The sequence below is a fragment of the Kitasatospora humi genome, from assembly GCF_020907985.1.
Taxonomy (GTDB): Bacteria; Actinomycetota; Actinomycetes; order Streptomycetales; family Streptomycetaceae; genus Kitasatospora; species Kitasatospora humi.
Genome location: NZ_JAJJPA010000049.1, coordinates 1 through 43,790, shown reverse-complemented (window position 1 = coordinate 43,790; position 43,790 = coordinate 1). Strand labels below are relative to the sequence as shown.

The following is a 43,790-nucleotide window of genomic DNA, read 5'->3' as shown; positions in this document are numbered from 1 at the left end:
GCTCGTCCTCGCCGGTACGGAACTCCGGGGCGAGGAACCACCGCTTGCGGGTGGTCCAGAGTCCGATCAGCCCGGCCACGAAGGAGGTCATGCCGAACCCGATCATCAGGCGGAAGCCCCAGTAGGTGACGAAGACGCTCGGGATGTAGTCGCGCGGGCTGCCGCCGTACTTGGCGGCCTCGGCGGCGGCGGTGTCGTTGATGCCGGGCACCGCGTCGGTGAAGTCGCTCTTGGCGAGGAAGGACAGGATCCCGGGCACCTGCAGCTCGACCGAGTTGTGGCCCCTGGAGACGTCGCCGACCGCGAAGACCGAGAAGGGGGCGGGCTTCTGGGTGTCCCAGAGCGCCTCGGCGGCGGCCATCTTCATCGGCTGCTGCTCGAACATCACCTTGGCCAGGGTGTCGCCGCTGATCGCGGTGCCCAGGCCGGCGATCACGGCCATCACCAGGCCGAGCCGCAGCGACGTGCGCATCGAGGCGACCTTGCGCCCGTCCGTGCGCTGACCTGCCCGGGCCTGCCGCCTGGCCTTCCACAGGTGGTGCGAGGCGATGCCGACCATGAAGGCGGCACCGGTCAGGAAGGCGGCGGTGAGGGTGTGGAAGACCACGACCAGGGTGGTGTCCTGGAAGAGCACCCTGCCGATGTCGGTGAGCTGGGCCCGGTGGGTGACCGGGTCGATCCGGTAGCCGGTGGGGTGCTGCATCCAGGAGTTGGCGGCCAGGATGAAGTAGCCGGAGAGCATGGTGCCGATCGCCACCAGCCATATGCAGGCGCAGTGCAGCTTCTTCGGCAGCTTGTCCCAGCCGAAGATCCACAGGCCGATGAAGGTGGACTCGAAGAAGAAGGCGATCAGCGCCTCCATCGCGAGCGGGGCGCCGAAGACGTCGCCGACGAAGCGCGAGTAGTCGGACCAGTTCATGCCGAACTGGAACTCCTGCACGATCCCGGTCACCACGCCCATGGCGATGTTGATCAGGAAGAGCTTGCCCCAGAACTTGGTGGCGTGGAAGTACTTCTGCTTCCCCGTGCGAACCCAGGCGGTCTCCAACCCCGCGACCATCGCCGCCAGGCTGATGGTCAGTGGCACGAACAGGAAGTGATAGACGGTGGTGATCCCGAACTGCCATCGGGCGATGGTCTCGTGAGCGATTGCCAGCTCCACCTCGGCCTCTTCCCTGCTGATCGCTGGCCGGCCAGGAGTCGGACGATCGCCCGTTCTGGCCGGTTTTCACCGGAATCCTGCCTCGCTCGACCAGCAGGGGTGCATTTCACCGCGAACCACACCAAGGCAGGTCAAGCTCGTGAGCTTGTGAACGTGAACACTTTCACAAGGCCTGCCAAACAGTATGACCTACACACCATCTGCACGATGCGGCGGGGTCCTGTCTGACCGCTCACAGCGGTTGGGAAGGCGCTGGTCAGGAGCCTGTCGCCGACAGCGCGACCCGGAAGACGGCACCCCTGCCGGCCCCGCTCTCCAGGGTCAGCTCACCGCCGTGGGCACGGGTGAGGGCCGCCGCGATGGCCAGGCCGAGGCCCGCCCCGCCCCCGTCGAGCCGGCTGCGCGAGGCGTCCACCCGGTAGAACCGCTCGAACACCCGCTCCGCCTCATCAGCCGTCAACCCCGGCCCGCAGTCGGCCACTTCGAGCAGGCACGAACCGTCCACCGAGCCCACCCCGATCCGCACCGGGGTGCCCGGCGGGGTGTGCTTGACGGCGTTGCCGACCAGGTTGCTGACCACCTGGCGCAGCCGCGCCTCGTCCCCCAGCACCGGCGCCGCGCCGGGCGCACCGGTGCCGCCGGGGCCGGTGAGCGAGACCGGCCGGGTCGGGTCGAGCGCGGTCAGGTCGTGCAGCGCGTCGGCGGCCAGCGTGCGCAGGTCCATCGGGGCCAGGTCGAGCGGGCGCTCCTCGTCGAGCCGGGCCAGCGTCAACAGGTCCTCGACCAGGCCGCCGAGGCGCTGCGCCTCGGCCTCGATCCGGCCCATGGTCCGCTTGACGTCGGTGTCGTCGCGCAGCGCGCCCATCCGGTAGAGCTCGGCGAAGCCGCGGATCCCGGCCAGCGGGGTGCGCAGCTCGTGCGAGGCGTCGGCGACGAACCGGCGCATCTTCGCCTCGGAGGCCGCCCGGGCGGCGAACGCCGACTCGATCTGGTCGAGCATCCCGTTCAGTGCCTGCGAGAGCCGCCCCACCTCGGTGGAGGCCGGCAGCTCGGGCATCCGCTGGGAGAGCTCACCGGCGGCGATCAGCGCGGTGCGGTTCTCGATGCGGCGCAGCGGCCGCAGCCCGGCCCGCACCGCGAAGAAGCCGACACCGCCGAGCACCACCAGCACCACGCCGCCGATCAGCAGGAACGAGGCCTGGAGCTTCTCCACCGTGGAGTTGACCTCGTCCATCGAGGCGCCCACCACCACGTAGGCGGGTGCGGTCCGGGAGGTGGCCGGTGTGGTCCGCTCCACCGGGAGGATCAGCACCCGCCAGGGATCGTCGCCGTCCCCGCTCTGCCCGGGCACCTGGAACGCGGCCCCGCAGCGAGCGGTCAGCTGCGCGGGGGTGAGGTGCGGCAGCTGGAGGCCCGGGTCGGTGGGCGCCATCGGCTGGCGCATCACCCGCAGCACGCTGCCGTCGGCGGACAGCATGCGCACCTCGTAGAGGCTGGGCAGCATGCCGGTCAGCGGATTGCGCCGGCTGGTGACCTGGTTGTCGGCGGCGAACGGCGAGATGCCGGGCCCGCCGGGGCCGTGCTGGCCGGTGCGGTGGGAAAGCGGGGCGCCGACCTGCTGCAGCTGCTGGTCGAGCCGGTTGGTCATCTGGGTGCGCACGGTGCCGAGCACCACCAGGTCGCTGACCACCAGCCCGGCGGCGACCAGCACCAGGGTGGCCGCCAGCAGCCGGGCCCGCAGCGACAGCGGTCGGAAGGGCCGCAGCACGCCCGGGCGCCACCGGGCCGGTCGCCGCACCAGGTCAGTCCTGGCTCTGCTGCGGCGGGCGGCGCAGCGCGTAGCCGATGCCGCGCACGGTGTGGATCAGCTTGGGGCCGTGCTCGGGCCCGGCGTCCAGCTTCCGCCGCAGGTAGGAGATGTAGGACTCGACGATGCTGAGGTCGCCGCCGAAGTCGTAGGCCCAGACGTGGTCGAGGATCTGCGCCTTGGAGACCACCCGGCCGACGTTGGCCATCAGGTAGTGCAGCAGCTTGAACTCGGTGGGCGACAGCGAGACCGGTCGGCCGTCCCTGGTGACCTCGTGGGCCAGCGGGTCCAGGGTGAGGTCGGCGACCACCAGGCGGCCGTCCTCGGTCGGTCCGCCGGCCCGGCGCAGGATCGCCCGGATCCGGGCGATCAGCTCCTCCAGGCTGAACGGCTTGGTGACGTAGTCGTCCGCGCCGGCGGCCAGGCCGTGCACCTTGTCCTCGGTGCCGTCCTTGGCGGTGAGGAAGAGCACCGGCAGGTGGTCGGAGGGGCGGGGGCGGCCAGGGCGGGCGGCGAGGCCGGCCGGGTTGGCGATCTGCTGGCGGCGGGTCTGCTCGCGCAGCCGCTCCACCACGGTGAAGCCGTCCAGGTCGGGCAGCATCACGTCGAGCACCACCAGGTCGGGCCGCTCCTCGGCGATGGCGGCCAGCGCCTCCTCACCGGTGGCGGCCGACTCGACCCGGAAGCCGGAGAACCGCAGCGAGGCGGAGAGCAGCTCCCGGATGTTCGGCTCGTCATCCACGACCAGCAGGAAGGCCTCGCCGCTGGGCTGGCCGATAGGGGTTTGCGCGCCGGCGGCCGTTCCCAGTCGGGCGGTCTCCTGCATGGCGGTCCCTGGCATCACGTGGCGGGCCTCCCGGCTCTGGGCGTTCTTCCGATCGGATGACAGACGGTTCCGGAGGCTACGCGAAATCTGTGAAAAATGCATGAGCCGGTTGGTCCCTCCGTATTCGACGAGACCAACCGGATCGACGTGATCACAGCGCGTTTGCGCCCGGCGCCCGGCTTGTTCGTGAACGGTCAGCCGGTGGCGACCGGTCGAACTCAGGCGGTGGCGGAACTCTCGGCGAGCGCCGCGCGGGCGGCCTCGCCCCTGGCCCTGGCCCGCTTGGCGTACATCATCGTCCAGAGCACCAGCCCACCGGTGAAGGCGTACGGCAGGAAGCTGTTCACCGTGACCACCTGGCTGTCGGCGAGCGTGTAGACGCAGACCAGCCGGATCGCCGCCTCCACCAGGAAGCCCACGCCCCAGCCGATGGTGAGGTTGCGCTGCACGGTGCGGAAGCCGTCGTACTGCCACAGGCCGTTCCACCAGGCGACCTGCTCGGCGGTGCCGTCGGTGGCGAACTTGCGGCCGAAGTAGAACATCAGCGGCTTGGGCGCGAGCAGGGTGACCAGGCAGAGCAGCCCGAACAGGCCGGTGATCGCCGAGTCCTTGGCGAGCAGCAGCTTGGCGTCGTGCGGGCCGATGAACGAGACGACCACGGTGAGCAGCACGAAGGTCAGCGAGACCACCGCGAACTCGTCGACCCGGCGGTGCCAGGCCAGGTAGATCGCGATGTCGAGGACCGGGCCGAGACCGGACAGCAGCACGGCGACGTACTCGCTGGTGTGGCCGTGGAAGTGGTTGTAGATCAGGATCGGCGCCACCACGTTGAAGCCGATGGAGACCAACCAACCGAGTGCCGCGCTGGAGCCCTTGCGGGCGGGAGCGGCCGGCGGAGTGGAACTGGACACGCTAGTCCCCCGGGAAGCGAATGTGCGACGCGCCGGCGCACTTTCGCCGGCACGTCGCACATTGTGGCGGAACAGGGAGGTCCCGGTATAGGGAAGGGGAGGATCCGGTCGGGGTCCTGAGCAGGCGTCACCCGCCGTTCTTGGCACCGCCACCGGCGGAGCCGCCACCGCCACCGAAGCCGCCGGCGCCACCGAAACCACCGCCGCCGAAACCGCCGGGTGCGGCGGCACCGCCCTCGGTCAGCTGGCTGGCCGAGTAGCCGCCCGAGCCGTCCGGGGTGCCGACCACGGTCACGCTCTGGCCCGGCTGCAGATCGCCGACCTTGCCGTCCTGGGTCACCGACACCTTGGTGGAGTCGCCGGTGGTCACCTTGACGATGTTGCCGTTGGCGTCGGTGAGGTAGACGGTGCTGCCGTCCACCAGCTTGACCGTGCCGCGGGTGAAGCCGCCACCACCCTGACCGCCGCCCTGGGTCTGGCCGCCGCCACCGCGGGAGGTCCGCCCGCCGGCGCCCTGGGCGGCGCGCTGGGCAGCGGCCGCGATCGCCGCCCGGCCGCTGCCGCCGCCGCTGCCGCTGCCGTACTTCTGCTGGTACCAGGCCCCGCCGGCGAAGGCGCCGGCCGCGATCACCCCGCCGGCCAGCAGCAGGGTGAGCCAGGGCAGCTTGCGGCGCGGCGGCGCCGCGAGCTCCGCGCTGATGTCCCGCGCGTCCGGCGGGGTCGCCAGCAGCTCGGCGGGGTCGACGGGATCCACCGCCGGACCGGTGAGCTCGGTGAGCTCGTTGTCGATGCTCATGGGGTACCTCACTCGTGCCGCAGGGCGTCGATGGGTCGCAGCGACGCGGCCCGGTTGGCCGGGTAGCTGCCGAAGAACAGGCCGATGGCGACGGCGATGGCGAACGCGCCGAGCACCGAGGACGGGATCACCACCGGTTTGATGCCGACCACGCTGAAGTGCGAGCCGGCCATCCCGACCGCCACTCCGAGGCCGGCTCCGATCACCGACAGCAGCGTGGACTCGGCCAGGAACTGGCCCAGGATGACCGCCTTGGGCGCACCCAGCGCCTTGCGGATGCCGATCTCCCGGGTCCGCTCGGTCACCGTCACCAGCATGATGTTGGTGATCCCGATCCCGCCGACCAGCAGCGAGATCGCCGCGACCGCGCCGAGCAGCACGGTGAACGTCTGGCTGGTGCTCTCCCGCGCGCTGAGCAGCTGGGACTGGTTGCTGACCCGGAAGTCCAGCTTGGTCGGATCGGTCAACGAGTGGGTGCCCATCAGGATCTGGGTGATCTCGGACTGGGCCTGGGTGGTGGTGTCGGCCGACGTCGCCTGCACCAGGATCTGGTTGACCGAGCTGAAGCCGGTGAAGGCGTTCTGCACGGTCGGCAGCGGGGCGATCACCACGTCGTCCGGGTCGTTGAAGCCGGTGGCACCGCCCTTGGTGGCCAGCACGCCGACCACGGTGAACGGCGTGCCGCCCAGGCTGATCTTCTTGCCCACCGGGTCCTCGGTGTCGAACAGCTGCTGGGCGGTGGTCGAGCCGATCACCGCCACCTTGCTGGAGTTGAGCACGTCGTCACTGCTGAAGTAGTCGCCGTGCGCGATCTTCTCGTTGGCCGTCTCGAAGTAGGCCGGGTAGGTGCCGATCACCGAGCCCGGGGTGTAGGAGATGTTGCCGTAGTCGGCGGTCGCGCTGGCGGTGACCACCGGGGCGACCGACTTGATGTCGGGCGCGGCGCTCGGGTCGGCCAGCGCGCGGGCGTCGTCGACGGTCAGCTTCTTCACGGTGCTCGCGGTGCGGGCCCCGCCGGCCGAGCCGGAGGTCACGGTGAGCGAGTTGGTGCCGAGCGCGGTGATGGAGTTCTTCACCGCCACCGAGGAGCCGTTGCCGACGGCGAGCAGCAGGATCACCGAGGCGACACCGATCAGCACGCCGAGCATGGTGAGCGCGGAGCGCACCTTGTTGGCCGCCAGGCCCGCGAAGGCGAAGCGGATCATCTGCCAGAGGATCATCGGGGGCCTCCGACCAGCGGGACCCGCCGGGTGGTCGCCAGGGTGTCGGCGAGCAGCGGCGGCGGGCCGGCCACCGCGCCCTGCCGCACGTCGGAGATCACCTGGCCGTCGACCAGCCGCAGCACGCGCTTGGCGTGGGCGGCCACCTCGTCCTCATGGGTGATCAGCACGACCGTTCGGCCGGTTGCGTTCAGTCCGTCGATGATGCTCAGTACCTCTTCGGTGGAGCGGGTGTCCAGGTTGCCGGTGGGCTCGTCGGCCAGCAGCATGGCGGGCGCGGTGACCAGCGCCCGGGCCACCGCGACGCGCTGCTGCTGGCCGCCGGAGAGCTCGTTGGGCTTGTGGTCCATCCGCTTGTCCAGGCCGACCAGCGTCAGCGCCGCCTCGGCGCGCCGGCGCCGCTCGGCCGCCCGCACGCCGGCGTAGGCCAGCGGAAGCTCCACCTGGGCCAGCGCGGTGGTGCGGGGCACCAGGTTGAACGACTGGAAGATGAAGCCGATCTTGCGGTTGCGCACCAGCGAGAGCTGCTGCTCGTCCAGATGGCCGACGTCCACGCCGTCCAGCAGGTAGCGACCGCCGGTCGGCACGTCCAGGCAGCCGAGGATGTTCATCAGGGTGGACTTGCCGGAACCCGAACTGCCCATCACCGCGACGAAGTCGCCCTGCTCGATGTCCAGGGTCACGCCCATCGGCTCACCGGTGACCGGGTCGGCCGGACCGCGCAGCGCGTGCACGGTCGCGTCGCCGTGACCGTATGACTTGGTGAGCCCGCGGACCTGGATGACCGGGGGCGGCGGCCCCTGCCGCTGCTCCTCGACCGCCCGCGACTTGCGGGCCCGGCGGTGGTTCATCAGTTGCCGCCCTTGCTGCCGCCGCCACCGGTCCGGGCGCCACCGCCACCGGCGCCGCCGCGGCCACCGCCGCCGCCGAAGCCGCCGCCACCGCCGAAGCCACCGGGGAAGGCACCGCTCGGGAAGCCGTTGCTGCCGCCCGAGGTGGTCGGGATGATCTGCACCTTCTGGCCCTCGGTCAGTCCGGAGAGCACCTGGTCGGTGGTGTCGCCCTGGACGCCGACGGTCACGTTGACCCGCGAGGTGCTGCCGTCCGGGTTGACCACGGTGGCGGTCCGGCTGGTGCCGGTGCCGGCCAGCGCGGAGGCGGACACGGAGAGCGCGTTGTCGGCCTCGCCGGTGACCACCGAGACGGTCGCGCTCATGCCGGTGCGCAGCTTGCTGGTGTCACCGTCGATCTGCAGCACCGCGGCGTACTGCACCGCGCCGGAGCTCGCGCCGCTGCCGGAGCCGGAGCCGCTGCTCACGGGCAGCGAACTGACGCTCAGCACCTTGGCGTTGTACGTGGTGTCGGACTGCGCGTTGAGGGTGACGGTGGCGCCCTGGTTCTTCTGCACCTTGAGCGAGTCCAGCTCGGAGAAGTCCGCGGTCACCTGCATGCCGGTCGGGTTGGTGATCACGATGAAGCCGGACGGCGTGCTGGAGCCCGTGCTGCTCGACGTGCTCTTCGACGTCGAGGAGCTGCCGCTGCCGCCGCCCGAGCCCGCCGATCCGGTGCTGCCGGCGCCGGTGCCGGAGACGGTGTCGCCGACCTTGCCGCCGATCGAGGCGACGGTGCCGGAGACCGAGGCGGTCAGCGTGGTGCCGGCCAGCGCGGTCTGGGCGTTGGTGAGGTTGGTCTGTGCGGTGGCCAGCTGCTGCTGGGCCTGCGTCAGCTGCTGCTGCGCCTGGGCCACGGCGGCCGGGTCGACCTTGGTGGTGGTGATGGTGGTGGTCTGCGGGGCCGGAGCGCCACCGCCGGTGCCGCCGCCGGTGTTACCGCCACCGGTGCTGCCGCCACCGGTGCTGCTGCCGCCGCGAGAAGTCGACGGGGTCGACGTCTGGTCGGCGGAGGTCGTGGTGGTCGGCGTGGCCGAGCCGGACGACGCGGCCGACGTGGGGTGGGAGCCGCCACTGCCGGAGCCGCCGGTGTACGACGCCTGCACGGCGGAGTTGCCCGCCTGCCCGACCGGCACCGTGCTGGTCGTGGTGGTGCCCGCCTGCGCCTTGGTCAGGTTGGCCTGCGCCGAGTCCACCCCCGCCTGCGCCGTCGACAGTGCCGAGTTGGCCGCGTTCACGGCCTGCTGGGCCGCGGTGGTGTCCACGGTGGCCAGCACTTCACCCTGGGTGACGGTGTCGCCGACCGAGACCTTCACTGCGGTCAGCTTGCCACCGGTCACGAAGTCCTCGCCCGCATCGGTGGGCGAGGAGAGGGTGCCGGATCCGGACACCGTGGCCAGGACCGTCCCCTTGGTGACGGTTGCCGTCCGGGTGGTCTGCTTGCTTGCCGCCGCGCTGCTGGTGCTGTTCACGGTGGTGTACGCCAGCACCCCGCCGGCGACCAGGGCCGCGCCGAGCACCGAGTTCACGAGGACGGCGCCACGCCGTCGCGGGAGGACCTTCATGGTTGTCAAGGGTGGGCCCGCGCTCTTGCGAAGCCCTGGGCGGCACCTGGGCGGACGCTGGACCGCCCACTGAAGGCGATCGCCGACATATTCGGACAAACACCTCGACATGCCCTGCCTGCAGAAGAAGCCGTTGAGGCAACTCCCAGGGTCTTCCCAGTCACCTGGGACGCGGATCTCACGCGCCCCGGGCGGCCGGGGAGGCGCTCGGGCCCTGCCGGACCCGGGGCGCTACAGGTCGATCTGGTAGCGGATGAAACCGCGGTTGTCGGCCACCTTGTCGTAGAGCAACCGGGCCGTCGCGTTGGTCTCGTGGGTCATCCAGTAGACCCGCCCGCAGCCGCGCTCGCGGGCGAACCCCGCCACCGCCTCGATCAGCGCCCGGGCCACGCCCTTGCCGCGGGCGTCCGCGGCCGTGAACAGGTCCTGCAGGTAGCAGACGTCCGGACCCGAGGTGTTGGCGTGGACCAGGAAGTGGGTGATCCCGACCAGCCGCCCGTCCAGCTTGGCGCCGAGCGCGTGGATCCGGGTGTCCTCCTGGATGCCGGACCAGGAGCGCTCGTAGGTCTCCTGCGGCTCGTCCCGCCGGTAGAAGGTGAAGTAGTCGCGGAAGAGCTCCGCCCAGTCCGCGCGGTCGCCCTCGGTCAGCCTGTCGATGGTGAGCATGCGGCTCATTCTCGCGCCACCCGCCCGGCCGTGGCACCCGGAAATCGCGGCGGGCGCCGGGGCGGCGTTGGACGGCACGGCACTTGACACCGCGCCCGCTCGATCGTCCTGCCACTCCGCGCGCCCCGCCCGTTGTTGACGCCGGGTCAGGACCGCTCGGCTAACCTGGAGCGGTGACCCTGCTGATCCGCACCGACTTCGCCGACCAGGCCGGCTGGGACGCCTTGTGCACCGCCGTCCGCACCGCGTCCGACGAGGGCTCCGTCGCCGACGTGGCCCTGGTGGAGGAGCCCGGGTACGCCGGCTTGAGCACCGAACAGGTCATCCCGCTGCTGCCCGAGGACGTCGCCCAGCGGCTGGTGGTGCTGGCCGACGAGGTGACGTTCTCCTCGCACGAACTTCCGGTTCTGCTCGTCGATCTGCTGGAGCAGCGGTCGATCCGGGTGGTCGCCAGCGAACTGCAGTCCGTGGAGACGGAGCTCTCGCTGGCCAACCTGGAGTTCGACGACGTCGCCCGGGGCGTCGAGGAGGACGGCGTCTTCCGGGGGTTCTCCGGGTTCTAGTCAGCCGACCCGGGGGAAGAGCCGCCCGGCCAGGTCGACCCCGGTCACCACGCCCTGGGCGTCCCGGCTGAAGAAGCCGCGCTGCCCCTGCAGCCCGCCTTCGGTGACGAGGTAGTCGTCGCCGTCGGCGGCCAGGAACCCGATGGCGGCCGGCCCGTAGTCCGCGGGCATCTCATCGTCCGCCGCCGCCCGGATCTCCGGCTTGATCCCGACCGCCAGGGTGAGCCGGGCCCCGTCGGTGGCGATCTCCAGGGCCATCGCGTCGTTCTCGTAGCGGCCCGCCACCTCGCGGGCCCGCGCCTCGTCGTGGGCGACCGGCTCCGGCTGCTCCTCGACCAGGCCGAGGTGGTGCTCCAGCGCCCAGGCGACCACCCGCTGGTTCGCGTTGTAGCCGTCCGGGCCGACGTTGGCCAGCGAGACCACCGCGAAGTCCCGCTCCGGCACGATCAGCAGCTCGGTGAACACGCCGTTGCCCGACCCCCCGGCCCCGAGGGTCCGCGCGCCGCCCACCCCGCGCAGGAACCAGCAGATCCCGATGCCGTCGCCGAAGCTGCTGGCCCGCAGCTCCACGGTCTGCTCCCGCATGCCGTGCAGCAGTTCGGTGGGCAGCACGCCGTCGCCCGTGCCGAGGTGGAACCGGGCCCAGCGCAGCAGGTCGCTCACCGAGGAGACGATGCCGCCGCCGGGGTTGTTGGCGCGGTCGTCGGAGCGGAACGCCCGCCAAGGGGTGGCCGGCCGCGCCTCCCCGTCCTCGCCGCGGTTGTGGCCGACGGCGAACCGCCGGACCATGATGTCGTCGGTGTCCAAGAAGGTGTTCCGCAGTCCGGCCGGCTCCAGCACCAGCTCGGCCAGCGCCTTCTCGAAGGGCAGCCCGGTGACCCGCTCCACCACCCGCCCGAGCAGGTTGTAGCCGGCCTGGCTGTACGAGGCCCTGGCGCCCGGCTCGGCGACCAGTGACAGCCCGGCCAGCCCCGCCACGAACGACTCCAGCGAACCGTCCCCCGCCGCCTCGCCGAGCAGGTTCCAGTCCAGCCCCGCGGTGTGGTTGAGCAGGTTGAGCACGGTGATCCGCTCGGCGGCGCCCTCGTCGGCGAGCCGCAGCTCGGGGACGTAGCGGCGCACCGGCGCGTCCAGCTCCAGCCGGCCCTCGGCGACCAGCCGCATCACCGCGGTGGCGGTGTACGTCTTGGACACCGATGCCAGCGGGTAGAGCGTGTCGGCGGTCACCGGCAGCGGGTTGTCCAGATTGGTGACTCCGTGGGCGGCAGTGAGCTCCTGACCGCCCGTCAGGATGCCGACCGAGAGGCCGGGCACGCCGAACTCCTCGGCCGTGGCGGCGACGAAGGCGGCGAGCTGCTCCTGCTGTTCCATGTCTTCCCCCTTGGGCACTTGAACTAAGTACGAGACGAAGGTAGCGGCATGCTTGAACTAAGTGCAAGAGGTGTGGGGGTGCTTCCTGAACTAAGTTCAGTAGACTTGCGCACCATGCCCCGCAACACGCTGACCGCCGATCAGATCGTCCGGGCCGCCGTCGAACTCCTCGACCAGGACGGCCTGGACGGGCTCAACATGCGCAGCCTGGGCAGCCGCCTCGGCGCGGCCGCCACCGCCATCTACTGGCACATCAAGACCAAGGACGAACTGGTGCGACTCGCCGCCGACGCGGTCTGGGGCGAGGTGCGGCTGCCCGACCTCGCCGCCGTCGACTGGCGCACCGCCGCCACCGCGATGGCCACCAGCCTGCACGAGGTGCTGGGCCGCCATCCGTGGCTCAGCCAGGCCTTCGGCAGCCACCTGATGTACGGGCCGGCCATGGCCCGCCACGACGACCACAGCCTCGCCGTCTACGAGCAGGCCGGCTTCGCCCCCGACGACGCGGACCGAGCCGCCGCCACCGTCCTCCTCTACGTGCTGGGCCATGCGCTCGGCCCCGCCGCCGACGTCTCCCTCACCCGCCGCCTGACCCGCGCCGGCGACGACGCCGAGCAGCGGATGGCCGAGGCCGTCGCCCGCAGCGCCGAGATCGCCAAGCGGTTCCCCCGCCTGCGGGAACGCATCGACACGGCTGCCGCCACCGACTACACGGCCGCCCCCGACGGTGCCTTCGAGTTCGGACTGCGGGCGATCCTCGACGGGTTGGCGGCACGGCTGGCCGCAACGGAGGGGGGCGACCGAAGGCATATGATCATCAAATAGCTTCGCACGCCGAGCAGTTGACGGGGGATCGTCGCCATGAATGCCATTGACCGCGCCCTGGTGCTGGGCCCCGGGGGTCAGGTCGGTGCCGCCTGGACGGCCGGCCTGCTGGTCGGCCTGCGCCGGACCGGCCTGCGCCTCGAGGAGGCCGACCTGGTCGTGGGGACCTCGGCCGGGGCGATCGTCGCCGGGATGCTGCTCGCCGGTCGGGACTTGGAGCTGTTCGACACGCCCCCGAGCGGCTCCGGACCCCAGGGGCGGCTGGACGGCAGCCGGCTCGGCGAGGTGTTCGCGGTGCTCGGCACCCCGGGCCAGGATCCGGCCGAGGCGCGGCGCCGGGTGGGCGCCATCGCGCTCGCCACCGCCGACCCCGAGCTGGAGCAGGCCCTGATCGCCGGACGCCGCGCGCTGATCGGCACCGATGACTGGCCCGAGCAGCGGCTGCTGATCCCCGCCGTGGCAGCCGCTGACGGCGAGCCGGTGGTGTGGGACCGCGACTGCGGTGTGCCGCTGGCCCGAGCGGTCGCGGCCGGCAGCGCGTTCCCGGGCACGGCGCCACCGGTCAGCGTCGACGGCCGCCACTACCTGGACGGCGCGCTGCGGGCCGGCAGCAACACCGACCTCGCGGCGGGCGCCCGGCGGCTGGTCGCGATCGAGCCGATGGCCCACCAGTACCCGTCGGCCGCCGCCGGATCCGCGTCCGCGGTGAGCGTCGGACCCGACGAGGAGTCGGTGCGCGCCTTCGGCGCCAACCCGATGGACCCGGCCGCCCAGGTCCCCGCCTATCGCGCGGGCCTGCGCCAGGCCGCCGACGTCGCCGAACGGGTCCGCGCCGTCTGGGAGTCGGAGCACCTCGGGATCTGACGGAAGAAACCTCCCCTGGTCTGTCACATTCCCGCCCGGCCCGGAGTCGTCTCAGTGGAGCCGCAAGGCGCCGCAGCGAGCGAACCACACCGAGGAGGACCCGATGTCCACTGCCCACACCGTCGTCACCGTCCTGGGCGCCGTCATGGCCGGCTTCTCCGGCGCGTCGATCTTCGCCCGCGCCTCGTTCGTCGTCGAGCCGCTCACCCGGTACGGCGTCCCGCGCTCGTGGTGGCCCTTCCTCGGCGCCGCCAAGCTCGCGGGCGCCGCGGGCCTGCTGATCGGCCTGGCCGTGCCGGTCATCGGCGCGCTCGCCGCCACCGGCCTGGTGCTCTACTTCCTCGGCGCCGCCCTCACCTGCGCCCGGGCCCGCGCCTACGGCCACATCCCGTTCCCGCTGGTCTACCTGGCGCCCGCGCTGGCCGCACTGCTGCTCGCCTGAGCGCCGGGGAAGCGGGCCACGTAACGGCGCTGCCAGGGCGTCTCCACCGCGTGCGGGGAGTAGTGCTGCCGCACGTAGGCCACCGCCTCGCCGCCGGGCACCCCGTCCAGCACGGCGAGGCAGGCCAGCGCCGTCCCGGTCCGCCCCTTGCCGCCGGCGCAGGCCACCTCGACCCGCCCCTCCCCGAGGCGCTGCCACACCTCGCGCAGCACGGCCACGGCCCGGGCCCGGTCGGCCGGCAGCCGGAAATCCGGCCACCGCAGCCAGCAGGACTCCCACTCCACCGCCGGTGGCCGGCGCCCCAGCAGGTAGAGCCCGAACGTGGGCGACTGCCCCGCCGGCAACGGATTCCGCAGCCCCCGGCCACGCACCAGCCGCCCCGAGGGCAGCCGCAGCAGGCCCGAGGTGCCGGGTTCCCAGGTGGTCGTCATCCCGCGAGCATAGGTGGCCCGGTGAGGGGGTTCACCGCGGCCGTGCGGCCGGTGCGTAGCGCCCGGGCGGGACACCCAGGTGGCGGCGGAAGTGCCGGGTCAGATGGGACTGGTCGTAGAAGCCGACCGCGGTGGCCACGTCGGCGGGCGGTCGGCCGGCCGGCAGGAGTCCGGCGGCGCCGGCGAACCGCGTCGGCGGAGAGGACCTCGTGCTCGGAGAGTTCCGCGAGCTCCGCGCCGGACGCCTGGACCTCCCGCAGGCCCGCTCGCACCCGGAAGGGACCCGCCTGCCGCCGGGTCGCCCAGCTCACCGCCGGCGAGCGGCTCCTTCCTCCCGCCCGAGATAGCGGACTACCTGGCGGAGCTGCGCGACCTCGGGATCAGCGACCGCGGGGTGACGATGGAGCTGGACGAACCGGGCGGCCATGGAGTCGGCGAGTCGCTCCAGCCGGGGATCCGCCGGGTCCCAGTCGTAGGCCTGGTCATAGGCGAGGTAGTCCTGCCGGTAGTCCGGGTCCGTCAGGTCCGCGCGCTTCAGCGCGATCCACTCCAGGGCCTTCTCCGGATAGTTGGCCGCCAGCATGATCCAGCCGTCCCGGACGACGGTTGGCACACGTTCCGCCCCGGCGACCCCGGCTACGACGAGCTGCTAGTGGATCCCGGTCTCCGTCCTGCCGCCGTACCGCTGGCGGACGGTGACGCCGTCCGGGGCGATGGTGGGGTGGCCGGTGACGTGGTAGCTGTCGGGGTTCGCGGCGGGTTCGGTCATGGCCGGCGATCGTACGGCGTGACGCCGGCGGCGAGGTGGAGGATGCGGTCGGTCACCAGGTCCGGCCGGTCGGTGGGCAGCGCGTGGCCGGCGTCGGGCACGACCTCCACCCGGGCGGACGGCACCAACGCCCGGATGCGGTCGGCGACCTGGCGCGAGTCGTGCATGGCGCTGCGGGCGCCGAGCAGGAACAGGGACGGGACGTCGCCCATGCGGTGCAGTTCGTCGTCGGTGAAGACCGGCGGCACCGGCAGCGCGCGCCGGAATCCCGTCGAGGCGCGCATCAGGCGCATCAGTTCGGTCTCCAGGATCGCGCTGTTGCCCACCAGGCGGGCCAGCCGGGGGCGGAGCGGGCGCGGAGCGGCCGAGGCGAGCCCGCCGGCGATCAGCCAGGCGTAGAAGCGGGGGCCGAAGGGGGCGAAGCCGGCGGAGTCGAGGAGGGTGAGGGAGGCGGTCCGTCCGGGATGGTGGATCCGGTGGCTCAGCGCAAACCAGCCGCCGTAGGAGCAGCCGACGAGGTGAGCGGACGACACATCCAGCGCGGCCAGCAGCTCTTCCAGCCACGCGGCGCCGTCCCGCCCGTCCGCGATCGGGGCGGTCTGCACGCTCGCGCCCGGTTCGCCGATGGTGTCGACGGCGATCAGGGGGTGCCGCCGGCTCAGCGGTTCGACGTACCGGTGCCACATCAGCGCATTGCCGCCCGAGCCGGGCAGCAGCACGATCGGCTCCCCGCTCTGCGGGCCGGTCCGGTAGACCCGGGTGGTGCCGAAGGCGGTCAGGACGTCCGACGCGCTGTGCGGGCCCGGCCACAGTTCTGCCAGAGCCTGCTCGTAGGCGGTGCGGAACCGGTTCTCGGCCCGGTCGTTCTTGAATTGGCTGATTCGCATGATACATCTGTATCACGGCATGATACGGGTGTACCAGGGAGGTGTCGCAGGATGACCGCGCGAGTCGAACACGAGGAACGCCGGCGCCAGATCGCCGAGGCGCTGCTGAGGATCGCCGACACCCAGGGCCTGCAGTCGGCCAGCATGCGCGCGGTCGCCGCCGAAGCCGGCGTCTCCCTCCGACTGGTGCAGTACTACTTCACCAGCAAGGAAGGCCTCCTCCTCGACGCCTTGGAGCGGCTCGGCGCCCAGCTCCAGGCCCGCATGGCGGAGTGGATCACCGCGGCCGGCACCCCGCCCACGCCGCGAGGCAACGTGACCGCGGTGCTGTCGTGCATCCTGCCGACGGACGCCGAGAGCCGCCGCATCACCAGGACGTACGCCGCTTACTACGCACTGGTGTTGAACGATCCCGAGCTGCTCGCCAAGCACGGCGCCGCCCAACCCGACCTGCTGGAGGGGTTCCTGGCAAAGCAGATCCGGGCGGCCCAGGACGCCGGGGAGATCGATGCCGGGCGGGACGCCGAGATGACCGCCGCCGGGCTGCTGGCGATGGTCAACGGGCTGGGGTCGAGTGTGCTCGGGGGCCAGCGGGACGGCGCGGCGGCGCTGGCGGTCCTGCGGCACCACCTGGCGGAGCTGTTCGGGGGTTGACCCCGACCCGGGGTCGGGCCTCACGCTGAAGGCATGACGGACTCCACCGCGAACGCACAGGTGCACCGCCTCGACCTCGGGTACTTCGTTCGGCCGGCGAGTGAGACCGGAGGGCCGGAGCCCAGGGTGGAACCGGTGCTCGGGTACCTGGTGCGGCGCGAGGAGGGGCTGATCCTCTTCGACACCGGGATGGGCGCGGCCGATGCCGGGACCGAGGCGCACTACCGGCCGCGGCGCCGGCCGTTGGAGGCGGCACTGGCGGGGGCCGGGGTCGCGGTGGCGGACGTCGACGTGGTGGTGAACTGCCATCTGCACTTCGATCACTGCGGCGGCAATCCGCTGCTGGGCGGCAAGCCGATCCTGGTGCAGCGTGGAGAGCTGGCCGAGGCCCGGCGGGGGAACTACACGTTCGAGGAGTTGGTCGACTTCCGTGGCGCGGTGTACGAGGAGCTCGGCGGGGAGGCCGAGGTGTGGCCCGGCGTGTGGGTGATCCCGACGCCCGGGCACACGGACGGGCATCAGTCGCTGGTGGTGCGGCAAGGGGACGGGACGGTGATCCTGGCCGGCCAAGCGCACGACTTCGCTTCGGAGTTCGGGGCGGCGCAGCTCGCGCGACGGGCGAGGCTGGAAGGGGTGGCGGTGCCGCTGCCGAGCTACCGGGCGTGGGTCGACCGGCTGATGGAGTTCGATCCGCGGCGGGTGCTGTTCGCACACGACTGCTCGGTGTGGGAGCCGGCATGAGGGTGAGGCCTCCGGATGGCGGCCGGGAGGCCTCAAGAGTGGGAAGTCGATGGGTCGGGAGGGGGAAGTCGATGGGGTCGACTTCCGGTGTCAGGTATCGGAGTTGGGTTCGGCGCTGGAGTCGGAGTCCCGCGGACGGATGGCGGACGCGAGGGCAAGGGCTTCGTGCGGGTGGAGGGGCCGCAGCTGGATGAGCACGGTGCCCGCCTGGGTGATGCGCCAGCCGCCGGAGACGTCGTGGACGTCCAGGCCCGCGTCCTCGATGGCGTCGCGGAGTTCGTCCAGGGCGTCGACCGCCCGCTGATGTGCGATGAAGTTCACGGGAGTTCCACCAGCCACTTTCCGTCGACGTCCCACTCCGTGCCGCCGCGCTCGGGCCGCAGGTACACCCGGTTGCGGGACCGGTCCATGAAGGCACCGACCCGGCCGTTCAGGGTGTCGTACACCAACTCGCCCCGCTTCCCGGGGGCGTAGGGGTGCTCGGGCGGTTCGGGCTGTGGGGTGCCGGGTTCAGGGGCGGGGTAGCCGGGGCGGAGCTGGTAGCGGAGCTCCGGGCGCCCACCGCAGTCGTGCGGACAGCGGCACTCGGGCAAGGCAGGGTCGGTGATCACGGGGAGTCCTCCCAGGGGTGGTTTTGACGCGAACCCGGGGTGAGGGGTGGGGGTTGCGTTGCATGATGAGTCTGCTGCTGTGACGGGGTGGCTACCTAGCGTTTCGGTAGGTCACTTGCGTCGGTCGTAAGTCATTCGGGTTGGTCGTAGGGAGGACGCGGTGCCGCCGAGGAAGCGACAGATGAGCAGTGGGCCGCTGAGTGCGGCGGAGCGCTTCGGGCGCGAGCTGGTGGTGTGGCGGGCGATGCGGGGGAAGTCCCAGGCAGAGCTGGCGAGGTACGCGCACTGCGATCAGACGTGGGTGTCGGCGATTGAGCTGGGGAAACGGCTGCCGACCGAGGAATTCGCCAAGGCGTGCGACGAGTTCCTGGAAGCACCCGGAGTCTTCGAGCGGATGTACGGCGCGGTCGTCCAGGAGACGGCGGACGTGCACCCCGACTGGTTCCGCCACTACGCCGAAATCGAGCGGAAGGCGCGCAGGATCCGGTCATTGGACAACGGCGTCATGCCCGGCCTGCTTCAGACCGAGGAGTACATGCGCGCTCTGATCGCCAGTCACACTCCGGGGCTCCCCCGCGAGGTCGAAGCGGAACGCATCGCCGCTCGGATGGCTCGGCAGGCGGTGCTTCGCGGTGAGGCGCGAGTGGAGTTCCTGCTTGAGGAAGGCGTGCTGCGTCGGCAGGTGGGCGGCCCCGCCGTGATGGCCCGTCAACTCCGAAGGGTCCTCGAGATGAGCCATCTGCCGAACGTCGGCATCCACGCTCTGCCGTTCGAGCTCGGAGCCGATGCAGGATCCGGCACATCGCTGCGACTGGTCGAAAGTGCCAACGGCCGCCAAGTGCTCTATTCGGAGAGCCTGACGCGCGGTCATGTGATCACTGATGCAGAAGAGATCAGCTCCTGGGACCAGCTGTACCATCGGGCCAGGGCGCGAGCGCTCAACGCCGATGACTCGCGACGCCTGATCAGCTCCATCCTGAGAGGAATGGTCAACATGCTGCCCGCTGCTCCTCCGGCAGGCCCCTCCTGGCGCAAGTCCTCCTACTCCGGAGCCAACGGCGGCGATTGCGTCGAGGTAGCCCGCCTCCCCCGCACCACCCCCGTGCGCGACTCCAAGGACCCTCACGGCCCCGCCCTGGCCTTCCCCGCCCCCGCCTTCGCCGCCTTCCTCGCCGCCCTCACCACCGGCACCCTCACCGCGCAGCGCTGACCACCGGCGCCCAGCGCCTCACCGCCCGGGCGTGGCCAGCAGTCGGCGCCAGCGCGGCTGTTCGGTGACCACGCAGGCCAGCGCGAGCATGGTGACCGGCACCGCCGCCCAGGCGGGCCAGAGCAGCCAGGCGCCCAGTACGGCCGCGCTCAGCTCCATGTACGTCTGCTGCCCATGGCGACACCCTTCCACGCTCCGACGGGTCTTCAGAAGTGCTGTTCGAATGATCATCTGTTGACCTGTCGACAGATGGTCTTTGCGTAGATAATCTCTTCGTAGATCAAGACCGACCGCGAGGAGCGAGCACGCCATGTGGAGCTACCAGAACAGCACCGACACCGCCGCCACCCCCGACGCCGTCTTCGCGCTCTGGGCCGACGTGCTCAATTGGCCGGTCTGGATCGCGGACATCGAGGCCATCGAGCTGGACGGCCCGTTCGCCACCGGCAGCGTGATCACCATGACTCCGGCCGGCCAGGAGCCGGTGCGACTGGAGATCGCCGAGGTCGTGGCCGACCGGCAGTTCGCGGACATCGCCCGGTTCGGCACGGTGGAACTCCGGACCATGCACCTGGTCGAGCCGTCGGCCGGGGGCGGCTCCCGGGTGACCTACCGGATGGAGATGACGGGCGAGGGGGCGGACGAGCTGGGGGCGCAGGTCGGTCCGGCGATCACCGGTGACTGGCCGGAGACGATGGCCGCCCTGGTCGAGCTGGCGGAGAAGGCGGCCAACTGATGTCCGGGACCCCCGCCGACAGCCCCGGTTTCCTGCTCTGGCACACCACCCTGCGCTGGCAGCGCGAGATCGCCGCCGCGCTGGGGCCGCTCCAGCTCACCCACGTGCAGTTCGTCCTGCTCGCCTGCACCTGGTGGCTCAACTCACAGGGGCAGCAGCCCAATCAGCTGGCGGTGGCGACCCAGGCCGGCACCGACGTGAAGATGACCTCCCAGGTGCTGCGAACCCTGGAGGCCAAGGGCCTGGTGCGCCGGGAGACCGACCCCGCCGACACCCGCGCCAAGCTGCTGCAGGTCACCGAGGCGGGCGCCGACCTCGCACCGCGCGCCATCGCCGCCGTCGAGCAGGCAGACGCCCGCTTCTTCGCCCCCGTACCCCGCGCCGACACCCTCACCCTGCTCCGCCGGCTGGCCCGCCCGCACGAATGAGCCGGACGCTCCCCGACGGGTGAGAGCGTGCCATCGCCGGAGGGAGGAGTAGGGACCGCAGCCCGGCACCCGGCTCACCCCAGCTCGCGCACCACCCGGGCCGGGTTGCCCACCGCCAGGACGCCGGCCGGGAGGTCTCGGGTGACCACCGAGCCGGCGCCGACGACGGTGTCGGGGCCGATGGTGACGCCGGGGCAGACGATGACGCCGCCGCCGAGCCAGACGTTGTCGCCGATGGTCACCGGGAGGGCGCGTTCCCAGCCGGCGCGGCGCCGGGCGGTGTCCAGTTCATGGGTTGGGGTGAGGAGTTGGACGTTGGGGCCGATCTGGACGTCGGCGCCGACGGTGATCGGCGCGGCGTCGAGGAAGACCGCGCCGAAGTTCACGAACGTGCGGTCGCCGATCGCGATGTGGTAGCCGTAGTCACAGCGGAACGGCGGGCGGATCCCGACGTCCGCACCGAGTGAGCCGAGCAGGTCGGCCAGGATCCGGCGCCGCTCCCCGGGGGGCGGTTCGGCGTTGAAGGCCGCGCAGAGCTCGACCCGGCGCCGGGTGTCGGCGGCCAGTTCCTCGTCGTCGGCGACGTACCAGTCACCGGCCAGCATGCGTTCCTTGTTGACTCCCACGGGACGCTAACGAGCCGTCAGCCGTCCGGTGTTCCGGCCCGGAACCGCTCCATGACCTCCCCGTCCTCGCGCCACCCCATGGTGACGCTCTCCGCGACCCGGCGGGCCAGCCCCTCCAGCACCGGCAGCCGCGGTTCGGGCCGCAGCGGCAGGTAGGCCCACCGGGCCCAGTGGCCGCCCCACTGACGGCGCCCGAAGTGGGCGGAGACGGCGTCCCGCATCCGGTCGTCCTCGCAGTAGAAGCCGACGAACGGAGCCCGTTCGCCGTTGTCCTTGGGATCGACCCGCTGGCGCCGCTGGCCCAGCCCGAACCCGCAGCGGGGCTGCCCCGGCGTCAGCCACTCGCGGCGGCCGAGGACCACCGCCACCTCGGGGTAGGTGTCCTTCCCACCGACCGCGTCGTACTCGATCCAGGCGACCTCCAGGCCCTCGCCCAGCCGCGGGGCCAGCTCGGTGAGCACCGCGTGGGTGCGCTCGGGCAGGCCCGCGAGGAGGTCGCTCGCCGCCTGGCGGGCGAGGGCCATGTCCGCGTTGTGGGTCAACCAGAAGCGGGCCGCGGCGTCGTTCACCGGACTCATACCGAGCACGTCCTCCAGGGCGTTGAGGTAGTCGCGCGCCACCGTGCGGCCGCGTTCCGCGTGCACGGTCTCGGCGCGGGGTGGGGCCTTGAGCGCGGCTGTGAGGTCGCGGGAGAGCTGGAGCAGCGAGACCGGGCGGAACGCGGTGGAGAGCGCCGACCGGCCGCTCGGGGTCAGGTAGACGAACACCGGGTCGGGATGGTGGGCGAAGTCGCGCTGCTGGTTGGGCGTCTGGCGGTGTCCCTCGGTGGTGCGGATCTTCAGCTCCACCACGAGCGTGAAGCGGGGGGCGGTCACCACCAGATCGGGCCGGCTGGCCGTGCCGACCACCTGGCGCCGCACCTCTGCCTGGGCCAGCGCCGCGGTGTCCGCCGCGATGTCGGCGCGGCCGGCCCGGCGCAGCAGGGCGGCGAGCAGTGTGCTACCCAGACCGTGGGTGCCGTGGGGGTCCAGCAGGAAGGCGAGATAGCGCTCGTGCGCGTCCTCGAGGGCCTGCTGACCGAGCACCCCCAGTGCGGTGGACGGTCCGCGCAGCCAGTGTCCGCCGGCCCGCAACGCGGCCAGCTCGGCGGCTCGCCGCTCCCAGGTCGCCGCACCCTCCCCGGCCGCGCCCGTGCCGCCCGCCACCGACGCGTCCGTCCCGGCCGCCGCGCTCGCCCCGGCCGCCGGCTCCGCGTCCGCTCCCACCCCGGTCATGCGCCGACTCTACGCCTCGAGCGGCGGGCATGATCAACTGTTCGGAGCACCTGGGCGCCACCCCCCTGCCGGCCGACCACCGCCGCCCCGACGGCACCGGCTGGGCGCTGCTCGGCGACCCGGAGGATGGGGCCCCTCCCGGCCGGAGGCTGGGGGAGAGTTCTGCGTGGAGCGCAGCGCGGCCGAGCGCGCGGCCAGCGAGTAGGCAGGCTCCGGGGCGCCCGGCCCGCGGGCACCCCGGACACGCGTCAGAGTTCGGCGCGGAAGGCCTGCGCCACCGACAGGAAGATGTCGTTGGCCTCGGTCTCGCCGATGGTGACCCGGACGCCTTCGCCGGGGAACGGCCGGACGACCACCCCGGCCGCCGCGGCCGCCGCCGCGAAGTCCATGGTCCGCTCGCCGAGCCGCAGCCAGACGAAGTTGGCCTGCGAGTCGGCGACCGTCCAGCCCTGCTCGGCCAGCGCGGCGGCGACCCGCGCGCGCTCCTCGACCAGCGCCGCCACCCGGACCAGCAGTGCCTCCTCGGCGCGCAGCGAGGCGACCGCCGCGTCCTGGGCGAGCTGGCTGACGCCGAACGGGATGGCGGTCTTGCGCAGCGCGGTGGCCACCGGCTCGTGCGCGATCGCGAAGCCGACCCGCAGCCCGGCCAGGCCATAGGCCTTGGAGAAGGTGCGCAGCACGCAGACGTTCGGACGGTCCCGGTAGAACTCGGTGCCGTCCGGCACCTGCTCGTCGCGGATGAACTCGCGGTAGGCCTCGTCCAGCACGACCAGGATGTCGCTCGGCACGGCCTCCAGGAACCGCTCCAGCTCGGCGCGGCGGATCGCGACGCCGGTCGGGTTGTTCGGGTTGCAGACGAAGATCAGCCGGGTGCGCGGGGTGATCGCGGCCAGCATCGCGTCCAGGTCGTGCGCCTCGTCGGCGGTGAGCGGCACCTGGACCGGGGTGGCGCCGGCGACCTGGGTGATGATCGGGTAGGCCTCGAAGGAGCGCCAGGCGAAGATCACCTCGTCGCCCGGGCCGGCGGTGGAGAGCACCAGCGACTGGGCCACCGAGACCGAGCCGGTGCCGAGCGCGATGTGCTCGGCGGGCACGTCGAACCGCTTGGCCAGCTCCTCGGTCAGCTCGGTGACGGCCATGTCCGGGTAGCGGTTGATGGCGCCGGCGGCGGCGACGGCGGCCTCCAGCACGCCGGGCAGCGGCTCGTAGGGATTCTCGTTGGAGGAGAGCTTGAAGGCGTCCGCACCGGCCGGCTTGCCGGGCTTGTAGCTGGGAATGCCGTCGAGGCTCGGCCTCAGGCGCGGGCCCTGGTCTGCCGTACCGCTCACGATGGTGCTCCTTCACTCTGGGGGACGCCCGGTAGGGCGTGCACCAAGGCCGCGTGCGCGCCCGGCGCTCAATCGCGCGCCGGTCGCACCCGCGCCGTTCGGTCCCCGGTCGGGTGCTCAGAACGATACCGAGCACGCTCACCCATCAGAGTGAGATGTCCAGCCGGAGCACCGCCGCAGATCAGCCATTGTCGCTCGTTCCAATGGCACATGTCAGAGGTATTCGGCCGAAATCAGACCATCGATCCAAGGGGCCCGATGCGTCGGCAGCATGGAGAAACGGTTCTGCCAGGGCCGCGGCACAGGTGGTTCAACCAATGCCTGACGCACCATACGATCGGTGCGCCATGACAGCAGCAGCCAACCAGAGCGGTCGGCGGGCCACCGCCTCACGACGTCTGGAACGGGCCGGCATCCGGGACGTGGCAGCAGCCGCCGGAGTGTCGATCACCACCGTCTCCGACGCGCTGAACGGGAAGGGCCGCCTGCCCGACGAAACCCGCAGCCGGGTGCGCGAGGTCGCCGAGCGCCTCGGCTACCGGCCGTCCGCCGCCGCCCGGACGCTGCGCACCGGCCGCTCCGGGCTGATCGGTCTGACCGTCACCACCTACGGCGAGGAGCCGTTCACCTTCACCGAGTTCGCCTACTTCGCCGAGATGGCCAGGGCCGCCACCAGCGCCGCGCTCGGCCGCGGCTACGCCCTGGTGGTGCTGCCCGCCTCCTCCCGGCACGACGTGTGGAGCAACGTGGCGCTGGACGGCACCGTGGTGATCGACCCGGCCGACCAGGACCCGCTGGTCAGCGAGCTCTACCGGTCCGGGGTGCCGGTGGTGAGCGACGGCAAGCCGGGCAACTGCCCGGTCACCGCCTGGGTGGACAACGACCACGAGGCCGCGGTGCTGGAGATCCTGGACCACCTCAGCGAGGCCGGCGCGCGCCGGATCGGCCTGCTCACCGGCACCAGCACCGACACCTACACCCGACTCAGTACCGAGGCCTATCTGGCGTGGTGCGCCCACGTCGGCCAGGAGCCGGTCTACGAGGCCTATCCGGCCCACGACCCGGCCGCCGGGGCGGTGGCCGCCGACCGGCTGCTGGCCCGCCCGGACCGGCCGGACGCGGTCTACGGGCTGTTCGACCCGAACGGCACCGACCTGCTGGCCGCCGCCCGCCGCTACGGGCTGCGGGTGCCGGACGACCTGCTGCTGGTCTGCTGCAGCGAGAGCGACGTCTACGCGGGCACCGAGCCGCCGATCACCACCCTCTCGCTCAAGCCGCGCCGGATCGGCACCACCGTGGTCAACCTGCTGATCGACGCGATCGAGGGAGTCGACTCCGGTACCGGGGTGGACGTCTCCCGGCTCTTCCAGCCCCGCTACCGGACCGCCGGCAGCGGTCCGCCACCGGGCACCCTGATGCCGACCGAGCTGATCGTGCGGGCCTCCTCGCAGCGGCGCAGCCCCCGAACCACCATCAGCGCCCCGCGCACCCCCGGCGAAGTCTGACACCGCCGCACGGGGCGGTTCCCAGAGATCGCCCCCGAATCGATTGGATGGCCACCGGGTGAGGACGACGGGAGAGTGGTCTTCCTATGATGGGCGGATGACACCCGAGGACCGCTTCCCCGGGCCTGAACCGCACCACTCAGGCCGCCACCCGCACCAGGACCTCGACGTGCTGCCGTACGGCTCGTACTACGAGCCCAACCCCCCTGCGGATTACCCCGGTTCGCCCGGCGAGCCACAGGACCGGCCGACCGGCACCGACGCCACCTACAGCGGGTACGGCGGCGCGCGCTACCTGGAGCAGCACTGGCCGGTGACCGGGCACTCCACACCCACCCAGTCGATCTTCCAGGCGCCCGGGCCGTCGGCCGCGATGCAGCGCGAGGACCCGCCGACCATCGAGCTGGGCCCGCCGATCAGCGAGGACGACCTGCGCCCGGCGCCGCAGCTGCCGCCGGTCGGCGAGCCCGGCCCGGTCGGCCCGCTCTACGTGGTCGGCGACGTGCACGGCTACCTGGACGAGTTGCTGGCCGCCCTGCACCAGCAGGGCCTGGTGGACGCGGAGGGCCACTGGTCGGCCGGGCGGGCCCGGGTCTGGTTCCTGGGCGACTTCACCGACCGCGGCCCGGACGGCATCGGTGTCATCGACCTGGTGATGCAGCTGGCCGCCGAGGCGGCCGCGGCCGGCGGTTACTGCCGGGCCCTGATGGGCAATCACGAACTGCTCTTCCTCGGCGCCCACCGGTACGGCGACGAGCCGGTGCAGTCCACCGCCGGCACCGCCTCGTTCCGGGCGGCCTGGCTGCTCAACGGCGGTCAGCAGCACGACCTGGACCGGCTGCAGGGCCACCACATCAGCTGGCTGAAGCGGCTGCCGGCGATCGCCCTGGAGGACGACCACCTGCTGCTGCACTCGGACACCACCGCCTACCTGGAGTTCGGCGACTCCATCGCAGCGGTCAACGACGCGGTGCACAACCTGCTGTCCGACGAGGGCGCGGACGAGTGGTGGGACGCGTTCCGCCGGTTCACCAAGCGGTTCGCGTTCCGCGGCCCCGGCGGACCGATGGCGGCCGGCGAGCTGCTCGCCACCTACGGCGGCCACCGGGTGGTGCACGGGCACAGCCCGATCCCGTACCTGACCGGCGAGGCCACGGCCGACACCGGCGAGCCGCCGTACGTGCCCGGCCCGTACATCTACGCCGACGAGCTGGCGGTGGCGATGGACGGCGGGGTCACCATGGAGGGCCGGCTGCTGGTGGCCCGGCTGCCGGTCGACTGACCAGCCGTGGATGGCGGGGTCACCGTGGAGGGCCGGCTGCCGGTGGCCCGGCTGCCGGTCGACTGACCGACCGTCAGCGGGGCGTGGGCCCGGGCGGCCGCTGGGTCGGCCCGGTCCCGGTCGCCCCGGCGGTCGCCCCGGGCCTGGGGCGACCGGCCTCGGCGAAAGCGATGTTGGCCGCGCACAGCACCGCGAAGCCCACCCCGGACAGCCGGCCGGCCACCGCGCCCAGCGCCGCCGCGGCGCCCAGGAAGACCACCGCCTTGACCGCCAGCACGCCCGGCAGCGGCAGCCGCACGGCGGCCCGGGGCGAGGCGTAGCGGCCCCAGAGCACCGCGGCCAGCACCGGGCTGCCGAGGCCCAGCAGCAGTCGGCCGACCAGTCCTGGCCCGACCGTCCAGCCCCACCAGGCCAGCCAGGCCAGCGCGGCCAGCTCCAGCAGGAACGCCAGGCCCTCGTTGGCGTACCAGGCGCTCCGCAACCCCCGTGATCCCATGCCCGGCAGGGTAGGGGAAATGCGGTTGCCCGGAACAGAGGACGATCACACGATGACGGAATGTCCGATCTGCTCCAGCGCGTGACCGCCTTCCGCGCCGCCTTCGCCCGCCGTCAAGCCCCCGAAACCGTCGAACTGCCCGGCGCGTTCGCCGTCCGCCACCCCGGCTTCCCCCGCTCCCAGGAGCACAACCAGCTGTTCGTGCCCGGTCCCGGGGCCGACCCGGCGGCCCTCCCGGCGCTCGCCGCGCAGGCTCTGGGAGAGCGGCCGGACTACCGGATCAGCGTGCTGGACGAGGCGCTCGGCCGGCGGGCCGAACCGGTGCTGGCCGCGGCCGGCTACGGCCTGGACGTCGAGCTGGTGCTGGCCCGCGACACCGCCGGGTGCGTGCGCCCCGAGCCGGCCGCCGCGCCGGCCTCGGTGGCCGAGCTGCGGGCGGCGGGGCTCGCCCAGCAGCTGCGCTGGTGGCCGGACGAGGAGCTGGCCCGGCAGCTGCACGAGCGGCGCGCGGCCCGGCTGCACGGCGCCGAGCAGGTGCTCTTCCTGGCCGTGCGCGCGGCCGACGGCGAGATCGCCGGCTGGGCCGACCTCTACCTGGACCGAGCCGCCGGGCTGGCCCAGCTGGAGGACCTGGTGACCGCCGAGCCGCACCGCGGGCAGGGCCACGGTGACACCCTGCTCGCCACCGGCCTTGCGCTGGCCGCCGAGGCCGGGATCCCGCAGCTCTTCCTGAACGCCGACGCCGCGGACTGGCCCAAGGACTGGTACGCCCGCCGGGGCTTCCGGCAGATCGGGCGCAACTACAGCTTCCTGCGGCAGGATCGACGCACCGGCGACGGCCACTGACGGGCGGGCGACAGCCGCTGACGCACCGGCGACGGCCACCGACCGCCCGGCACGGGCACCGACCGCCCAGCGGCCGCCCCGCAGGATCAGCGGCCGCCCCGCAGGATCAGCGGCCGCCCCGCAGGGTCAGCGGCGGCCGCGCCCGCCGAGCGGTGGGATCAGCTCCAGCTCAACGGCCTTGTTCACCGCGTCGATCCGCGAGACCGCGTCCAACTTGCCGAAGATGTTGCGCAGATGGCGCTTGACCGTGCCCTCGGTGATGCCCAGCCGACCGGCGATCTGACGGTTGCTCAGCGCCTGGGCGGTCCATTCGAGCACCTCCACCTCGCGCTGCGACAGCCCGCCCGGCAGCTCGTCGGCCCCCGCCCCGCCGCCCTGCCAGACGCTGCGCGGACCGACCGAGACGGTGACCGTGTGCCTGCCGTCGTCCCGCTGGCGGATCGTGGAGACCAGGGTCTGGCGGCTGACGCTCTTGTGCAGGTAGCCGCACACGCCGAGCGCCAGCAGCTCCTGCACCAGGCGGCGCCCGTCGTCCATGCTGAGCACGATGATCCGCAGCCCGGGCTGCTGGGCGAGCAGCCGGCGGACCGTCACCGGCGGGTCGTTCTCCGGCATCTCGATGTCCAGCAGCAGCACGTCCGGGCGGTGCCGGGCGGCCAGCGCGACCGTCTCGGTGCCGGTGCCGGCCTGGGCCACCACCTCGAAGCCCGGCTCGGTGGCGAGCAGTTCGCACAGTGCCTCGCGCAGCAGGGTGTGGTCGTCGGCGACGAGGATCCGCACCTCCCCCCGGACCCCGGCCGGGGGGAGGTGCGGGTGCGGCTCGGGCGCGGTGGGGGCGGTCATGCCGGCCGCTCCTCGATCGGGATCCAGATCAGCACCTGGGTGCCCTTGCCCGGGGTGGACGCGATGTCCAGCGTGCCGTGCAGCAGTTGGACCCGCTCGCGCATGCCCGTCAGGCCGTTGGCGCTTCCCTGCACCGCCGCCGGGTCGAAGCCGCGGCCGTCGTCGAGCACCTCGGCCTGCACCTCGTGCGGGGCGATGTCCACGTGCACCACGATGTTGCCCGCCCGGGCGTGCCGCAGGGAGTTGCGCAGGCACTCGCGGACGATGATGAACAGCTCCTCGGCCAGCTCGGCCGGCACCCAGTCGTCGGAGCCCTTCACCCAGATCCGCACCGCGCCGCCGGCCTCCGACATGGCGGAGGCGAAGCTCTTGAGCGCCAGTTCCAGCGATCCCGCGACATTGCGGTGGCGCAGCTGGGTGACCAGCTGCCGGGTGGTGTCCATGGCTTCCAGCACGGCCGTCCGGGCGGCCTTGAGGTGCGGGTCGGCGGGCGGCTCGGCGCGCAGTTCGGCCAGTTCCAGCTGCCGCAGCGCCAGGCTGAGCGAGTTGCCCAGCTGGTCGTGGATCTCCCGGGCCAGCCGGAGCCGGCCCAGGTCGTTCAGCTCCTGCACCCGGTTGAGCAGGAAGGTGTCGTAGCCCATCGAGCCGAGCGCCAGCCGCCGGCTCACGCCCTCCTGGAGCGAGCGCACGGCGGCGGTGTAGTGGCCGCTGCAGTGCCCGCAGCGGGCGGCGGCCAGTTCCTCGGCCCAGCGGTCGGGTGCGCTGCACTCGGGGCAGCGCACGCCGGCCGCGTCCTGCTCCGCGGGCCCTTCGGCCAGGCCGGCCTCGGTGACGGCGGTGGCCAGGGCGCTGAGCACCACGTCCAGCAGCAGCATCCCGGCCCTGATCGAGTGGGTCAGGTGCAGTCCGTGGCGGATCCGCTCGCCGCCCAGGTTCACCACTTCGGCGATCTCGGTGCCGGTCACCGTGGCCCGGCCCTCGGCCAGGCTGACCGCGCAGTCCATCAGGATCCGCCGGGCCTGCACCACGCACTGCTCCCAGGCGTGCGGGTCTGCCACCAGCGGACTGTTGATCTCCCGCAGCCCCTGCTGGTACTCGGCCAGCACCTGGGGTTCCCGGGCGAGCAGCCGACGGGCCGCCAGCTCGGCCGGATCGGCGAGGGGCAGCACGGCCAGTGGCTCGGGGAGCAGGCCCGGGACCTCCAGGGTGTCCTGGCGTACCGCCTGCTCAGGGTTGTCGACGTTCATCGGGCCCCCTCATCTCCCCCGCGGCCGCACCGCACTCCGGCCGGCGGACGGCCCTTCCGGCTCCCCAGCCTCGCTCTCCGGGCGGCCGGCCGCCAGCGAACCCGGCCGACTGCCCGCAGGCTGCCACCGCGCCCGGCGTACTGTCGCAAGTCCGCGCGGGACCTGGGGGGTTTCCGCTTTCCGGGCCGGGCGGAGGCGATCGCCGTCTAGTCTCTCCCCATGGCGATCCCCCCCTTCCTCGCAGAGTTGCGCACCCTCGTCGGCAACCGGCCGCTCTGGCTCTCCGCGGCATGTGTCGTGGTCCTCGACGAAGAGCAGCGGGTGCTGCTCGGGCGGCGGGCCGACACCGGCCGCTGGGCCCTGATCGGCGGCATCGTGGACCCGGGCGAGCAGCCGGCCGACGCCGCCGTGCGGGAGTGCTTCGAGGAGACCGGGGTGCGGGTGGCGCCCGAGCAGCTGACCTCGGTGACCGTCTCGCCCCCGGTGACGTACCCCAACGGCCACCAGACGCAGTACCTGGAACTGACGTTCCGCTGCCGGGTGGTGGGCGGAGAGGCCACCGTCCATGACGATGAGTCACTGGACGTGGCCTGGTTCGCCCAGGACGAGCTGCCCGACATGGACGACTACAGCCGCGAGCGGCTGGATCTGGCGCTGGGCTTCACGGGACGGACGGCGTACGCCTTCTCCGGCCTGGACACCGTTCTGGGTTCGGCGGCAACGGCCTGAGGTCGCCCCTCACCTGCGTGTTTGACGCACCGTCATGCTTCGCTACTAAAGTATGACTTCATTATGAAGCAGGTAAACGAGTCTCCGCTGACGCCCCAGAACCACCTGGCGCACGACGCCGACGACTGCCTCTTCGACCCGACCGTCAGAACGGTGATGGCCGAGTTCACGCTGAGCGACGAGACCCTGGACCTGGAGGCCGCCGCCGCGGTCTGCGCCGCTCACCACGCCGTGGACCAGATGCGGCTCCGGGACGCCAAGGGCCGTCGGTTGAGCGCGGGAGCGGTGGATCTGCTGCTCCGGCTCAACGCCACCAGCGGCGAGGCGTTGCCGATGACCGAACTTGACCACACGGCCCGGTTCGGCGCCCACGACATCGCCGCCGCGCTCGACGAGTTGGCGCACCACCAGCTCGTCGAGCGGATCACCGACCCGGAGCAGCCGGCCGCTCCGCTCGCCAGGATCACCGCCAGCGGGCGCGGCTGGCTCGACGCCTACCGCCTGCCCGCCCAGCGGGCCGTCGCCGGCATCTTCGCCGGTTTCAGCCCCGCCGACCTCACCCAGCTGCGCCACCTGGCGCTGCGGTTGGTGGAGAACCAGCAGCGGCTGGCGCAGTACCTCGAACTCACCGAGGACGCCCTGTCCTGACGACACCTGAGGGGACGTCAGCGACCGGGGCGGTACGACCGCGCCGGCTGGACGGGCCGCTGGTACGGGTCGGCCCGGGCCGCCCGGCGGGGCGCCCTCAGTCCAGTGCGCCCAGTGCCGCCAGGATGTCGGCGGGCTCGGCGCGCAGGGTGTAGTCGGCCTGGACGAAGGTCCAGCGGATGACGCCGGTGCGGTCGATGACGAAGGTGGCGGGCAGCGGCAGGGTGCGGGCGTGGCCGGCGTTGACGCGCTGCAGGTCGAAGCCCCACTGGTCGTAGAGGGCGCCCAGTTCGTCGGAGAGGTCGAAGGCGATGCCGAACCGGGCGGCGACCTCGGCGCCGAGGTCGCTGAGCACGTCGAAGGCGAGTCGCTCCTTCTCCGCCAGGGACAGGGACTCGTCCGGGATCTGCGGCGAGACGGCCACCAGGCGGGCGCCGTGCGCGGTGATCGCGTCGTGCTGCTCCTGGAGGGCGCGCAGCGCGAGGTTGCAGTACGGGCACCAGGCGCCGCGGTAGAAGGTCAGGACCACCGGGCCCTCGGCGAGCAGCTCGTCCAGCGCCACCTGCCGCCCGGTGGCCGACGGCAGCACGAACCGCGGGGCCTGGGCACCCACGCCGAGGGCCCGCTGCGCCAGACCGGAGGCGGCGAGCGCGCGGCCGCTGCGGTCCATGATCTCAAGGAGCTCGGCCGGGGCCGTCCGGCGCAGGTTCTCGTGCACGCTCCGCAGTTGGTCACTGAGACTCACAGGACCGCCCTTTCTGAGGCGAGGACTGGTTCATGATCTTGGATCGGTTGTTCCAGGATGGCCGGGCGGTGATGCGGCGTCAAGGGTTATCTTGGAACCATCATTTCAAGTACCCGGGAGCGGTCCGCCATGCCAGACGTCAAGCACTTCGATCCCGAGGTGGCCCTGGAGCGCGCCGAGCGGCTCTTCTGGCAGCACGGCGCGGCCGGGGCGTCGATCCAGGACGTCGTCACGGCGACCGGGCTGAACCGCTCCAGCCTCTACGCCACCTTCGGCGGCAAGCAGCAGCTCTACCTCACCGCGCTGCGCCGCTACCTGCACCACCGCGCCCAGCCCGCCTTCCGCCAACTCGCTGATGACGGCCGCGGCTTGCCCGCCATCAGGGACTTCTTCGCCGGCCTGGTCGAGGTGCGCTGCGCCGGCGAGCACGCGGGCTGGGGCTGCATGGCCGTCAACGCCCACCTGGGCACCGAGCACCACGACGCGCAGGTGCGGGCCCTGCTCGACGACCACCACCGGCAGCTGCGCGAGGCCCTGTGCACCGCCCTCGAATCCGCCCACCACCACGGGCAGTTGGCCCCGCACGTCGCCCCCGGCAGCGCCGCCGAGACGCTGGCCCTGGTCGCCTACGGCGTCAACGCCCGCTCCCGCAACGGCGCCGACGCCGATACCCTGCTGCGGACCGTCACGGACACCCTCGCGCTGCTCGGCGCCTGAGGCGCCGTAGTCCCCGTAGTACTTGAGAGCTACCCGAAGACCGCCCTCCCCAGCGGGACGCCAACCACCCCGCGCGGTCCGTACGTTCGGTGCCGGAAGTTCACTCCACCCCCGGCCCGGAAGGACCATCCGCCATGGCGTCCCCCCTTCGCCCGCTCAGCAGCCGTCTGCGACGGGCCCTGTCCGCCGCACTCGTCACGGCGGCGCTGGCCGTACCGGCGATCGGGGCGGCCGGCCCGGCGGACGTGCCCGCACCGGCTCCGACGGCTCCGGCCGCGCTGGGCGCCGTGGACCCGGCCGCGCTGGCCGACCGGTACGCCGCCACCCGCACCGACATCGTGGCGGCCGAGCGGACGGCGGCGGCCCACGGTGACCGCGGGCGGGCCACCGCCCTTGCGGCGATGGCCGATCCGGCACGGCAGTTCGTGTTCTTCGACGGGCGGGACGACGGCCGCAGCGGCGAGGTCTTCGGCGACCTGGCCACGGCCCGGCAGATCGCGGTGCTCGTCCCCGGAGCCGACACCGACCTCGACAGCTACGAGCGGCTGCGGGCCGGCGCCGCCGCGCTCGAACGGCAACTGGGCGACGGCTCCGCGGTCATCGCCTGGCTCGGCTACAAGACGCCCAGCACCAAGGAGCCGGCGATCCTGACCGCCGACCGCGCCGACCAGGCGGCACCCCGACTGCAGCGGTTCGTCGCCCAGTTGCGGGCCGCGCGCCCGGACAGCCGGCTCTCCGTGCTCTGCCACTCCTACGGCTCCGTGGTCTGCGGCCGGGCCGCGGCCGGCCTGGACGTCTCCGACCTGGTGCTGTTCGGCAGCCCCGGCACGGGCTACGACAACGTCGCCGCCCTGCACACCAGGGCCACCGTCTGGGCCGGCCGCGGCGCCACCGACTGGATCGCCGACGTGCCCCACGTGAAGGTCGAACTCCCCTTCGCCACCGTGGGCTTCGGCACCGACCCGGTCTCCCCGGCGTTCGGCGCCCGGGTCTTCGCGGCCGGGAGCGGCGGCCACAGCGACTACCTCAAGCCGGGCAGCCCCGCACTGACCGGCATCGTCCGGATCGTGCTGGGCCGGACCCCCGCCCCGGCAGGCCCCGGTGCGTGAGCTGGTGCGGCGGATCGACGCCGCGACTCCCCCGGACCGCGACCGCACCGTGGACGCGCTGCGCGCCCTCGCCATCCTCGGCGTGGTGCTCGGGCACTGGCTGGTGACCGCCCTGGTCGCCGACAGCGGCACTCTGCAGGACGCCAGCCCGCTCCAACAGCTTCCTCGACTCACGCCGGTGTCCTGGCTGTTCCAGACGCTGGCGGTGTTCTTCCTGACCGGTGGCCTGGTGGCCGGGCGGAGCTACCGCGCGGCCCGGGCCAGGGGTGCCTCCTACCGGCAGTGGCTCGGCGCCCGGCTCGTCCGACTGTTCCGGCCGGCGGCCGTACTGCTGGTGGTGTGGAGTCTGGCGACGGTCGCCATGCTCGCCGCCGGAGTCGGCTGGGACACCGTGCACACGCTGGCCAGGCTGGCGGTCTCGCCCCTGTGGTTCCTGCTGGTCTTCGCCGCGCTGACCGCCGCGACACCGCTGGTCGGCACGGTGCATCCGGCCTGGCCGCTCGCCGTCGTGGTACTCGTCGACGTCGTGCGGTTCGGGCTGGGCGGGCCCGCCGCGCTCGGCTACCTGAACGAGGCGGCCGGCTGGCTGGTCCCCTACTGCCTGGGCGCCGCCTGGTCGCGCGGCGAGCTGCGCGGCCGCGCCCCCGGCTGGGTGCTGCTGCTCGGCGGCGGCGCCGCGACCGCCGCGCTGGTGCGGTGGGCCGGCTACCCGGCCGCCATGGTCGGGGTGCCCGGCGCGGGCGTCTCCAACCTCGGGCCGGTCACCCTGGCAGCCGTTACCTTCGGCCTCGCCCAGTGCGGCGCGGCGCTGCTGCTGCTCGGCCCGCTGCGGCGGCTGATGCTGCGGCCGGCCGCCTGGGCACCGGTGGCGGTGCTGAACCTGTTCGCGATGACGGTCTTCCTCTGGCACCAGACCGCGATGATGGCGGTCACGATTATCGGCCTGTGCGTCGCAGGCCCGCTGCCCGGCCTGCACACCGCGCCCGACGGGTACGGCTGGGCGCTCGCCCGGTTGGTCTGGCTGCCGGTGTTCGCGTTGGCCCTGGGCGGGTGCTGGGCCGCCTTCCACGGCCGTGAGCGGGCCGGTTCCGCAGTCGCGACCGACCGGGCCCCGTCGTCGGCGGCGGCGCATGCCCGGCTCTAGGGTGGATCTCGGAAAGCGGGGGGACATGATCGGACGATGGGCAGTCGCACTGCGGGCGGTGCCGCACGACCTGCGCGAGGACCTGTGGACGCCGGCCGTCGCTCGGCCGCCGCGCACCCGGCGGCTGGGCGGGGTGTGGTTCCCGGCGATCCTGGTGCCGGTGGTGCTGTCCGCCGTCATCCTGGGCGTCGCCTCGGCGAACTCGTTCATCCGCTCCGGCATGGGTCCGATCGGCCTACCGGCCGCCGTCCTCCAGGCCGCCGTGCTGGTGGTGGCGCTGTTCCGGCCGCACCGGGCCTGGTGGCTGTCGCTGCTGGTGCCGGTGGTGGCCGCGCCCTACTCCTTGCACCCCGGCCCCCTCGAACTGACGGCGCCGTTCGTGCTCCCGATACTGATCACGCAGATCATCCTGCTGTTCCTGCTGGCCCTGCAGGTGCCGCTGCGAGCGGCGGCCGAGATGCTGGTGGGCTGCCTCCTGCTGGACCTGCTCACCGGTCTGCTGAGCCACCCGGGCCCCGTGGCCAAGCCGACGGTGATCTTCCAGGTCGTCGCCACGGTCCTCGGCGCGGCCCTGCGCGGCCTCCAGGTGGCCCGCACCGAGCTGGTCGTCCAGGAGGAGCTCAACGCCCACGAGCGGGCCCGGCGCGCCCTGCTCGAGGAACGCAGCCGGATCGCCCGCGAGCTGCACGACGTGGTCGCCCACCACATGGCGGTGATCTCGGTGCAGGCGCAGGTCGCCGTGCACCTGGCGGAAAACCCCTCCGAGGAGCTGCGGGAGAACCTGGCGGGCATCCGCGGCAGCGCCGTCGAGGCGCTGACCGAACTGCACCGGGTGCTCGGCGTGCTGCGCGCGGAGGACACCACGGCCGAGGCGGCCCCGCACGCCCCGCAGCCCACCCTGGAGCGCCTGGACGAGCTGCTCGCCAAGGTGCGCGCCGCCGGAATCGCCGTCAGCACCGGGACCACCGGCCGCCCGTTCCCGCTGGCCCCGGGGGTCGACCTCTCGGCGTACCGGATCGTGCAGGAGGCACTCAGCAACGCGATCCGGCACGCACCCGGCGCCGCGCTGCGGGTGGAGCTCGGCTACCGGACGAGCGGCCTCACCATCCGGGTGGTCAACAGCGCGCCCGAGCGCCCGGCCCAGCCCAGCCCCGGCAGCGGGCACGGCCTGCTCGGCATGCGCGAGCGGATCGCCATGGTGGGCGGCGAACTGGCCACCGGGCCCACCCCGGACGGCGGCTACGAAGTGACCGCCGTGCTGCCCACCCCCACTGCGGACACCCGTGAGGACGCCCTGTGACGAACATCCGCGTGCTGATCGCCGACGACCAGGTGATGATCCGCCAGGGCTTCACCGTGCTGCTCGACGCCGAACCGGACATCGAGGTGGTGGGGCAGGCCGTGGACGGCCGCGACGCCGTCGGCAAGGTCGCCGAACTCGCCCCCGACGTCGTCCTGATGGACATCCGGATGCCCGAGCTCGGCGGCATCGACGCCACCCGCCTGATCACCGGGGCCCCGGGCACCACCGTCAAGGTCCTGGTGCTGACCACCTTCGACCTCGACGAGTACGTCTACGAGGCCCTCCGGGCGGGCGCCTCCGGCTTCCTGCTCAAGCACGCCTCGGCCGCCGAACTCGCCCAGGCCGTCCGGGTGGTGGCGTCCGGCGAGGCGCTGCTGGCACCCAGCGTGACCAAGCGCCTGATCGCCGAGTTCTCCCGTGCCACCAGCGCCCCGAAGGCCCCGCTCAAGGACCGCGTCGGCGACCTGACGGAACGGGAGACCGAGGTGCTCTCGCTCATCGCCCAGGGCCTGTCCAACGCCGAGATCGCCGCCGCCCTGCTGGTCGCCGAGCAGACCGTCAAGACCCACGTCAGCCGCATCCTGGTCAAGCTGGGCCTGCGCGACCGCACCCAGGCGGCGGTCTTCGCCTACGAGACCGGCCTGGTACGCCCGACCGGGTACTGACCGCTCACTGTGGTGCCGCCAAGCGCTCGACGATGCGGGCGAGTTGGGCCGCGTAGCGATCGGTGAACTCCGCGGAGGCCGGGTCCAGGCCGGTGAGACCCGACCAGAGCAACAGACGCCCCGGATCCGGGAATTCGGTATTGGACCGCAGGCATCCGGCGACCACCCCGCCGGCACCTACAGGCAGATCCAGCAGTAGAGCCGCTCGCCGGCTTCGCGGGCACGCCTGGCGAGCCGGACCAGCTCGTCGACCAGCGGTCGCATCTCCTCGACACCTGCTGGGCGCAGCGCCTCCGATTGCACCCACCTGGCGGTGATCGCCGGCACGTCCGAGTCCCGCACACCTGCCAACGTGTCCCGGGCCGCGGCGCCGAGCTCCACCACCCACGGCCCCGTGGCCCAGGGGTCGTCCTCGTCCTGCGGGCCGCCCGGGCCGGGGGCGGGGGTGGTCGGCCACACCGGTGACTGGTCCACGAGGCCGGCCTCCCACGGGTGTTGGCGGATCGCGGCGATCAGCTCTCCCAGGACGATGTCCGGATCCAGCCGCTTGGCCATCACTCCGTCGAAGAGGGAGTCCCCGCCGCTCACGAGCGGGGGGTCGTCCGTGCGCTCCAGCGCCTGCACGACCGATGCCGCATCAGCAGCACGGAAGTAGTCGGTCAGCACGCCCACGGGTTCCTCCCAGCACGGTGGTTCGTCAGCCGGCAGTAGACCAGACGTCACCGACAGGGCTGCTCGCCGCGGAGCTTCCGGTTCGTTCCGGCACCTCCGGCCGCCCCGAACAGCCTTCAGGGACAGATCAACTGAACGGTCGGGAAGTAGGTGCGGTAGCGCGTGGCGTCCCGGGTGAGCAGGCGGTAGCCCCGGACAGCCGCGTGCGCGCCCAGGTAGAAGTCCGGAAGTGGGGCGGTCTTCTGACCGCCGCGCTTCCGGTACTGCAGGAAGGCCTTGCCGGCCAGGAATCCGGCCTCGTACGGAAGCGGCTCCCTGGTGAAGGCCTCGGCGGGGAGGACCGCGTCGAGTTCCTCGATCGCCGCATAGGCCACCGAGACCTCGGCGTAGACGATCGGATTGATCACCACCTGGCCCTCGTCCTGAGCCTTGGCGAGCTCGACTTCGGACCAGTCGGCCCACGTGGGGTCATCCGTCATGAGATCCAGCAGCACGCAGGAGTCGACCAGGGTCACCGGCTGAGTCCGCCCGTGTTCCACGAGCCTCAATCGGCTACTCGCCACGCAGCAGCTCCATGAGCTCGTCGGTCGACATGCCGCCCGCAGCGGTTCCCCTCATCCGCCGCGCCAGCCGCTGACCCCGAGTGCCCGCCCCGACCCGGCGCACTATCCGCAGAACGCCGTCCTCCTCGATCACGTCCACTTCGTCCCCAGGGCGCAGACCGCACTTCTGTCGGAGTTCTGCGGGGATCGTGACCTGACCTTTGCTGTTGAGTCGCATCTCGTGGCTCCCGTATCCCGTATTACCCCTCCTACGTAATACTAGCGCCGCACAATGAAGCGCCGTCCCGAGAAGCGAACACTCCCGGGGCGGCGCGACCCGCTGATCTCATCAAGCAGAACCCCGGGACCGAAAGCACCAGACCTACAGCCGTACGGACAGCTTCCCCACCGTGGCCATCATTGTCAGCTCGCCCCCGATCGCCCGCAGGTACGCCGCCATGGTGGCCGTGTCGAGACGAGCGGCGCCGCGCTCGATCTGGCTGATCCGCCCCTGAGTGACACCCATCGCCGCGGCGACCTGCGCCTGCGTGAAGCCGACATGCGGCGGCTGCCCCCCAGCCGGGAACGACGAAGCGCCGTCCCGAGAAGCGGATGCGTCTCAGGACGGCGCTCAGTCCGTGCGTCAGTCCGCCAGCGGCAGGTACACCCGGTTGCCCTGGGCCGCGAACTCGGCCGACTTCTCGGCCATGCCGGCCAGGGCCTCGGCGTCGAACTCGCTGTTCACCGCGGTGGAGCCGTCACCGTGCTCGTCGCGGATCTTCTGGCTGATCTTCACCGAGCAGAGCATCAACAAAGACACCACTGCCAAGGTCACTCGCCAACTCGGCCCAGCTCGCGCCTGCCTTCGTAGTGCTGTCGGCTATGCCGGAACGTCGCGGACACTGCGCTGGAGGACATCGGTCAGGACGCCGGCCGCAGTGACGAAGTCGTTGTCATCGTGCAGCACGATCAACCCGTGGTGAGCTGCTGTCGCGCAGATCATGAGATCGACAGTGGACAGGGCCCGGACAGCCCCACCGCCCTGGGCGAGTCGGAACTGCGCGGACTCGATCCAAGCCCACAAGTTCTTCGGCAGGGGCACGTCCGGGTACAGGTCGGCGAACATCTCGCCCATCTGCTCGTAGTGCATGAGGTTGCGCGCGGAGCGTCGGAACTCGGTGCGCTGGGGAGCGCACGATCCGATGACGCGGAGGTCGATGTCCTCCCCCCACGCGTCGTTTAGGTGCTGCTCGCGCTGCAGTCGCCACACGGCGGTGGAGTCTGCGAGGTACCGGATCACTCCTCGCCCCGCTTCTCGGCGTCGTGGAGCTGCTGCCATCCGTCGTAGTCCCACTGTTGGGCAGCCTGGAAGTGCCGAGCGCGGCGGGCTGCCCGCTCGTGTCTCTCGGCATACTCGCGGAGAGCGGCGTTCACCACGTCCTTCTTGGTGGCACCACCGGAGAAGCGCAGGGCCTTCGCCAGGGCGTCATCGTCCAGATCGATGGTCGTCACGCTCATACTTGCCTCCGCTATATAACACCAACAACATCTTTGAATATAGCAGGGGCCGACCATGCCCGAGACGAGCTACCAGTACGTGGTCGACTCAAGGATGTAGGCGGGCGCCCACGACGAAGCCGATCAGGACTACAACCGGGGCAGCCGGTCCTCAGGCCTCGGAGAGGTGCCTTCCTCCAGCCAGTAAAGGTAGATTCGCAGGTCGTTGGCGAGGCCCGCGGCAAGGTAGGACGCAAAGTCCCGGACAGCGGCAGCCGTGCCCTGCTCCGCCCAGTCGATCCCGTCCCAGTCCTGGCTGGACAGGTACTGGGTGATCCGGTCGCGGTCACGCCACCACTCGCGAACGGCTTCCGGCGTCCAGTGCGCATCGCCGTCGCAGCCGTAGCCGAGGAATGGATCTTGATCGGCCGCTTCGACCAGTCGGCGACCTCAGCAGGTGTCTGCGGCTGGCGGTAGACGTACTCGGTCAAGTACTGGCCCCGATCCAGGGCAGCGTCGCGCTGATCGTCTGCCCCGGGATCAACGACCCGTCGCTGACGGCCAACTCCGAGATGCTCGCGATCGACCCGAACACCCTCGAGATCCTCGACGAGGTCACGGTGCCGGAGATGACCGCGACGCCGCACACCATCACGATGTTCCACGGCAAGATCGCGATCTACACCTGCGGCCTCCAGAAGGCCTACCGCTACTTCTGGGATCCCGCGACGCAGAAGCTCACCCAGGACACCTCGTTCGTCGTGTCCTTCCTGGGCAGCGGGCAGACCACCGGTGACGCCCCGGGCATCCTGGGCAATTGGATCGTGATCCAGACCAACGGCATCCCGACCAACGTGCCCTCCAGCGTCGTCGCGATCAACCAGGACGACCCGACCAGGATCACCAGAATCTCCCCCTACGGTGACCTGCCCCCCGGCACCAACAGCTGGGCCCCGCCCAAGGCGGCCGTGGACGACGAGAACAACATGGTCTACTCCGACGACTACGGCGCCGGGAAGATCGCCGGCATCAAGTTCGACCGCGACAGCGGGCAGATGACCGCCGTGTTCGTCACCAATGACCGCACCACCTGCCTGCAGGCCCTCTACGGCCCCAAGGACCACCGGGTCCTCGGCGTGTCCCAGATCGACCCCAACGCAACCTCGGAGCAGCTCAGCAACGGCACCTACACAGAGCAGGCCACCTTCCGCGACGCCGCCACCGGCCGCATCCTCGCCCAGTCCGACTTCTACCAGCCGATGACCGCCAACACCCTCATCACGCCCGCATACGGCGGAGGCTTCTACTTCCCCACCGGCAAGGGCTACGTCCACCTGGAGGTCAAGCCCGCACCGTAGAACCGCAACCCTGACGCGTTCGAAGCGCCGGCCCCGAGATGAACCACCCGGGGCCGGCGCTTCTGAAACCAGCACACTTACCCGTCCAGGCCGGTCAACGGCGCTCGGGGCGGACGAAGCGCAGGGCGAACCGGACCGCCGGGAGCAACGCCCAGCACAGCGAGGCGGAGTGCGTGACCAGGGCGACGGGGATCGACACCGCGAACGTCACGACGATGGCGGCGATCCAGGACAGGGTGTGTGTGATCGCCGCAGGTGGGGTGTTGTCCCGCAGCAGCCCGGCCCGTCGCACCGTGGAGAAGGCCCGCCAGAGGAACAGACCCGCAAGCGCCTGACTGGCCGCGTAGACGATGAACTGGACCTGGAACGCGTCGGCCTCACTGGTCAGCAGCTTGGTCGCGAACGGCATGATGACGATCACGAGCAGCCACGCCAGGTTCCAGTGGATCGCACCACCGGTCAGCCCCTTCACGTAGCGGAACAGGCGCTGATGGAACAGCCAGTGCAGGGCCACGGCCGTGAAGCTGATCAGGAACGCCACGTATTCCGTCAGATGCTCGCGCAGGAAGTCCACGACGCCCTCGTTGCCGTGGACCTCTCCATGTGGGACCGGAAGCTCCAGCGCAAGCAGTGTGATGGCAATGGCGATCACGGCATCCGAGAAGTAGATCAACCGTTCCGGGCTGACCAGCTCGACCTCGTCGGGTACCTCACCTGTACGTCTCGCAACCGTCTCGGCCATCCCGCCGTATCCCTCCGATTTCAGCACTGAACTTGTACCTGTTGTGTTCTGCGCCGCCTTATGCGCGGCGGATGGACATTGTTCGTACGGGCCCTGCATTCCAGCGCCGTCGTCGACGTTGTCTCAGGTAGCCGCCGAGCGTGGTGCCCGCCCGGTCAGGCCGTGGTGTGCCCGGCGGCGTGTGCGGCGGCCTTGGCCTGGGCCCGGCCGGCATACCGGCCGGAGAACACGAAGGGGATCACGAACCCGAGGACCTGCGCCGTGATCAGGGGCAGCGTCGCGGCGTGGTCGTAGTGAACGATCACGGCGCACGCGGCGGCCGCGGCGGCGAATGCTGCGGTCCACACGCCGGTCAGCACCATGTTGACGCGGATGAAGCCGGGTGCGTTCCAGAACTCCTCGGGCACCCGGGACCGGGCGATGGACAAGGTGAACGGCCGCCGCACCGCCAGGGAGGCCAGCGCCGTGACCGCGAGGACAGCGTTGGCCAGCACGCACGTCCAGGTGTGCAGGCCCGAGTTCGGGGCGGCGACCGCGATCACGGCCATCACCACGAAGAACGCGCACGTGGCGGCGGACAGCAGGTCGGCGCCTTGCCGACGCACCGCGCCCAGGAGCAGCAGCACGGCGGCGGTGGCGGCCGTGCACATTCCCAAGCGCCAGTCGAAGGCACTCAGCGACGCGTAGCAGAGCCATGGTGCGAAACCGCGGACGTAGTTCATCGCAGCGATCCCCCCTCACATCCACATTCAAAAGTTGGACGGTCAGAGCATGACCTGTCAGAAGAGGTCTGTCCAGTCCTGACATGTCATCCCGGTAGTAGAGTTCGGACATGAGCCTGCGCCACGCAATCCTGGGCCTGCTGGCCGAAACCCCCAGCAGCGGTTACGACCTCATGAAGCGCTTCGAGACCTCGCTGGCCCACGTCTGGCCGGCGAAGCAGAGCCAGGTCTACGGCGAACTCGCCAAACTCAGCGAGGCCGGCCTGATCGAGGTCACCGGCACCGGCGCCCGCAACCGCCGCGAGTACGGCATCACCGATGCGGGGCGCGCCGAGCTGAAGGAGTGGATGACCGGGCCCGGGGCCGACGGCGCCTACCGCAGCGCCGCACTGCTGCGCGTCTTCTTCCTGTGGACGCTGCCCCGCGAGGAGGGCGCGGCCTACCTCAAGGAGTTCGCCCGCCGCAACCAGGAGCGCCACGCCTTCCTCGAAGCCGTCCGCGACGGGGCGCAATGGCGCGGCGACCCCGTCCAGGTCTGCGAGTGGCTGGCGCTGGAGTTCGGCATCCGCGGCTCCAAATCCACTGGGGAATGGGCGGAGTGGGCGGCCGAGCAACTGACCGAGCACATGTAGGCCCGGCCCGGCCCGGCTCACTCCGCCGGTGGAAGGTGCCCCAGCTGCCCCGGGCCGGGCGCTCTTCCGACTTGGCCTTGATCCCGTCCACCCGACACCAGGACAAGGCAACGACGAAGCGCCGCCCCGAGAAGCGAAAGCTCTCGGGACGGCGCTAGTCGCGGTCGCGTACGTCAGTCCGCCAGCGGGAGGTAGACCCGGTTGCCCTGGGTGGCATGGGGAACAAGCCGTTCGATGTGGAACAGCTCATCCCTGTGTGGAGGTCCGCCGAGTCAGCTGCACTCCCAGAATGACGCCCATCTCCCGAAGCTGGTCATCCGAGAAGCGCGGCGCCGTCGCCAGGTGCTTCTCGATCCAGCGATCCACAGCCTCATCGGGGCAGAGCCGGGTGGACGAGAAGGAGGGACCCTCCGTCAGTGGCGTCACTGCAAGTCCCCCTCTCGATGGACCCGGCCCAAACAGGGGCGGCCCCATGCCGGAGGGCGTGTCGAAAGTTTCTTTACTGGATCAAGGGCGGCCCGCCGGAGGCGGGCCGCGCGCTTCCGCGTTGCCGCCCACCGCTCCTGTCTCGCGCCCCGCTATGGCCGGCCCCGCTGGCGGCGCAAGGAACGAGCAAGCGGCATACCAGGGCCGGTAAGGACCCCAGACAGACGCCAGGCCCGAAGCGCACAGGTCAAGGCCGATGGCTGACCGCCGTACGTCCAGGCTCCCCGCTGCCCGATTCTCCGGGGCGAACGGAACCC

Annotated in this window: 53 protein-coding genes and 1 pseudogene; 21 read left to right on the top strand and 33 right to left on the bottom strand. The window is 71.9% G+C overall.

Annotation, left to right across the window (positions count from 1 at the left end):
* From LN042_RS30510 to LN042_RS30470, 9 genes are all read right to left on the bottom strand, one after another.
* A partial coding sequence (locus LN042_RS30510) for a cytochrome ubiquinol oxidase subunit I (protein ID WP_230054656.1) occupies positions 1 to 1,162 on the bottom strand: 1,162 nt, incomplete at its 3' end.
* A 256-nt stretch (positions 1,163 to 1,418) separates the two neighbouring features.
* Positions 1,419 to 2,960, bottom strand: coding sequence for a sensor histidine kinase (locus LN042_RS30505; protein WP_230054655.1), 1,542 nt, complete (start codon positions 2,958 to 2,960; stop codon positions 1,419 to 1,421).
* 4 nt (positions 2,961 to 2,964) lie between these two features.
* The gene (locus LN042_RS30500) at positions 2,965 to 3,795 is read right to left on the bottom strand and encodes a response regulator transcription factor (protein WP_230054654.1); all 831 of its coding nucleotides are present in this window, start codon (positions 3,793 to 3,795) and stop codon (positions 2,965 to 2,967) included.
* Positions 3,796 to 4,013: 218 nt separating this feature from the next.
* On the bottom strand, positions 4,014 to 4,706 hold the full coding sequence (locus LN042_RS30495; RefSeq protein ID WP_230054653.1) for a VC0807 family protein: 693 nt from the start codon (positions 4,704 to 4,706) through the stop codon (positions 4,014 to 4,016).
* A gap of 127 nt (positions 4,707 to 4,833) precedes the next feature.
* Entirely contained in the window at positions 4,834 to 5,502 is a 669-nt protein-coding gene (locus LN042_RS30490) for a hypothetical protein (RefSeq protein ID WP_230054652.1), read from the bottom strand.
* An 8-nt stretch (positions 5,503 to 5,510) separates the two neighbouring features.
* Positions 5,511 to 6,722 carry an ABC transporter permease gene (locus tag LN042_RS30485; protein ID WP_230054651.1) on the bottom strand — a complete coding sequence of 404 codons (1,212 nt, stop codon included), beginning with the start codon at positions 6,720 to 6,722 and terminating at the stop codon, positions 5,511 to 5,513.
* A complete protein-coding gene (locus tag LN042_RS30480; protein WP_230054650.1) occupies positions 6,719 to 7,573 on the bottom strand; it encodes an ABC transporter ATP-binding protein in 855 nt (284 codons plus the stop codon). The genes LN042_RS30485 and LN042_RS30480 overlap by 4 nt, the downstream gene beginning before the upstream one ends.
* Positions 7,573 to 9,177, bottom strand: coding sequence for an efflux RND transporter periplasmic adaptor subunit (locus tag LN042_RS30475; protein ID WP_230054649.1), 1,605 nt, complete (start codon positions 9,175 to 9,177; stop codon positions 7,573 to 7,575). The genes LN042_RS30480 and LN042_RS30475 overlap by 1 nt, the downstream gene beginning before the upstream one ends.
* A gap of 231 nt (positions 9,178 to 9,408) precedes the next feature.
* On the bottom strand, positions 9,409 to 9,843 hold the full coding sequence (locus tag LN042_RS30470; RefSeq protein WP_230054648.1) for a GNAT family N-acetyltransferase: 435 nt from the start codon (positions 9,841 to 9,843) through the stop codon (positions 9,409 to 9,411).
* Positions 9,844 to 10,016: 173 nt separating this feature from the next.
* Here LN042_RS30470 and LN042_RS30465 point away from each other — a divergent pair, with 173 nt between their 5' ends.
* The gene (locus tag LN042_RS30465; protein WP_230054647.1) at positions 10,017 to 10,406 is read left to right on the top strand and encodes a DUF6924 domain-containing protein; all 390 of its coding nucleotides are present in this window, start codon (positions 10,017 to 10,019) and stop codon (positions 10,404 to 10,406) included.
* Here LN042_RS30465 and LN042_RS30460 read toward each other — a convergent pair whose 3' ends face one another.
* Entirely contained in the window at positions 10,407 to 11,777 is a 1,371-nt protein-coding gene (locus tag LN042_RS30460) for a serine hydrolase domain-containing protein (RefSeq protein WP_230054646.1), read from the bottom strand.
* Positions 11,778 to 11,891: 114 nt separating this feature from the next.
* Between LN042_RS30460 and LN042_RS30455 the strand changes: the two genes are divergently transcribed.
* From LN042_RS30455 to LN042_RS30445, 3 genes are all read left to right on the top strand, one after another.
* Positions 11,892 to 12,602 (top strand): TetR/AcrR family transcriptional regulator, encoded by a 711-nt coding sequence (locus LN042_RS30455; RefSeq protein ID WP_230054645.1) that lies wholly within the window; start codon positions 11,892 to 11,894, stop codon positions 12,600 to 12,602.
* Between the two features lie 36 nt (positions 12,603 to 12,638).
* The gene (locus LN042_RS30450; protein ID WP_230054644.1) at positions 12,639 to 13,466 is read left to right on the top strand and encodes a patatin-like phospholipase family protein; all 828 of its coding nucleotides are present in this window, start codon (positions 12,639 to 12,641) and stop codon (positions 13,464 to 13,466) included.
* Between the two features lie 103 nt (positions 13,467 to 13,569).
* Positions 13,570 to 13,908, top strand: coding sequence for a DoxX family protein (locus LN042_RS30445; RefSeq protein ID WP_230054643.1), 339 nt, complete (start codon positions 13,570 to 13,572; stop codon positions 13,906 to 13,908).
* Here LN042_RS30445 and LN042_RS30440 read toward each other — a convergent pair.
* From LN042_RS30440 to LN042_RS30425, 4 genes are all read right to left on the bottom strand, one after another.
* Entirely contained in the window at positions 13,869 to 14,339 is a 471-nt protein-coding gene (locus LN042_RS30440) for a protein-tyrosine phosphatase family protein (RefSeq protein ID WP_230054642.1), read from the bottom strand. The genes LN042_RS30445 and LN042_RS30440 overlap by 40 nt on opposite strands.
* 31 nt (positions 14,340 to 14,370) lie before the next feature.
* Positions 14,371 to 14,478 carry a helix-turn-helix transcriptional regulator gene (locus tag LN042_RS30435; protein WP_372495847.1) on the bottom strand — a complete coding sequence of 36 codons (108 nt, stop codon included), beginning with the start codon at positions 14,476 to 14,478 and terminating at the stop codon, positions 14,371 to 14,373.
* Between the two features lie 168 nt (positions 14,479 to 14,646).
* A complete protein-coding gene (locus LN042_RS30430) occupies positions 14,647 to 14,952 on the bottom strand; it encodes a hypothetical protein (RefSeq protein ID WP_230054641.1) in 306 nt (101 codons plus the stop codon).
* Positions 14,953 to 15,104: 152 nt separating this feature from the next.
* Positions 15,105 to 15,995: an alpha/beta fold hydrolase gene (locus tag LN042_RS30425; protein ID WP_230054640.1), complete on the bottom strand. Its 891-nt coding sequence runs from the start codon at positions 15,993 to 15,995 to the stop codon at positions 15,105 to 15,107.
* Between the two features lie 51 nt (positions 15,996 to 16,046).
* Here LN042_RS30425 and LN042_RS30420 point away from each other — a divergent pair, with 51 nt between their 5' ends.
* Both LN042_RS30420 and LN042_RS30415 read left to right on the top strand, forming a co-directional pair.
* Positions 16,047 to 16,649 (top strand): TetR/AcrR family transcriptional regulator, encoded by a 603-nt coding sequence (locus tag LN042_RS30420; RefSeq protein ID WP_230054639.1) that lies wholly within the window; start codon positions 16,047 to 16,049, stop codon positions 16,647 to 16,649.
* 33 nt (positions 16,650 to 16,682) lie between these two features.
* Positions 16,683 to 17,390, top strand: coding sequence for an MBL fold metallo-hydrolase (locus tag LN042_RS30415; protein ID WP_230054638.1), 708 nt, complete (start codon positions 16,683 to 16,685; stop codon positions 17,388 to 17,390).
* Between the two features lie 90 nt (positions 17,391 to 17,480).
* Here the strand turns inward: LN042_RS30415 and LN042_RS30410 are convergent, their stop codons facing one another.
* Together LN042_RS30410 and LN042_RS30405 are read right to left on the bottom strand one after the other, a co-directional pair.
* Positions 17,481 to 17,711 carry a hypothetical protein gene (locus LN042_RS30410; RefSeq protein WP_230054637.1) on the bottom strand — a complete coding sequence of 77 codons (231 nt, stop codon included), beginning with the start codon at positions 17,709 to 17,711 and terminating at the stop codon, positions 17,481 to 17,483.
* Positions 17,708 to 18,001 (bottom strand): hypothetical protein, encoded by a 294-nt coding sequence (locus LN042_RS30405; RefSeq protein WP_230054636.1) that lies wholly within the window; start codon positions 17,999 to 18,001, stop codon positions 17,708 to 17,710. The genes LN042_RS30410 and LN042_RS30405 overlap by 4 nt, the downstream gene beginning before the upstream one ends.
* A 181-nt stretch (positions 18,002 to 18,182) precedes the next feature.
* Here LN042_RS30405 and LN042_RS30400 point away from each other — a divergent pair, with 181 nt between their 5' ends.
* Positions 18,183 to 19,211 (top strand): helix-turn-helix domain-containing protein, encoded by a 1,029-nt coding sequence (locus tag LN042_RS30400; protein ID WP_230054635.1) that lies wholly within the window; start codon positions 18,183 to 18,185, stop codon positions 19,209 to 19,211.
* 18 nt (positions 19,212 to 19,229) lie between these two features.
* Here LN042_RS30400 and LN042_RS30395 read toward each other — a convergent pair whose 3' ends face one another.
* Entirely contained in the window at positions 19,230 to 19,370 is a 141-nt protein-coding gene (locus LN042_RS30395; RefSeq protein WP_230054634.1) for a hypothetical protein, read from the bottom strand.
* A 151-nt stretch (positions 19,371 to 19,521) separates the two neighbouring features.
* Between LN042_RS30395 and LN042_RS30390 the strand changes: the two genes are divergently transcribed.
* Both LN042_RS30390 and LN042_RS30385 read left to right on the top strand, forming a co-directional pair.
* Complete coding sequence (locus tag LN042_RS30390) at positions 19,522 to 19,947, top strand: SRPBCC family protein (protein WP_230054633.1); 426 nt, start codon at positions 19,522 to 19,524, stop codon at positions 19,945 to 19,947.
* Positions 19,947 to 20,375, top strand: a complete 429-nt coding sequence (locus tag LN042_RS30385) for a MarR family winged helix-turn-helix transcriptional regulator (RefSeq protein ID WP_230054632.1) — start codon at positions 19,947 to 19,949, stop codon at positions 20,373 to 20,375. Before LN042_RS30390 ends, LN042_RS30385 begins: the two co-directional genes overlap by 1 nt.
* A gap of 74 nt (positions 20,376 to 20,449) precedes the next feature.
* On the opposite strand, the gene LN042_RS30380 is transcribed toward LN042_RS30385, so the two are convergent.
* The 3 genes from LN042_RS30380 to hisC all read right to left on the bottom strand — a co-directional run bounded on the left by LN042_RS30380 (position 20,450) and on the right by hisC (position 23,603).
* Positions 20,450 to 21,001 carry a sugar O-acetyltransferase gene (locus LN042_RS30380; RefSeq protein WP_230054631.1) on the bottom strand — a complete coding sequence of 184 codons (552 nt, stop codon included), beginning with the start codon at positions 20,999 to 21,001 and terminating at the stop codon, positions 20,450 to 20,452.
* A 17-nt stretch (positions 21,002 to 21,018) separates the two neighbouring features.
* Positions 21,019 to 22,275 carry a PDDEXK-like family protein gene (locus tag LN042_RS30375; protein ID WP_230054630.1) on the bottom strand — a complete coding sequence of 419 codons (1,257 nt, stop codon included), beginning with the start codon at positions 22,273 to 22,275 and terminating at the stop codon, positions 21,019 to 21,021.
* A 248-nt stretch (positions 22,276 to 22,523) separates the two neighbouring features.
* Entirely contained in the window at positions 22,524 to 23,603 is a 1,080-nt protein-coding gene (gene hisC, locus LN042_RS30370; protein ID WP_230054629.1) for a histidinol-phosphate transaminase, read from the bottom strand.
* Between the two features lie 347 nt (positions 23,604 to 23,950).
* Between hisC and LN042_RS30365 the strand changes: the two genes are divergently transcribed.
* Positions 23,951 to 25,108: a LacI family DNA-binding transcriptional regulator gene (locus LN042_RS30365; RefSeq protein WP_230054628.1), complete on the top strand. Its 1,158-nt coding sequence runs from the start codon at positions 23,951 to 23,953 to the stop codon at positions 25,106 to 25,108.
* Positions 25,109 to 25,205: 97 nt separating this feature from the next.
* Positions 25,206 to 26,390, top strand: coding sequence for a metallophosphoesterase (locus tag LN042_RS30360; RefSeq protein ID WP_230054627.1), 1,185 nt, complete (start codon positions 25,206 to 25,208; stop codon positions 26,388 to 26,390).
* A 73-nt stretch (positions 26,391 to 26,463) separates the two neighbouring features.
* Here LN042_RS30360 and LN042_RS30355 read toward each other — a convergent pair whose 3' ends face one another.
* Complete coding sequence (locus tag LN042_RS30355) at positions 26,464 to 26,886, bottom strand: DUF2568 domain-containing protein (RefSeq protein WP_230054626.1); 423 nt, start codon at positions 26,884 to 26,886, stop codon at positions 26,464 to 26,466.
* Positions 26,887 to 26,946: 60 nt separating this feature from the next.
* Here LN042_RS30355 and LN042_RS30350 point away from each other — a divergent pair, with 60 nt between their 5' ends.
* Positions 26,947 to 27,732, top strand: a complete 786-nt coding sequence (locus tag LN042_RS30350) for a GNAT family N-acetyltransferase (protein ID WP_230054625.1) — start codon at positions 26,947 to 26,949, stop codon at positions 27,730 to 27,732.
* Positions 27,733 to 27,858: 126 nt separating this feature from the next.
* On the opposite strand, the gene LN042_RS30345 is transcribed toward LN042_RS30350, so the two are convergent.
* Positions 27,859 to 28,575 carry a response regulator transcription factor gene (locus LN042_RS30345; RefSeq protein ID WP_230054624.1) on the bottom strand — a complete coding sequence of 239 codons (717 nt, stop codon included), beginning with the start codon at positions 28,573 to 28,575 and terminating at the stop codon, positions 27,859 to 27,861.
* A complete protein-coding gene (locus LN042_RS30340; RefSeq protein ID WP_230054623.1) occupies positions 28,572 to 29,822 on the bottom strand; it encodes a sensor histidine kinase in 1,251 nt (416 codons plus the stop codon). Before LN042_RS30340 ends, LN042_RS30345 begins: the two co-directional genes overlap by 4 nt.
* Before the next feature lie 219 nt (positions 29,823 to 30,041).
* On the opposite strand from LN042_RS30340, the gene LN042_RS30335 reads away from it, so the two are divergent.
* Entirely contained in the window at positions 30,042 to 30,551 is a 510-nt protein-coding gene (locus LN042_RS30335) for an NUDIX hydrolase (protein WP_230054622.1), read from the top strand.
* 63 nt (positions 30,552 to 30,614) lie between these two features.
* The gene (locus LN042_RS30330) at positions 30,615 to 31,199 is read left to right on the top strand and encodes a winged helix DNA-binding protein (RefSeq protein WP_230054621.1); all 585 of its coding nucleotides are present in this window, start codon (positions 30,615 to 30,617) and stop codon (positions 31,197 to 31,199) included.
* Between the two features lie 97 nt (positions 31,200 to 31,296).
* Here LN042_RS30330 and LN042_RS30325 read toward each other — a convergent pair whose 3' ends face one another.
* Positions 31,297 to 31,944 (bottom strand): peroxiredoxin-like family protein, encoded by a 648-nt coding sequence (locus tag LN042_RS30325; RefSeq protein WP_230054620.1) that lies wholly within the window; start codon positions 31,942 to 31,944, stop codon positions 31,297 to 31,299.
* A gap of 129 nt (positions 31,945 to 32,073) precedes the next feature.
* On the opposite strand from LN042_RS30325, the gene LN042_RS30320 reads away from it, so the two are divergent.
* The 5 genes from LN042_RS30320 (at position 32,074) to LN042_RS30300 (ending at position 36,882) form a co-directional block, all read left to right on the top strand.
* Positions 32,074 to 32,661: a TetR/AcrR family transcriptional regulator gene (locus tag LN042_RS30320; protein WP_230054619.1), complete on the top strand. Its 588-nt coding sequence runs from the start codon at positions 32,074 to 32,076 to the stop codon at positions 32,659 to 32,661.
* A gap of 134 nt (positions 32,662 to 32,795) precedes the next feature.
* Complete coding sequence (locus LN042_RS30315) at positions 32,796 to 33,770, top strand: alpha/beta hydrolase (RefSeq protein ID WP_230054618.1); 975 nt, start codon at positions 32,796 to 32,798, stop codon at positions 33,768 to 33,770.
* A complete protein-coding gene (locus LN042_RS30310) occupies positions 33,763 to 34,914 on the top strand; it encodes an acyltransferase family protein (protein ID WP_230054617.1) in 1,152 nt (383 codons plus the stop codon). Before LN042_RS30315 ends, LN042_RS30310 begins: the two co-directional genes overlap by 8 nt.
* A 25-nt stretch (positions 34,915 to 34,939) precedes the next feature.
* Entirely contained in the window at positions 34,940 to 36,214 is a 1,275-nt protein-coding gene (locus LN042_RS30305) for a sensor histidine kinase (protein WP_230054616.1), read from the top strand.
* Entirely contained in the window at positions 36,211 to 36,882 is a 672-nt protein-coding gene (locus LN042_RS30300) for a response regulator (RefSeq protein ID WP_230054615.1), read from the top strand. Before LN042_RS30305 ends, LN042_RS30300 begins: the two co-directional genes overlap by 4 nt.
* 177 nt (positions 36,883 to 37,059) lie before the next feature.
* On the opposite strand, the gene LN042_RS30295 is transcribed toward LN042_RS30300, so the two are convergent.
* The 7 genes and pseudogenes from LN042_RS30295 to LN042_RS30265 form a co-directional block, all read right to left on the bottom strand.
* A complete protein-coding gene (locus LN042_RS30295) occupies positions 37,060 to 37,554 on the bottom strand; it encodes a hypothetical protein (RefSeq protein ID WP_230054614.1) in 495 nt (164 codons plus the stop codon).
* Positions 37,555 to 37,670: 116 nt separating this feature from the next.
* Positions 37,671 to 38,069, bottom strand: a complete 399-nt coding sequence (locus tag LN042_RS30290; RefSeq protein ID WP_230054613.1) for a type II toxin-antitoxin system VapC family toxin — start codon at positions 38,067 to 38,069, stop codon at positions 37,671 to 37,673.
* 37 nt (positions 38,070 to 38,106) lie between these two features.
* Positions 38,107 to 38,334 carry an AbrB/MazE/SpoVT family DNA-binding domain-containing protein gene (locus LN042_RS30285; protein WP_230054612.1) on the bottom strand — a complete coding sequence of 76 codons (228 nt, stop codon included), beginning with the start codon at positions 38,332 to 38,334 and terminating at the stop codon, positions 38,107 to 38,109.
* 144 nt (positions 38,335 to 38,478) lie between these two features.
* Positions 38,479 to 38,643: pseudogene (locus tag LN042_RS30280) on the bottom strand (helix-turn-helix domain-containing protein); the annotation flags it as partial.
* Between the two features lie 96 nt (positions 38,644 to 38,739).
* On the bottom strand, positions 38,740 to 38,931 hold the full coding sequence (locus tag LN042_RS30275) for a hypothetical protein (protein WP_230054657.1): 192 nt from the start codon (positions 38,929 to 38,931) through the stop codon (positions 38,740 to 38,742).
* A 45-nt stretch (positions 38,932 to 38,976) separates the two neighbouring features.
* Entirely contained in the window at positions 38,977 to 39,396 is a 420-nt protein-coding gene (locus tag LN042_RS30270) for a PIN domain-containing protein (protein WP_372495846.1), read from the bottom strand.
* Positions 39,393 to 39,614: a type II toxin-antitoxin system VapB family antitoxin gene (locus LN042_RS30265; protein WP_230054609.1), complete on the bottom strand. Its 222-nt coding sequence runs from the start codon at positions 39,612 to 39,614 to the stop codon at positions 39,393 to 39,395. The genes LN042_RS30270 and LN042_RS30265 overlap by 4 nt, the downstream gene beginning before the upstream one ends.
* A 392-nt stretch (positions 39,615 to 40,006) precedes the next feature.
* On the opposite strand from LN042_RS30265, the gene LN042_RS30260 reads away from it, so the two are divergent.
* Entirely contained in the window at positions 40,007 to 40,951 is a 945-nt protein-coding gene (locus LN042_RS30260) for a hypothetical protein (protein ID WP_230054608.1), read from the top strand.
* 94 nt (positions 40,952 to 41,045) lie between these two features.
* Here LN042_RS30260 and LN042_RS30255 read toward each other — a convergent pair whose 3' ends face one another.
* Together LN042_RS30255 and LN042_RS30250 are read right to left on the bottom strand one after the other, a co-directional pair.
* Positions 41,046 to 41,693: a TMEM175 family protein gene (locus LN042_RS30255; RefSeq protein ID WP_230054607.1), complete on the bottom strand. Its 648-nt coding sequence runs from the start codon at positions 41,691 to 41,693 to the stop codon at positions 41,046 to 41,048.
* Between the two features lie 155 nt (positions 41,694 to 41,848).
* Positions 41,849 to 42,415 (bottom strand): hypothetical protein, encoded by a 567-nt coding sequence (locus LN042_RS30250; RefSeq protein WP_230054606.1) that lies wholly within the window; start codon positions 42,413 to 42,415, stop codon positions 41,849 to 41,851.
* 110 nt (positions 42,416 to 42,525) lie between these two features.
* On the opposite strand from LN042_RS30250, the gene LN042_RS30245 reads away from it, so the two are divergent.
* Complete coding sequence (locus tag LN042_RS30245; RefSeq protein ID WP_230054605.1) at positions 42,526 to 43,047, top strand: PadR family transcriptional regulator; 522 nt, start codon at positions 42,526 to 42,528, stop codon at positions 43,045 to 43,047.
* Positions 43,048 to 43,790: the final 743 nt, after the last annotated feature.

Coding starts and splice junctions, on each gene's coding strand:
- LN042_RS30500 (WP_230054654.1), bottom strand. CDS start 3,795: ATGCAGGAGACCGCCCGACTGGGAACGGCCGCCGGCGCGCAAACCCCT.
- LN042_RS30490 (WP_230054652.1), bottom strand. CDS start 5,502: ATGAGCATCGACAACGAGCTCACCGAGCTCACCGGTCCGGCGGTGGAT.
- LN042_RS30485 (WP_230054651.1), bottom strand. CDS start 6,722: ATGATCCTCTGGCAGATGATCCGCTTCGCCTTCGCGGGCCTGGCGGCC.
- LN042_RS30480 (WP_230054650.1), bottom strand. CDS start 7,573: ATGAACCACCGCCGGGCCCGCAAGTCGCGGGCGGTCGAGGAGCAGCGG.
- LN042_RS30475 (WP_230054649.1), bottom strand. CDS start 9,177: ATGAAGGTCCTCCCGCGACGGCGTGGCGCCGTCCTCGTGAACTCGGTG.
- LN042_RS30470 (WP_230054648.1), bottom strand. CDS start 9,843: ATGCTCACCATCGACAGGCTGACCGAGGGCGACCGCGCGGACTGGGCG.
- LN042_RS30460 (WP_230054646.1), bottom strand. CDS start 11,777: ATGGAACAGCAGGAGCAGCTCGCCGCCTTCGTCGCCGCCACGGCCGAG.
- LN042_RS30455 (WP_230054645.1), top strand. CDS start 11,892: ATGCCCCGCAACACGCTGACCGCCGATCAGATCGTCCGGGCCGCCGTC.
- LN042_RS30450 (WP_230054644.1), top strand. CDS start 12,639: ATGAATGCCATTGACCGCGCCCTGGTGCTGGGCCCCGGGGGTCAGGTC.
- LN042_RS30445 (WP_230054643.1), top strand. CDS start 13,570: ATGTCCACTGCCCACACCGTCGTCACCGTCCTGGGCGCCGTCATGGCC.
- LN042_RS30440 (WP_230054642.1), bottom strand. CDS start 14,339: ATGACGACCACCTGGGAACCCGGCACCTCGGGCCTGCTGCGGCTGCCC.
- LN042_RS30425 (WP_230054640.1), bottom strand. CDS start 15,995: ATGCGAATCAGCCAATTCAAGAACGACCGGGCCGAGAACCGGTTCCGC.
- LN042_RS30420 (WP_230054639.1), top strand. CDS start 16,047: ATGACCGCGCGAGTCGAACACGAGGAACGCCGGCGCCAGATCGCCGAG.
- LN042_RS30415 (WP_230054638.1), top strand. CDS start 16,683: ATGACGGACTCCACCGCGAACGCACAGGTGCACCGCCTCGACCTCGGG.
- LN042_RS30400 (WP_230054635.1), top strand. CDS start 18,183: ATGAGCAGTGGGCCGCTGAGTGCGGCGGAGCGCTTCGGGCGCGAGCTG.
- LN042_RS30395 (WP_230054634.1), bottom strand. CDS start 19,370: ATGGAGCTGAGCGCGGCCGTACTGGGCGCCTGGCTGCTCTGGCCCGCC.
- LN042_RS30390 (WP_230054633.1), top strand. CDS start 19,522: ATGTGGAGCTACCAGAACAGCACCGACACCGCCGCCACCCCCGACGCC.
- LN042_RS30385 (WP_230054632.1), top strand. CDS start 19,947: ATGTCCGGGACCCCCGCCGACAGCCCCGGTTTCCTGCTCTGGCACACC.
- LN042_RS30375 (WP_230054630.1), bottom strand. CDS start 22,275: ATGACCGGGGTGGGAGCGGACGCGGAGCCGGCGGCCGGGGCGAGCGCG.
- LN042_RS30365 (WP_230054628.1), top strand. CDS start 23,951: ATGACAGCAGCAGCCAACCAGAGCGGTCGGCGGGCCACCGCCTCACGA.
- LN042_RS30360 (WP_230054627.1), top strand. CDS start 25,206: ATGACACCCGAGGACCGCTTCCCCGGGCCTGAACCGCACCACTCAGGC.
- LN042_RS30355 (WP_230054626.1), bottom strand. CDS start 26,886: ATGGGATCACGGGGGTTGCGGAGCGCCTGGTACGCCAACGAGGGCCTG.
- LN042_RS30350 (WP_230054625.1), top strand. CDS start 26,947: ATGTCCGATCTGCTCCAGCGCGTGACCGCCTTCCGCGCCGCCTTCGCC.
- LN042_RS30345 (WP_230054624.1), bottom strand. CDS start 28,575: ATGACCGCCCCCACCGCGCCCGAGCCGCACCCGCACCTCCCCCCGGCC.
- LN042_RS30340 (WP_230054623.1), bottom strand. CDS start 29,822: ATGAACGTCGACAACCCTGAGCAGGCGGTACGCCAGGACACCCTGGAG.
- LN042_RS30335 (WP_230054622.1), top strand. CDS start 30,042: ATGGCGATCCCCCCCTTCCTCGCAGAGTTGCGCACCCTCGTCGGCAAC.
- LN042_RS30330 (WP_230054621.1), top strand. CDS start 30,615: ATGAAGCAGGTAAACGAGTCTCCGCTGACGCCCCAGAACCACCTGGCG.
- LN042_RS30320 (WP_230054619.1), top strand. CDS start 32,074: ATGCCAGACGTCAAGCACTTCGATCCCGAGGTGGCCCTGGAGCGCGCC.
- LN042_RS30315 (WP_230054618.1), top strand. CDS start 32,796: ATGGCGTCCCCCCTTCGCCCGCTCAGCAGCCGTCTGCGACGGGCCCTG.
- LN042_RS30305 (WP_230054616.1), top strand. CDS start 34,940: ATGATCGGACGATGGGCAGTCGCACTGCGGGCGGTGCCGCACGACCTG.
- LN042_RS30285 (WP_230054612.1), bottom strand. CDS start 38,334: ATGCGACTCAACAGCAAAGGTCAGGTCACGATCCCCGCAGAACTCCGA.
- LN042_RS30265 (WP_230054609.1), bottom strand. CDS start 39,614: ATGAGCGTGACGACCATCGATCTGGACGATGACGCCCTGGCGAAGGCC.
- LN042_RS30260 (WP_230054608.1), top strand. CDS start 40,007: ATGGATCTTGATCGGCCGCTTCGACCAGTCGGCGACCTCAGCAGGTGT.
- LN042_RS30255 (WP_230054607.1), bottom strand. CDS start 41,693: ATGGCCGAGACGGTTGCGAGACGTACAGGTGAGGTACCCGACGAGGTC.
- LN042_RS30250 (WP_230054606.1), bottom strand. CDS start 42,415: ATGAACTACGTCCGCGGTTTCGCACCATGGCTCTGCTACGCGTCGCTG.
- LN042_RS30245 (WP_230054605.1), top strand. CDS start 42,526: ATGAGCCTGCGCCACGCAATCCTGGGCCTGCTGGCCGAAACCCCCAGC.